The sequence below is a fragment of the Streptomyces sp. JLBJ103 genome (genome assembly GCF_058215575.1).
The window spans coordinates 402,842-458,617 of the sequence record NZ_CM177089.1 but is presented as its reverse complement, the minus strand read 5'-3'; the positions used below and the strand labels follow the sequence as shown (position 1 = coordinate 458,617).

Annotated in this window: 51 protein-coding genes and 1 pseudogene (1 of these 52 running past the window's edge); 29 read left to right on the top strand and 23 right to left on the bottom strand. The window is 71.6% G+C overall.

The genetic code is table 11. The features are described from left to right. Both AC4BEG_RS01870 and AC4BEG_RS01865 read right to left on the bottom strand, forming a co-directional pair. Window positions 1-641, bottom strand: partial view of an acyl-CoA dehydrogenase family protein gene (locus tag AC4BEG_RS01870; RefSeq protein WP_490704147.1) — the 5' portion only. The gene continues 346 nt to the left of window position 1, outside the view; only the first 641 of its 987 coding nucleotides appear in the window; it begins with the start codon at window positions 639-641; its stop codon lies off the left edge, out of view. Window positions 642-1,169: 528 nt separating this feature from the next. Further along, window positions 1,170-2,405, bottom strand: a complete 1,236-nt coding sequence (locus AC4BEG_RS01865; RefSeq protein WP_490707336.1) for an acyl-CoA dehydrogenase family protein — start codon at window positions 2,403-2,405, stop codon at window positions 1,170-1,172. Window positions 2,406-2,477: 72 nt separating this feature from the next. Between AC4BEG_RS01865 and AC4BEG_RS01860 the strand changes: the two genes are divergently transcribed. The 6 genes from AC4BEG_RS01860 (at window position 2,478) to AC4BEG_RS01835 (ending at window position 7,117) form a co-directional block, all read left to right on the top strand. After that, the gene (locus AC4BEG_RS01860) at window positions 2,478-3,266 is read left to right on the top strand and encodes an SDR family oxidoreductase (RefSeq protein ID WP_490704146.1); all 789 of its coding nucleotides are present in this window, start codon (window positions 2,478-2,480) and stop codon (window positions 3,264-3,266) included. A gap of 15 nt (window positions 3,267-3,281) precedes the next feature. Beyond that, a complete protein-coding gene (locus tag AC4BEG_RS01855) occupies window positions 3,282-3,920 on the top strand; it encodes a TetR/AcrR family transcriptional regulator (protein WP_490704145.1) in 639 nt (212 codons plus the stop codon). A gap of 29 nt (window positions 3,921-3,949) precedes the next feature. Next, the gene (locus tag AC4BEG_RS01850) at window positions 3,950-5,107 is read left to right on the top strand and encodes an acetyl-CoA C-acetyltransferase (RefSeq protein ID WP_490704144.1); all 1,158 of its coding nucleotides are present in this window, start codon (window positions 3,950-3,952) and stop codon (window positions 5,105-5,107) included. Between the two features lie 68 nt (window positions 5,108-5,175). After that, window positions 5,176-5,598 carry a septal ring lytic transglycosylase RlpA family protein gene (locus AC4BEG_RS01845; RefSeq protein WP_490704143.1) on the top strand — a complete coding sequence of 141 codons (423 nt, stop codon included), beginning with the start codon at window positions 5,176-5,178 and terminating at the stop codon, window positions 5,596-5,598. Window positions 5,599-5,609: 11 nt separating this feature from the next. Beyond that, window positions 5,610-6,260: a cell wall protein gene (locus AC4BEG_RS01840; protein WP_490704142.1), complete on the top strand. Its 651-nt coding sequence runs from the start codon at window positions 5,610-5,612 to the stop codon at window positions 6,258-6,260. Continuing rightward, complete coding sequence (locus AC4BEG_RS01835; protein ID WP_490704141.1) at window positions 6,257-7,117, top strand: MauE/DoxX family redox-associated membrane protein; 861 nt, start codon at window positions 6,257-6,259, stop codon at window positions 7,115-7,117. The genes AC4BEG_RS01840 and AC4BEG_RS01835 overlap by 4 nt, the downstream gene beginning before the upstream one ends. A 27-nt stretch (window positions 7,118-7,144) precedes the next feature. Here AC4BEG_RS01835 and AC4BEG_RS01830 read toward each other — a convergent pair whose 3' ends face one another. Next, the gene (locus AC4BEG_RS01830; RefSeq protein WP_490704140.1) at window positions 7,145-8,116 is read right to left on the bottom strand and encodes an antibiotic biosynthesis monooxygenase; all 972 of its coding nucleotides are present in this window, start codon (window positions 8,114-8,116) and stop codon (window positions 7,145-7,147) included. Between the two features lie 94 nt (window positions 8,117-8,210). Here AC4BEG_RS01830 and AC4BEG_RS01825 point away from each other — a divergent pair, with 94 nt between their 5' ends. From AC4BEG_RS01825 to AC4BEG_RS01800, 6 genes are all read left to right on the top strand, one after another. Next, window positions 8,211-8,777, top strand: coding sequence for a nucleoside deaminase (locus AC4BEG_RS01825; RefSeq protein WP_201876102.1), 567 nt, complete (start codon window positions 8,211-8,213; stop codon window positions 8,775-8,777). Between the two features lie 83 nt (window positions 8,778-8,860). Continuing rightward, window positions 8,861-9,760, top strand: coding sequence for a YhjD/YihY/BrkB family envelope integrity protein (locus AC4BEG_RS01820; RefSeq protein ID WP_490704139.1), 900 nt, complete (start codon window positions 8,861-8,863; stop codon window positions 9,758-9,760). Window positions 9,761-9,974: 214 nt separating this feature from the next. Next, the gene (locus AC4BEG_RS01815; RefSeq protein WP_490704138.1) at window positions 9,975-11,612 is read left to right on the top strand and encodes an FAD-dependent oxidoreductase; all 1,638 of its coding nucleotides are present in this window, start codon (window positions 9,975-9,977) and stop codon (window positions 11,610-11,612) included. Between the two features lie 50 nt (window positions 11,613-11,662). Then, complete coding sequence (locus tag AC4BEG_RS01810; protein WP_490704137.1) at window positions 11,663-12,712, top strand: amidohydrolase family protein; 1,050 nt, start codon at window positions 11,663-11,665, stop codon at window positions 12,710-12,712. Window positions 12,713-12,977: 265 nt separating this feature from the next. After that, window positions 12,978-13,736 (top strand): Mut7-C RNAse domain-containing protein, encoded by a 759-nt coding sequence (locus AC4BEG_RS01805; RefSeq protein ID WP_490704136.1) that lies wholly within the window; start codon window positions 12,978-12,980, stop codon window positions 13,734-13,736. Window positions 13,737-13,823: 87 nt separating this feature from the next. Then, window positions 13,824-14,612 carry an Fpg/Nei family DNA glycosylase gene (locus AC4BEG_RS01800; protein WP_490704135.1) on the top strand — a complete coding sequence of 263 codons (789 nt, stop codon included), beginning with the start codon at window positions 13,824-13,826 and terminating at the stop codon, window positions 14,610-14,612. 28 nt (window positions 14,613-14,640) lie between these two features. Here AC4BEG_RS01800 and AC4BEG_RS01795 read toward each other — a convergent pair whose 3' ends face one another. Beyond that, on the bottom strand, window positions 14,641-15,627 hold the full coding sequence (locus AC4BEG_RS01795) for a CU044_5270 family protein (protein ID WP_490704134.1): 987 nt from the start codon (window positions 15,625-15,627) through the stop codon (window positions 14,641-14,643). Further along, window positions 15,624-16,199, bottom strand: coding sequence for an RNA polymerase sigma factor (locus AC4BEG_RS01790; protein ID WP_490704133.1), 576 nt, complete (start codon window positions 16,197-16,199; stop codon window positions 15,624-15,626). Before AC4BEG_RS01790 ends, AC4BEG_RS01795 begins: the two co-directional genes overlap by 4 nt. 104 nt (window positions 16,200-16,303) lie before the next feature. Here AC4BEG_RS01790 and ctaD point away from each other — a divergent pair. Next, a pseudogene (gene ctaD / locus AC4BEG_RS01785) lies at window positions 16,304-17,941 on the top strand (aa3-type cytochrome oxidase subunit I); the annotation flags it as partial. 35 nt (window positions 17,942-17,976) lie between these two features. Beyond that, on the top strand, window positions 17,977-18,333 hold the full coding sequence (locus AC4BEG_RS01780) for a hypothetical protein (RefSeq protein ID WP_490704132.1): 357 nt from the start codon (window positions 17,977-17,979) through the stop codon (window positions 18,331-18,333). Here the strand turns inward: AC4BEG_RS01780 and AC4BEG_RS01775 are convergent. From AC4BEG_RS01775 to AC4BEG_RS01750, 6 genes are all read right to left on the bottom strand, one after another. Then, on the bottom strand, window positions 18,274-20,211 hold the full coding sequence (locus tag AC4BEG_RS01775; RefSeq protein ID WP_490704131.1) for a transglycosylase domain-containing protein: 1,938 nt from the start codon (window positions 20,209-20,211) through the stop codon (window positions 18,274-18,276). The two genes, AC4BEG_RS01780 and AC4BEG_RS01775, sit on opposite strands and share 60 nt — an antisense overlap. Before the next feature lie 139 nt (window positions 20,212-20,350). After that, window positions 20,351-21,604: a HAMP domain-containing sensor histidine kinase gene (locus AC4BEG_RS01770; RefSeq protein ID WP_490704130.1), complete on the bottom strand. Its 1,254-nt coding sequence runs from the start codon at window positions 21,602-21,604 to the stop codon at window positions 20,351-20,353. A 2-nt stretch (window positions 21,605-21,606) separates the two neighbouring features. Beyond that, entirely contained in the window at window positions 21,607-22,371 is a 765-nt protein-coding gene (gene cseB / locus AC4BEG_RS01765; protein WP_490704129.1) for a two-component system response regulator CseB, read from the bottom strand. Continuing rightward, window positions 22,368-23,162, bottom strand: a complete 795-nt coding sequence (locus tag AC4BEG_RS01760; RefSeq protein ID WP_490704128.1) for a hypothetical protein — start codon at window positions 23,160-23,162, stop codon at window positions 22,368-22,370. Before AC4BEG_RS01760 ends, cseB begins: the two co-directional genes overlap by 4 nt. A gap of 167 nt (window positions 23,163-23,329) precedes the next feature. Further along, on the bottom strand, window positions 23,330-23,917 hold the full coding sequence (locus AC4BEG_RS01755) for a helix-turn-helix transcriptional regulator (RefSeq protein WP_490704127.1): 588 nt from the start codon (window positions 23,915-23,917) through the stop codon (window positions 23,330-23,332). A gap of 295 nt (window positions 23,918-24,212) precedes the next feature. Beyond that, window positions 24,213-24,821, bottom strand: a complete 609-nt coding sequence (locus tag AC4BEG_RS01750; RefSeq protein WP_490704126.1) for a hypothetical protein — start codon at window positions 24,819-24,821, stop codon at window positions 24,213-24,215. Window positions 24,822-24,937: 116 nt separating this feature from the next. On the opposite strand from AC4BEG_RS01750, the gene AC4BEG_RS01745 reads away from it, so the two are divergent. After that, window positions 24,938-29,470 (top strand): cation-translocating P-type ATPase, encoded by a 4,533-nt coding sequence (locus AC4BEG_RS01745; protein WP_490704125.1) that lies wholly within the window; start codon window positions 24,938-24,940, stop codon window positions 29,468-29,470. Here the strand turns inward: AC4BEG_RS01745 and AC4BEG_RS01740 are convergent. Continuing rightward, a complete protein-coding gene (locus tag AC4BEG_RS01740) occupies window positions 29,428-30,819 on the bottom strand; it encodes an FAD-binding oxidoreductase (protein WP_490704124.1) in 1,392 nt (463 codons plus the stop codon). The genes AC4BEG_RS01745 and AC4BEG_RS01740 overlap by 43 nt on opposite strands. 298 nt (window positions 30,820-31,117) lie before the next feature. Between AC4BEG_RS01740 and AC4BEG_RS01735 the strand changes: the two genes are divergently transcribed. Both AC4BEG_RS01735 and AC4BEG_RS01730 read left to right on the top strand, forming a co-directional pair. Then, window positions 31,118-31,366, top strand: coding sequence for a DUF6296 family protein (locus tag AC4BEG_RS01735; RefSeq protein ID WP_490704123.1), 249 nt, complete (start codon window positions 31,118-31,120; stop codon window positions 31,364-31,366). A gap of 253 nt (window positions 31,367-31,619) precedes the next feature. Next, complete coding sequence (locus tag AC4BEG_RS01730; protein WP_490704122.1) at window positions 31,620-32,606, top strand: sigma-70 family RNA polymerase sigma factor; 987 nt, start codon at window positions 31,620-31,622, stop codon at window positions 32,604-32,606. On the opposite strand, the gene AC4BEG_RS01725 is transcribed toward AC4BEG_RS01730, so the two are convergent. Both AC4BEG_RS01725 and AC4BEG_RS01720 read right to left on the bottom strand, forming a co-directional pair. Then, window positions 32,517-33,023 carry an STAS domain-containing protein gene (locus tag AC4BEG_RS01725; RefSeq protein WP_490704121.1) on the bottom strand — a complete coding sequence of 169 codons (507 nt, stop codon included), beginning with the start codon at window positions 33,021-33,023 and terminating at the stop codon, window positions 32,517-32,519. The genes AC4BEG_RS01730 and AC4BEG_RS01725 overlap by 90 nt on opposite strands. 51 nt (window positions 33,024-33,074) lie before the next feature. Further along, entirely contained in the window at window positions 33,075-34,004 is a 930-nt protein-coding gene (locus AC4BEG_RS01720) for a LysR family transcriptional regulator (protein ID WP_490704120.1), read from the bottom strand. A gap of 140 nt (window positions 34,005-34,144) precedes the next feature. Here AC4BEG_RS01720 and AC4BEG_RS01715 point away from each other — a divergent pair, with 140 nt between their 5' ends. From AC4BEG_RS01715 to AC4BEG_RS01705, 3 genes are all read left to right on the top strand, one after another. Continuing rightward, window positions 34,145-35,635 carry an MFS transporter gene (locus tag AC4BEG_RS01715; RefSeq protein WP_490704119.1) on the top strand — a complete coding sequence of 497 codons (1,491 nt, stop codon included), beginning with the start codon at window positions 34,145-34,147 and terminating at the stop codon, window positions 35,633-35,635. A gap of 97 nt (window positions 35,636-35,732) precedes the next feature. After that, window positions 35,733-36,134, top strand: coding sequence for a siderophore-interacting protein (locus tag AC4BEG_RS01710; protein WP_490704118.1), 402 nt, complete (start codon window positions 35,733-35,735; stop codon window positions 36,132-36,134). After that, on the top strand, window positions 36,044-36,307 hold the full coding sequence (locus AC4BEG_RS01705; RefSeq protein WP_490704117.1) for an SIP domain-containing protein: 264 nt from the start codon (window positions 36,044-36,046) through the stop codon (window positions 36,305-36,307). The genes AC4BEG_RS01710 and AC4BEG_RS01705 overlap by 91 nt, the downstream gene beginning before the upstream one ends. A 46-nt stretch (window positions 36,308-36,353) precedes the next feature. On the opposite strand, the gene AC4BEG_RS01700 is transcribed toward AC4BEG_RS01705, so the two are convergent. Next, the gene (locus tag AC4BEG_RS01700; protein ID WP_490704116.1) at window positions 36,354-37,193 is read right to left on the bottom strand and encodes a class II fructose-bisphosphate aldolase; all 840 of its coding nucleotides are present in this window, start codon (window positions 37,191-37,193) and stop codon (window positions 36,354-36,356) included. Between the two features lie 66 nt (window positions 37,194-37,259). Next, window positions 37,260-38,153, bottom strand: coding sequence for an SIS domain-containing protein (locus AC4BEG_RS01695; RefSeq protein WP_490704115.1), 894 nt, complete (start codon window positions 38,151-38,153; stop codon window positions 37,260-37,262). Window positions 38,154-38,411: 258 nt separating this feature from the next. Between AC4BEG_RS01695 and AC4BEG_RS01690 the strand changes: the two genes are divergently transcribed. Then, on the top strand, window positions 38,412-39,197 hold the full coding sequence (locus tag AC4BEG_RS01690; RefSeq protein ID WP_490704114.1) for a DeoR/GlpR family DNA-binding transcription regulator: 786 nt from the start codon (window positions 38,412-38,414) through the stop codon (window positions 39,195-39,197). Window positions 39,198-39,230: 33 nt separating this feature from the next. Here the strand turns inward: AC4BEG_RS01690 and aroQ are convergent, their stop codons facing one another. Together aroQ and AC4BEG_RS01680 are read right to left on the bottom strand one after the other, a co-directional pair. Further along, a complete protein-coding gene (gene aroQ, locus AC4BEG_RS01685; RefSeq protein ID WP_490704113.1) occupies window positions 39,231-39,710 on the bottom strand; it encodes a type II 3-dehydroquinate dehydratase in 480 nt (159 codons plus the stop codon). Between the two features lie 148 nt (window positions 39,711-39,858). Beyond that, the gene (locus AC4BEG_RS01680; RefSeq protein WP_490704112.1) at window positions 39,859-41,298 is read right to left on the bottom strand and encodes a Gfo/Idh/MocA family protein; all 1,440 of its coding nucleotides are present in this window, start codon (window positions 41,296-41,298) and stop codon (window positions 39,859-39,861) included. A 166-nt stretch (window positions 41,299-41,464) separates the two neighbouring features. Between AC4BEG_RS01680 and AC4BEG_RS01675 the strand changes: the two genes are divergently transcribed. Together AC4BEG_RS01675 and AC4BEG_RS01670 are read left to right on the top strand one after the other, a co-directional pair. Further along, window positions 41,465-41,845 carry an L-rhamnose mutarotase gene (locus AC4BEG_RS01675; protein WP_490704111.1) on the top strand — a complete coding sequence of 127 codons (381 nt, stop codon included), beginning with the start codon at window positions 41,465-41,467 and terminating at the stop codon, window positions 41,843-41,845. Between the two features lie 214 nt (window positions 41,846-42,059). Further along, window positions 42,060-43,640, top strand: coding sequence for a S1 family peptidase (locus tag AC4BEG_RS01670; RefSeq protein WP_490704110.1), 1,581 nt, complete (start codon window positions 42,060-42,062; stop codon window positions 43,638-43,640). A gap of 93 nt (window positions 43,641-43,733) precedes the next feature. Here AC4BEG_RS01670 and AC4BEG_RS01665 read toward each other — a convergent pair whose 3' ends face one another. Beyond that, window positions 43,734-44,537 (bottom strand): uracil-DNA glycosylase, encoded by an 804-nt coding sequence (locus AC4BEG_RS01665; protein ID WP_490704109.1) that lies wholly within the window; start codon window positions 44,535-44,537, stop codon window positions 43,734-43,736. A gap of 129 nt (window positions 44,538-44,666) precedes the next feature. Between AC4BEG_RS01665 and AC4BEG_RS01660 the strand changes: the two genes are divergently transcribed. Continuing rightward, the gene (locus tag AC4BEG_RS01660; protein WP_490704108.1) at window positions 44,667-45,047 is read left to right on the top strand and encodes a hypothetical protein; all 381 of its coding nucleotides are present in this window, start codon (window positions 44,667-44,669) and stop codon (window positions 45,045-45,047) included. A gap of 24 nt (window positions 45,048-45,071) precedes the next feature. Here AC4BEG_RS01660 and polX read toward each other — a convergent pair whose 3' ends face one another. Next, window positions 45,072-46,814 carry a DNA polymerase/3'-5' exonuclease PolX gene (gene polX / locus AC4BEG_RS01655; protein ID WP_490704107.1) on the bottom strand — a complete coding sequence of 581 codons (1,743 nt, stop codon included), beginning with the start codon at window positions 46,812-46,814 and terminating at the stop codon, window positions 45,072-45,074. A 131-nt stretch (window positions 46,815-46,945) separates the two neighbouring features. On the opposite strand from polX, the gene AC4BEG_RS01650 reads away from it, so the two are divergent. Further along, a complete protein-coding gene (locus AC4BEG_RS01650; RefSeq protein WP_490704106.1) occupies window positions 46,946-48,094 on the top strand; it encodes a baeRF2 domain-containing protein in 1,149 nt (382 codons plus the stop codon). A 42-nt stretch (window positions 48,095-48,136) separates the two neighbouring features. Here AC4BEG_RS01650 and AC4BEG_RS01645 read toward each other — a convergent pair whose 3' ends face one another. Both AC4BEG_RS01645 and AC4BEG_RS01640 read right to left on the bottom strand, forming a co-directional pair. Continuing rightward, window positions 48,137-48,430 carry a hypothetical protein gene (locus AC4BEG_RS01645; RefSeq protein ID WP_490704105.1) on the bottom strand — a complete coding sequence of 98 codons (294 nt, stop codon included), beginning with the start codon at window positions 48,428-48,430 and terminating at the stop codon, window positions 48,137-48,139. Between the two features lie 74 nt (window positions 48,431-48,504). Next, window positions 48,505-49,320 (bottom strand): EamA family transporter, encoded by an 816-nt coding sequence (locus AC4BEG_RS01640; protein ID WP_490707335.1) that lies wholly within the window; start codon window positions 49,318-49,320, stop codon window positions 48,505-48,507. Between the two features lie 209 nt (window positions 49,321-49,529). Here AC4BEG_RS01640 and AC4BEG_RS01635 point away from each other — a divergent pair, with 209 nt between their 5' ends. After that, entirely contained in the window at window positions 49,530-50,387 is an 858-nt protein-coding gene (locus AC4BEG_RS01635) for a LysR family transcriptional regulator (RefSeq protein WP_490704104.1), read from the top strand. A gap of 136 nt (window positions 50,388-50,523) precedes the next feature. Beyond that, window positions 50,524-52,302, top strand: coding sequence for a glyoxylate carboligase (gene gcl, locus AC4BEG_RS01630; protein ID WP_490704103.1), 1,779 nt, complete (start codon window positions 50,524-50,526; stop codon window positions 52,300-52,302). A gap of 26 nt (window positions 52,303-52,328) precedes the next feature. Here the strand turns inward: gcl and AC4BEG_RS01625 are convergent, their stop codons facing one another. Further along, window positions 52,329-53,123 (bottom strand): SDR family oxidoreductase, encoded by a 795-nt coding sequence (locus AC4BEG_RS01625; RefSeq protein WP_490707334.1) that lies wholly within the window; start codon window positions 53,121-53,123, stop codon window positions 52,329-52,331. 268 nt (window positions 53,124-53,391) lie between these two features. Here AC4BEG_RS01625 and AC4BEG_RS01620 point away from each other — a divergent pair, with 268 nt between their 5' ends. After that, window positions 53,392-55,263, top strand: coding sequence for a glycoside hydrolase family 15 protein (locus AC4BEG_RS01620; protein WP_490704102.1), 1,872 nt, complete (start codon window positions 53,392-53,394; stop codon window positions 55,261-55,263). Beyond that, window positions 55,260-55,766, top strand: coding sequence for a hypothetical protein (locus AC4BEG_RS01615; RefSeq protein WP_490704101.1), 507 nt, complete (start codon window positions 55,260-55,262; stop codon window positions 55,764-55,766). Before AC4BEG_RS01620 ends, AC4BEG_RS01615 begins: the two co-directional genes overlap by 4 nt. The last annotated feature ends 10 nt before the right edge of the window (window positions 55,767-55,776 follow it).

Genomic DNA, 55,776 nt, shown 5'->3' with positions numbered 1-55,776 from the left:
GCCACCGTCCCCTCCAGGAGCGCCAGTCCGGTGCCCAGGGACTGCGCGGCCGTGGCGAACGCGGCCCAGTCCGCGGCCCGTTCGGCGGCCTCGGCCACCGCCGGGCCCCTGGCCAGCAGCTCACCGCCGGACAGCGGCCGGGCCAGCCGCCGGGCCGGGTCGAACGAGGGCTGTACGGGGCCGTGGCCCGGGGCGAGCCACAACTCCTCGCCCACGACGGTGAACACGGCGTCGGCGGCGTCCGCGTCCAGCGCGTACGGCCCGCCGTCGGCCGCCGCCAGCGTGACCAGGGCCTGCCCGGAGGCGATCCGGGGCAGCCAGCGCCGGGCGGCCGGGTCGGCGGTGGCCGAGAGCAGGACCGCCAACGCGGCGGTCTCGGCCAGCGGTCCCGGTACCGCGTGCCGCCCCGACTCCACGTACGCCACGGCCAGTTCCACCGGCAGCGGTCCGACACCGTCGTAGGTCTCGGGGACGGCCAGCGCGGTCACCCCGACCCCGCCGAGCCGCTCCCACAACGCCCGCCCCGGCTCGTGGTCCCCCCGCGCCCACGCCCGGACCGCCTCCGCCGTACGAGCCCCACCGAGCATCCGGTCCACGCTGCGCCCGAACTCACCCTGCGCCCGGTCCAGCAGGAATTCCATCCACGTACTCCTCTCCGACATGCCGCCCGTTTCTGCCCCAAGCCCCCACAGGCGGCCCACCGTTCCGCACGGCGATCCCGCCCCCGCGAGTCGGCTGTATGCCGCGTCGTGGGATCCGATGTGCGCGGTCGGCGTAGGCGGCAGTCCCGCCGTCGGCCGCCGGCTGCGCGTGGTGTGAACCGACCTGGCCGGAAGCAGTGGTTGCGGCGCCCGCCGGGGCGGCGGGCGCCCGCGCGGGGACCGCGTCGCGTGCGGGCCGCACGAAAGGGGAGCCCCGCGCCCCGCCCCAGCGCCGCGAGTCGGCTGCCGACCGCGCGGGGGGAGCCGATGCGCGCGGTCGGCCCCCGCGCGGCTGCCCCGTCGGGCCGGCGGCCGGTTGCGCGTCGTGCGACCGGTCCGGCCGGAGGCGGCCGTTGCCGCGCCCGGCCGGGGCGGCGGGCGCCCGCGCGGGGACCGCGTCGCGTTCACCCTGGGCCCAGGGACGGATGCCCTGGTTCGGGAAGGGGCGGGATTGGGGAGAGGGCACCCTCAGCGCCGTTCCCTCGGCAGCCCCAGCAGCCGTTCGGCGATCAGATCGCGCTGGATCTCATTGGTGCCCGCGTAGATCGGCCCCGCCAGGGCGAAGGTGTAGCCGTCCGCCCAGCCGCCGCCCCCGGCCGCCTCGGCCGCGCCGTCGGCCAGTTCGCCGACCGGGCCGAGCAGGTCCAGGGCCGTTTCGTGGAGGGCGATGTCCAGCTCGGACCAGAACACCTTGTTGAGGCTCGACTCGGCCCCGGTGGCCGCCCCCGCGCTCCCCGCCTCCGGTTGTGACGCGCTCGCGTACGCGAACAGCTCGTACGCGCGGGCGCCGATCACCGCGTCGGCGACCCGGTCCCGCAGCCCGGCGTCGTCGCGCCCGACTTCATCACGGGCACCATCACGACCAGCGTCATCGCCCGCACCGCCATCCGCCGCCCGCTCGCGCCACAGCGCCACCAGCCGCCGGGACGCCGCCGTGAAGCGGCCCGGGCTGCGCAGGGTCAGTCCGCGCTCGTTGCCCGCCGTGCTCATCGCCACCCGCCAGCCCTGCCCCGGCTCGCCGATGACGTCCTCGTCGGGCACGAACACCTCGTCGAGGAAGAGCTCGGCGAAGGCGGGCTTGCCGTCCAGGCGGCCGATCGGACGGACGGTCACACCCGGTGCGCCGAGCGGGACCATCAGATACGTCAGCCCGCGGTGTGGCGGCGCGCCATCGTCCCGGTGGCTGCGGAAGAGCCCGAAGGCACGGTCGGCGAAGGCCGCCCGGGACGACCAGGTCTTCTGGCCGGTCAGCAGCCAGCCGCCGTCCGTCCGGCGGGCCGTGGAGCGCAGTGAGGCCAGGTCCGAGCCGGACTCCGGCTCGGACCACGCCTGCGCCCAGATCACCTCGCCGCGTGCCATCGGCGGCAGGACCCGGGCGCGCTGCGCCGCGGTGCCGTGTGCGAAGAGGGTGGGGGCCAGCAGGCTGATCCCGTTCTGGCTCACCCGGCCCGGTGCGCCCGCCGCGTAGTACTCCTCCTCGAACAGCAGCCACTCCACCAGCGACGCCCCCCGGCCGCCGTACTCCTCGGGCCAGGTCACCGCCGACCAGCGGCCCTCGGCGAGCGTCCGCTCCCAGGCGCGGTGGGCGGTGAACCCCTCGGCGGTCTCCAGGGACGGCAGCGGGACGGCGGGGACATGCGCCGCGAGCCAGCGGCGGGCCTCGTCCCGGAACGCCCGCTGCCGCTCGGTGAGTTCGAGGTCCACCCGTGCCGCCTCCGTTCGCGTCTCGGTGCGCATGCGTTCCCTAACAAGTGTTTGGTAGGTTACCGTGGCAGGGTGACGGACAACAAGGCGCCGTATGTCTCCGGCCACGGCCTGCTCACCGGCCGCACGGCCGTCATCACCGCCGCCGCGGGCTCCGGTATCGGCGGGGCCACCGCCCGCCGCTTCCTGGAGGAGGGGGCGCGGATCGTGGTCGGCGACGCCCATGAGCGCAGGCTCAAGGAGACGGCCGCCGCTCTCGCCGCCGAGTTCGGTACCGAACGGGTCGCCGGGCACGTCTGCGATGTCACCGACGAGGACCAGGTGGCGGCGCTCTACGACCTCGCCGAGGAGCGCCACGGACGGCTGGACGCGGTGGTCAACAACGCCGGTCTCGGTGGCACCGCCCTGCTGACCGAGATGACCGACGCCCAGTGGGACCGGGTCATCGACGTCACGCTCAACGGCACCTTCCGCTGCACCCGCGCCGCCCTGCGCCGGATGAAGGCGGACGGACACGGCGGAGTCGTCGTCAACAACGCGTCGGTCGTCGGCTGGCGCGCCCAGGCCGGACAGGCCCACTACGCGGCGGCCAAGGCGGGCGTCATGGCGCTCACCCGCTGCGCCGCCGTCGAGGCCGCCGGATACGGGGTGCGGGTGAACGCGGTCTCGCCGAGTCTGGCCATGCATCCGCACCTGGTGAAGGTGACCACCCCCGAGCTGCTGGCCGAGCTGACCGAACGGGAGGCGTTCGGCCGGTACGCCGAGCCCTGGGAGGTGGCCAACGTGATCGTCTTCCTGGCCAGCGGCTACTCCTCGTACATGACCGGGGAGACGGTGTCCGTCAGCAGCCAGCACGCATGAGGCGACAATGACCCCGTGCCGAACTCCAGCCAGAACCGCACCCGGAACAGCGAGAAGAAGACGACCGTGAGCCCGTCCCCCGAAAGACGCCGCGAACTGCTCACCACGGCGGCGGAGGTGTTCGCCGCCCAGGGGTACAACGCGACCACCGTCCGCCGGATCGCGGACGCGGCGGGGATGCTCGCGGGCAGCCTGTACTACCACTTCGACTCCAAGGAGTCGATGATCGACGAGATCCTCGCGACCTTCCTCGACGAGCTGTGGGCCGGGTACGAGGAGGTGCTCGGCGCCGGACTCGGCCCGAGGGAGACCATCGAGGCGCTCGTCACCGAGTCCTTCCGGGAGATCGACCGGCACCACGCCGCCGTGGCGATCTACCAGAAGGAGGCCCGGCAGCTGGCCGCCCAGCCCCGCTTCGGCTATCTCGCCGAGTCACAGCGGAAGTTCGAACGGGCCTGGCTGGGCACCCTGGAGCGGGGGGTGGCCGAGGGGGTCTTCCGCGCCGACGTCGACATCCGGCTGGCGTACCGCTTTCTGCGCGACACCGTGTGGGTGGCCGCGTCGTGGTACCGGCCGGGCGGACACCACAGCCCCGAGGAGATCGCCCGTCAGTATCTGTCGATGGTTCTGGACGGCATCACCCCGCGGGAATGACCACCAGCGAAGAAGGAGCGACAGCGGTCATGGCCGAGGCATACATCGTCGAAGCGGTACGTACCCCCGTCGGCAAGCGGAACGGCGGACTGGCCTCCGTCCACCCGGCCGACCTCGGCGCCCATGTCCTGCGGGCGCTGATGGAGCGCTCGGGCGCCGACCCGGCCGCCGTCGAGGACGTGGTCCTCGGCTGTCTGGACACGGTCGGACCGCAGGCCGGGGACATCGCGCGCACCTGCTGGCTGGCCGCCGGACTGCCGGAGGAGGTGCCGGGAGTGACGGTCGACCGGCAGTGCGGTTCCTCCCAGCAGGCGATCCACTTCGCGGCGCAGGCGGTGCTCTCCGGCACCCAGGACCTGGTGGTCGCGGGCGGGGTGCAGAACATGTCGATGGTGCCGATCGCCTTCGCCAGCCGTCAGGCGGCCGTACCGCTCGGGATGTCCGAGGGCCCCTTCGCGGGCTCCGAGGGCTGGCGGAAGCGGTACGGCGACCGGCCGGTCAACCAGTTCTACGGCGCCGAGCTGATCGCCGAGAAGTGGGGCATCAGCCGCGAGGCGATGGAGGAGTTCGCGCTGCGCTCGCACCAGCGGGCGATACGCGCCATGGACGAGGGCCGCTTCGAGCGCGAGCTCGTGCCGTACGGGGAGGTCACCGCCGACGAGGGGCCGCGCCGGGACACCAGCCTGGTGAAGATGGCCGCCCTCAAGCCGGTCATGGAGGGCGGCCGGATCACCGCCGCGCTGTCCTCCCAGGTCTCCGACGGGGCCGCGGTCATGCTGATCGCCTCTGAACGGGCGGTGCGCGACCACGGGCTGACCCCGCGCGCCCGGATCCATCACCTCTCGGTACGCGGTGAGGACCCGATCCGGATGCTGTCCGCGCCCATCCCCGCGACCGAGCACGCACTGCGGAAGACCGGAATGGCCATCGCCGATATCGACCTGGTGGAGATCAACGAGGCGTTCGCGCCCGTGGTGCTCGCCTGGCTGAAGGAGACCGGCGCCGACCCGGAGCGGGTCAATGTCAACGGCGGGGCCATCGCGCTCGGCCACCCCCTCGGCGCCACCGGCACCAAGCTGATGACCACCCTGCTGCATGAACTCGAGCGCACCGGCGGCCGTTACGGCCTCCAGACCATGTGCGAGGGCGGCGGCCAGGCCAATGTCACCATCCTCGAACGGCTCTGAGCGGGGTTCACCGCCGGATCGGACGTCCCCGCGTGGCGGGCCCTCGCGGCCCCGCGCATGATGACCACATGGCGTGCGGATCGACCAGTCTCTGGAACGGCGAGGCCACCTGGTTCTGCTGTGGCAACGCCTGGGGCCCGTGTGCCACCGCGGGCGGCGGGGCGTGTGACACCTGCAAGTCCAGCAAGTTGCAGGCCGCCTGGCCCAACGCCTCCAAGGCGTGCTGGGACATCACCCGGCCGGATCTGTGCGGGGAGAAGCTGCCACGGCGTGGCTGCGGTTCGGTGATGAAGGTGCGCCACCAGTGCTCCGGCGTCAGTGTGTGCGTCACGGTCAGCGACTGTGGTCCACGTACCCGGAGCTTCTGTTCCGAGTCCAGTTGCTGTGACGGCACCTGCCGCACCAACCGGGTCATCGACCTCACCCCGGCCGCCTTTTCCGCGATCGGCAGTCTGAGCTCCGGCATCCTGCCGGTGGTCATCTTCGAATGAGGCGGGCGGACATGAGCGCGTACCGGACCGGCAGCCCCCTGGACCGTCGGCGCTTTCTGACCGCCGCCGCCCTCCGCGGCGCCACCGTCGTCGGCAGCGGTGTGGTCGGGGCCACCGCCCTGGGCGCCGTGGACGCCGAGGCCGCCTTCGCCGCGCCCTTGCGCTCCCTGGACCCCGCGGCCGCCGACGGCTCGTTCGTGGAGGGGCGGATCACCTGGATCGACGGCGGGCTGCTGGAGGTCGCGGGCTCCTGGGGCGAGTACGCCCGGGTCCAGGTCACCGGCGCCACCAGCGTCTGGAAGGTGCGCGCCACGACCGCCGCCGCCATCGAGACCGGCGACGGCCTCTACGCCCGCGGTGTGCCGATGCCCGACGGGACCCTGGCCGCCGACGCGGTGTGGGTCAACATCGTCAACCTCCACACCACGGTCCGCGGGATCGAGAAGACCCGACTGCATCTCGCCCATGGCTCCCACGAGATCGTCGGCCATGTGCTCGCCGACACCACCAGCGTCTCCTACTCCGGTGCCGCTCCCACCGCCGATCTCTCCCGGCTGCGCATCGGGCAGGACGCCCAGGTGCTCGGCGCCTGGCGGCCGTCCGACAACTCCGTGGAGCTGGTGCGGCTGTCGGTCGGGCCGGGGGCGGGACACCGCCGGTGACCACCGCCGCCACCGTGGCCGTGGACCTGGCCGCACCGCTGCTCGCCGGGGTGCTGGGGACGGCCGGTGCGGGCAAGCTCTTCGGCCGGAGGGCCGGGACGTCGGCGTCCCGTACCGCGCTGGCCCGGCTGGTACGCGGCGGCCACCGGGCGGCCCGCGTCCTGCGCGGTCTCGGCGCGCTCGAACTGCTGCTGTGCGCGGCGCTGCTGGCGCTGCCGCCGTCGGCGGCCACGGGCGGGGCGGCCATCGCCCTCGGCGCGGGTTTCCTCGGCTATCTCGGCTACGCCCGGTACGCCGCGCCCGGGTCCTCCTGCGGCTGTACGGCCGGGGACGACGGACCGGTCGGGGTCCGCGCGTTCGCCCGCGCCGCCGTGGTCCTGGTGGGCGGGGTGGCCGTCACTATGGCCGGGCACCCCTGGTGGGCCACGGCCCCGCGCCAGCCGGCCGCCGCCGCGGGCGCCGTCCTCACGGCGGTGGCCGTGGCGCTGGTCCTCGCGCCCGACCACCGGCGGCAGCCGTGGCGCGTACTGCGGCTGCGGTTGACCGGGCATCCGCTCGACGGGACGCGTGCGGTCACCCGGGTGCCGGTGGCCGCCACGGTCGAACTGCTGGAACGCTCACTGGCCTGGCAACGCGCCGCGCCCCTGGTGCGCTCCGCGCTGCTGGACCACTGGGACGACGGCGGCTGGCGCATCCTCCAGTACGCCGGGGTGCACGCGGGAGACGGAGCCGTACGGCCGGTGGTGGTGCTCTTCGCCCTCGACGCGGCGGCCGGCCGCGACCCGGTGCGTGAGCCCGCGGTACGGGTGAGTGTCCTGGACGCGGACACGGGTGAGGCCGTGGCGGTGACCGCGTAGCCGACGGGCAGGGCCGCGCGGCGGACCCTAGGCGGTGAGCCCGAAGAGGACGACGAGCAGCCCGTAGCACAGGGCGACCAGTACGGCACCCGCCACATGGACCCGCAGGGTGCGTGCCCGGCCGGGCAGCAGCCAGAAGGCGAGTGCCCGGTTCACCAGGGGCATCGCCAGCCAGGTCAGGATGGAGACGCTCAGGACGTTGCCGATGAACAGGGCGGCGTAGCCCGGCACACCCGCCTCGTCGAGGCCGTAGCCCGCCGTCAGGTTGAGGATCATCACCGTCGGATAGAGGGCCAGTACCACGGACATGGCCTGTTTCCAGTTCGGCGGGATGCCCTGGTCCGCCCCCTCCCCGAAGCGGAACCAGCCGCTGAACGGTGAGCCGATCTTCCGCACGTCGTAGTGCGTGAAGTACTTCTCGCCCTCCTTCAGCAGCTTCTTCCGGGTGTCGGACTCCAGCCATGCGTCGAGGTGTTCACGGGAGTCGAAGCGGAAGGCCACCACCCAGTGGTCCTGGATCCCCGGTACCGGGCGGAACAGCTCCGACCCCATGAAGCCGGGGAACTTCTCCTGGGCCTTGAGCGCCTTGTCCTGCCAGTGCAGGAAGGGCTGTTCGCTTCCGGGGCGGATCTCATGGGAGATGACCGCCGTGACGACCTCCGGCTCCTCCGCGGGCGTTCCGCCGCTGAGCACCTCCTGGGTGGGCGGTGCCTCGAACAGCGGGCGTGCCTCGTCCAGGAGCTCCTGACGGGCCGTGGACCGCAGCCAGCTGGTGAGCTGATCGATCCGGGAGAACCGGAAGACCACCACCCACTCGTTCTCCTGGCCGGGGCCCGGCGGATACAGCTCGGTGCCCTCGAAGCCGTCGAATCCGCGCGCTGTCCGGTTGGTCTTCTCCTGCCAGCGCTTGTAGTCCTCGTCGCGTCCTGGGCGGACCTTCTGCGAGGTCACCACCGTTGCCCCGGCTCCGGTGGAGCCGTGGGTTGCACGGGCATCCATGCCGAGTAGTCTAGATCAAACGGAATTTATGGGACAAACCGAGCGTTCCGCAGGGGTGCCGACACCGGCGCGCAGAGCCGAGCGGAGGTTTGACATGGCGAAGCAGGAGTTCCTGGCCGAAGCGGTGCGGCTGGCCACCGAATCCGTGGAAAACGGCTGGGGCGGTCCGTTCGGCGCCGTGATCAGCCGCAATGGCGAGATCATCGCCCGTGGACAGAACCGTGTGCTCCTGACCGGCGATCCCACCGCCCACGCCGAGATCGAGACCATCCACAAGGCGATCCAGGTGCTCAACCCCGAAGCGCCCAGCATCGACGGGGAGCATGTCAACGAGAGCACACTCGAACTCGTGCCACGGCCCGAGGGATCGCCCGACCCGGTGCCGGAGCGCGCCCGGATGCTCCAGGGCTGCGCGATATACATCAGCGGCGCACCGTGCCCGATGTGCATGAGCGCCATCTACTGGTCGCGTATCGACGCCGTCTACTTCAGCTGTGACCTGGCCGCCACCGCGAAGATCGGCTTCGATGACGCCTTCCAGTACGAGGACTTCCAGAAACCGCTGGACCAGCGCAGGATCCTGATCGAGCAGATCCACCCCGAGCTCGGCGCCGAGGCGTACAAGGCATGGATGGAAAAGGCCGACCGACACCCGTACTGAGGGGGACTCGTGGTGCGCGCGCCATCCGGCGCGCGTTTCCGCGTGCCCGGGTCCGAGCCTTCGGTGCGGACAGGGAAGTGGCGATGTCCGAGAATTCTTCCGGATCCCCGGGGCGTGGACACGAGCACGAGCATGAGCACAAGCCCGGCCAGGAGCACCGGCATCGGCACGGCTCACCGTTCGAGCGGCTGCACCACCTGTTCCACCGCTCCCCGGCGGGCCGCGGCTGGCGGCGGGGCAGTGAGTTCGAGCTGCTGCACCGGGCGTTGGGCTTCGCCGCGCTCGGCTTTCTCACCCTGGTGCCGCTGCTCATCGTGGTCGCCGCCGCCGACCCGGTGAACCGCCATGGCTTCGCCCAGTGGCTGGCCGAGGGGCTGGGAGTGTCCGGCTCCTCGCAGGACGAGGTGAAGCAGCTGTTCGCCCCGCCGAAACGGGCACTGGAGACCACCACGGCGTTCGGTCTGGCGACCCTGGCCATCTTCGGACTGAGCTTCGGCGCGGCGGTGCAGACCGGCTACGAGAAGGTGTGGGAACTGCCCCCCGGGCGCTGGCACAACGTCTGGCGCCATCTGGTGTGGCTCGTGGTGCTCATCGCCTATCTGCTGCTGTCCTCGCATCTGGGCCCCGGTGTCAGCCGGGTGCTCATCGCCGTGGTGAGCACCGTGCTGTTCTTCTGGTGGTCGCAGCGGCTGCTGCTGGGCGGGCGGATCAGCTGGGGCGCCCTGCTGCCCGGCGCGCTGGCGACGGGCGTCGGGCTGTTCGGGCTGCGGGTCTTCTCCCAGCTGGTGTTCTCCCCGCTGATCGCCTCCAGCGCGGTCTCCTACGGCCCGGTCGGCACCGTGCTGGTCGTCCAGTCCTGGCTGGTGGGCGTCGGATACGTGGTCTTCGGCGGGGCGCTGCTGGGCCGGGTGCTGCACGAGGAGTATCTGCGGCTGGTCGCCTGGCGCCGTCAGCGGCGCAAGAGCGCACGAGCCCGGCCCTGACCTGCCCACGGCCGACAGCGCTCCGCCATGAGCGCGGTGTGCTCCCCGGCCGGAGCCGGAACGAAACCGCATTCACTCATTCGCCCCCGTCAAGCACCGAAACGACGCGCCGGTGATGCGCCCGTGCGGGCCGTGGTCAGCATGGTGCACAGGGAGACCGCGGACAACAAGTCCGCGGCACCATGCCGTCGATGCAGATGGAGGACGCCGGGAGATGAAAGCCCAAGACAACGACCATGTGCCCGTGCTGATCGTGGGGGGATCGCTCGTCGGCCTGTCTGCATCCGTGTTTCTCGGACGCCTCGGCGTCGAACACACTCTGATCGAGCGCCACTCGGCCACCTCGGCCCATCCGCGTGGCCGCGGCAACAACATGCGGACGATGGAGTTGTACCGCACCGCGGGCCTGGAGCCGGACATCAGGAAAGCGGCGGCGATCCTGTCCAAGAACGACGGGATCCTCCAGGTGGACATCCTGTCCGGGGGCAAGCGGCGATGGATCTACCCGCGGATCACCGGCAAGCCGCCGGAGGCCGAGAAGAGCTCGACCTTCCGGTGCGCATGCAGCCAGAACGACCTGGAGCCGGTCCTTCTGGACCACGCCCGCCAACTGGGCGGCGATGTGCGTTTCAGTACGGAGCTGGTGTCCTTCACGCAGGACGAGCGCGCGGTGCAGGCCGTGTTGCGCTCCCGGGACTCCGGTGAGACGTACACGGTCCGCACCGACTACCTGCTGGCCGCCGACGGACCGCGCAGCCCCGCACGCGAACGCCTCGGGATCGGGCACACCGGACGCGGGGACCTCTTCCACAACATCAGCGTCACCTTCCGCAGCAAGGCGCTCCGCGATGTGGCGGGTGACCAGCCCTTCGTGGTGTGTTACATCACCGATCCGGCCGGGGAGGGTGTGCTGCTGCCCGTCGACAACAAGGAGCAGTGGGTCTTCCATATGCCCTGGAAGCCCGAAAGCGGGGAAACCATCGAGGACTTCACGGAAGACCGGTGCGTCGAGCACATCCGGGCCGGTGCGGGCGTCCCCGACCTGGATGTGGAGGTCACCGGGAAGGCGCCCTGGCACGCGGCGGACCGGGTGGCCGACAGCTACCGCACCGGGCGGGTGTTCCTCATGGGCGACTCGGTGCACGAGATGCCGCCCACCGGCGCGTTCGGCTCCAACACCGGTATCCAGGACGCCCACAACCTGGCCTGGAAGGTGGCCGCGGTGCTCCGCGGCTGGGCGGCCCCCGAACTGCTGGACACCTACGAGGTGGAACGCCGACCGGTGGCGGAGGCCACCAGCGCGCGGGCCACGCTCCAGGCCTCCCTGGAACAACACCCGGGGTACTCCGCCTCCCAGTCGGCGAAGACCGGTACCGACCTGGTGACCACGGCCCTGTGCTACCGCTACCAGTCCAGCGCGGTCGTCGGCGGGGACCCGGAGGCCCCCATCGTGCCGGACACCTTCGAGTTGCGCGGTGACCCCGGCACCCGCGCACCCCATATGTGGCTCACCCGCGATGGCGCGGAGGTCTCCACCATCGATCTGTACGAACGCTCCTTCGTCCTGCTCTGCGGAGAGGCCGGGGCGGACTGGCGGGCCGTCGCCCGTACGGTGGCGGAGAAGCTCGACGTCCCGATGGACGCCTACCTCGTCGGCTCCTCCGCCGACGCCGACCTCACGGTCCGGGGCGGTGCGGACTGGGCGGAGATCCATGGCACCACACGGGAGGGGGCGGTGCTGGTGCGGCCGGACGGGTTTGTGGCCTGGCGGGCCCAGAGCATGCCGGTCAACGCGGAACAGGAGCTGGCGGATGCGCTCCTGGAGGTCCTCGGGCGTGGCTCGGGCCGCTGAACACCCGCCCGGCACCGTTCCGTTCACCCCTGACGTTCCCGAGGAGTCCGATGTCACCGCTCAACACCTCAGACACAGCACTCACCGATGACTCCGTCCCGGCGGATCGCTCCAGCACACCGCCGGGGGATGACGCACGGCGGTCACGGGTGGACGTCCACCACCACTACACCGCGCCGGAATGGCTCACCTGGGCCGAGAGCAAGGGAGTCGTCCAGCGCGGCAGGCTTCCGTGGTGGACACAGTGGGACCTGGACAGCGCGCTCACCCTGATGGACGGGGCGGGCATCCGCACCAGTGTGCTCACCGTCGCGATGCTGGGGCGTCTGCGGGAGCCCCGGCTGCGCAAGGAGAGCGCCCGTGTCGCACTGCGCTCCGCGGGCGATCTCGTCAGTGCCCATCCCGAGCGCTTCGCCTTCTTCGCTCCGATCTTCCTGGACAGTATGGAGCTGTCGCGCTGGTCCGTGGCCTACGGCATGGACGAGCTCGGCGCGGTCGGGGTGAGCACGCGCACCAGTGTCCGCGGGACCTTCCTCGGCGATCCGTCCCATGACGCGCTGCTGGCGGAGCTCGATGAACGCTCCGCCGTCATCAGCACCCACCCCATGGAACTGCCCGGCGACGAGGCCGGGTTGCCGGGAGTGCCGCCGTTCCTGTGCGACTTCCTGATGGACACCACCCGTGCCGCCATCAGCCTCATCGTCAACGGAACACTGGACCGCTACCCGAACCTCACCTTCATCCTGCCGCACGGCGGTGGCTTCCTGCCGTATCTCGCAAGCCGCCTGGAGACCTTCAGCGATCAGCTCACCCCGAAGGTGGAGGGCTCCCGGGTCCGCGACTATCTGCATCGCTTCTACTACGACACCGCGGGCCCCATGTCCCCCTACGCCACCCCCAGTCTGCTGTCAGCCGTGGACGCTTCCCGGATCCTCTACGGGAGCGACTGGCCGCCGACCCCGACCCGCGTCGTCACGGATGTCACGGCGCCCGCTCTCGACAACGACCCGGCGCTCAACGGGATCCAGCGGCGCGGTATCAACAGGGACAACGCCTACCGTCTGCTGCCCGCGCTGTCGCCGGCCACGGTGCGCGACTGACGGCTAACCGCGCGCCGGAGCGCTGAGCAGGCGCAGCACGAGCAGCCCGCCGATGCCCGGATCAGGGTAGAGCAGCTTCGCCTGCCCGCCCGCTCCCGGGCGTCGGACGGCCGCCGACGTCAGCCCTGGTACGCGATCATGAGCAGTGGCGTGATTGCCATGCTTCAACGGATTCTCGCCAGCTGCGGATCCTGCTCCGCCGCGGGCCCGTACCGGGCGGCATAAGTGATCGCGTCCGCGCCCGTGCGCCTGGCATGCTGGCGGTGTGAACGGACCGGAGATCCACCTCAGCCTCGCCCCCGAACTGCGGTTTTTCGCCGTCCCCGAGCGGCGCCGCGCACGGACGGCCCTCGTCACCGACGGAGCCTCCACCCTCGGGCATGTGATCGAGTCGGTCGGGGTCCCGCTCACCGAGGTCGGCACCCTGCTCGTGGACGGCCGGGAGACCCCGGTGTCGCATGTGCCGCGCGCGGGGGAGACCGTCGAGGTGCGCCCGGTGGTCCGGCCGCAGCGGGTGCCGGGCGCCCCGCTGCGCTTTCTGCTCGATGTGCACCTGGGCACGCTCGCACGGCGGCTGCGGCTGCTGGGCGTGGACGCCGCGTACGAGAGCGAGGACATCGGCGACCCGGCGCTCGCCGCGCTCTCCGCCTCCCAGCGCCGGGTGATGCTCTCCCGCGACCGGGGGCTGCTGCGGAGGCGCGAGCTGTGGGCGGGGGCGTACGTCTACAGCGACCGCCCCCATGAGCAACTGCGCGATGTGCTCGGCCGGTTCACTCCGCCCCTGGCGCCGTGGACCCGCTGCACCGCCTGCAACGGACCGCTGGAGGACGCCGACAAGGAGGCGGTCCGGGAACAGCTGGAGCACGGCACCCGGCGCACCTACGACGTCTTCGCCCGCTGCACCGCCTGTGAGCGCGTCTACTGGCGCGGCGCCCACCACGCCCGGCTGGAGGCCATCGTCGCGGGCGCGGTCGAGGAGTTCGGCGGCGCGGCACCCGCGCTGTCCGAGGCCCCGGCCCCTTGAGAGTCACGGCGTCCGCTGTCCCCGGTCGCTGACCGGGGACAGGGGCGCGCACATGCGCGCCCCGCGGCCCGAACGTAGTCTGGCGCTATGCCCGAGCTGCCTGATGTCGAGGGGTTCCGGCGCACGCTGGCCTCCTGCACACAGGGCCGCCGCGTCGAGCGGGTCGACGTGGCCGACCCGGGCGTGCTGCACGGCGTGACACCGGGGCGGCTGCGGCGCGAACTGGAAGGCCGCCGCTTCGCCGCGCCCCGGCGGCACGGCAAGTGGCTGATCGCCCCCACCGACGGACCCTCGCTGCTGCTGCACTTCGGGATGACCGGACGGCTGGTCTGCGCCGAGGAGGGGGCGGAGCCCGGCCGGTTCGAGCGGGTGGCCCTCACCCTCGACGACGGCCACCGCCTCGGCTACGAGGACCAGCGCAAGCTGCGCGGCATCTGGCTCGCCGCCACCGACACCGACATCGACCGCATCCTCGGCCCCCAGGGACCCGACGCGCTCACCCTGGACCGGGCCGGACTCGACGAACGGCTGGCGGACCGGCGCGGGGGTGTCAAGGCCACCCTGATCGACCAGTCCGTCGTCGCCGGACTCGGCAATCTGCTCGGCGACGAGATCCTGTGGCGGGCCCGGATCCATCCCCAACACCGCGCGGACACACTGGAACCGGACGAGCGCCGACGGCTGCACACCGCGATGCGCCAGGTGCTGCGCACCTCCGTACGGGCGGGACAGGTGCCCGCCCGGTCCGGCTGGCTCACCGGCCACCGCGACGACCCCGATCCGCACTGTCCCCGCTGTGGCCGCCCGCTGCGCCGCGGCCGGATCGCGGGGCGTACCAGCACCTGGTGCCCACACTGCCAGCCGGACGGCTCCTGATCCCCGCCCGCGCCGGGACGGGCTCCGGTCACCCCCGCCAGGCGGTGTAGAAGAGCACATCGCCCGCCTTGAGCCGGTATTCGGGTTCGGCCCGGGTGGCCGTCAGCTCGAGGTCCAGCAGCCGTCCGTCGTCCGGGTCGAGGATGACCAGATACCGGCCCCCGCTCTCGGTGGACAACCGGAACCCCTGCCCCTCCCGCCCCAGCCGGTCGGTGACCCGGCCCGCCGGGCGCATCCCCTCGACCTGGGACAGCAGGGTGGCGACGTCCGCGATCTGGCGCGGGCCCAATGTCCACACCGACTGGAACGACTGGACGGCCGAGAGCAGCGACGCCGGGTCCTTGTCCGCGCCGGGCAGCCACGCCGCGAGATAGGAGCGCAACTCGGCGACACCGGCCGGAGGGGCCTCGAAGTAGTCCTGGTTGGCTCCGTAGGTGCCCTTCGGGTATTTCTCCCGGCGCAGCACCTTGCCGTCGTGGACGGTACGGGGCGGCGTACTGTCGTCGATGACCGGACGGCCCGGATAGCGCGGATCGGTGGCCACTTCGAGCACGGAGCCGCTCCCGTCCTCGTTCCAGCGGGTCAGCGACTCCACGGGTGTCGTCACCGTGTCCTTCCCCTCCTCCATCCCCATCGACCAGCTCTGCACATGGCTGCCCATCACACTCTTGCCCGGGGTCGCCTTTGCCGCCGCACGCGCCCGCCGGGCGATCTCCGCCAGCGGTACATCGGCGCGGGAGGCATGTGCCACCAGCGGTCGGGGCGCGGCCACCAGGTCGGCGGCGGTGGCCGCCGGGGCGCTGCCGCCCGGGACGGTCAGCGCGAGGGCGAGGACGGCGGCCGCCGCCACGCCCTCGACGGCGAGCAGCCTGAGCCGGACAGTACGGCGCCGCCGCTGGAGGCCCAGCCTCCGCAGCAGGAGTTCGGCGCGTGCGTCCAGCGGGCGGTCCCGCCAGGGCCCGGTCTCGGCGGACACGGGATCGGCGTCGCGCAGGAGTTCCAGTTCATCGGTCATGGTCGCCCGTCCTTGTCGCTCGCCGTGTTGCCTGTCGTCCCGCTCGCGCACCCCAGCGCGACCGGATCCGTACGCCGCAGCCGATCGATCTCCGTCCGCAGCCGCCGCCGTGCCCGGTGCAGCCGCATGGCCGCCGCCGACCGGCCGCATCCCAGCACCGTGCTCACCTCGTCGACGGACAGCTCCTCCCAGGCCGTCAGCCGCAGCACCTCCTGGTCGGCTTCGCCGAGCCGGGCCAGCGCCTCCAGCACCCAGGAGCCCGGCCGCTCCGCGTCGGGGGCCGGCACCGTGCGCGGGCCGCGGGTCATCTCGTGATGCCCCAGTCTGGCCAGCAGTCTGCGATAGCGGCCCCGGCCGCGCACGGTGTTGGCCAGACAGTGCCGGGCCACGCCGTACAGCCACGGCAGCGGTGGCTCGGGCAGTTCGGCACGGCGCCGCCAGGCCACCGCGAAGACCTCGGCGACCACCTCCTCGACATCCGCCGTCTGATCGCCGAGGCGTCGTGCCACGAAGCGGCTGACCGCCCAGTAATGCTCGCGATAGGCGGCATCGAAGGCTTCGTCGGTGCTCATGATCCGTAGGTGTCCGGCACAGCGCCGATCATCACACCTGTCGAGAAGAAAGATTTCAGCGGCCTGCCTGTGGCGATCCGCGGGGTGCCGGACACCTACCGGACATGAGTCACAACAGTGTTGTCGCGGCACCGCCGGAGGCCCTTCCGGCCCGCCGCACCCGACCCGGGTCCACGGTCGTCCGGTGGCTGACCACCACCGACCACAAGACGATCGGCACCCTCTACCTCGTCACATCGTTCGCGTTCTTCTGCATCGGCGGGGTCATGGCGCTGCTGATGCGCGCCGAGTTGGCCCGCCCCGGTCTGCAACTGATGTCGAACGAGCAGTTCAACCAGGCGTTCACCATGCATGGCACGATCATGCTGCTGATGTTCGCCACCCCGCTGTTCGCGGGCTTCGCCAACTGGATCATGCCGTTGCAGATCGGTGCGCCCGATGTGGCGTTCCCGCGGCTGAACATGTTCGCGTACTGGCTGTACCTCTTCGGCTCGCTGATCGCGGTGGGTGGTTTCCTCACTCCGCAGGGCGCGGCCGACTTCGGCTGGTTCGCCTACTCCCCGCTGTCGGACGCGGTCCGTTCACCGGGTGTGGGCGCGGACATGTGGATCATGGGTCTGGCCTTCTCCGGCTTCGGCACGATCCTCGGTGCGGTCAACTTCATCACCACCATCATCTGCATGCGCGCTCCGGGCATGACGATGTTCCGGATGCCGATCTTCGTCTGGAACGTCCTGCTCACCGGCGTGCTGGTGCTGCTGGCCTTCCCGGTGCTGGCCGCCGCACTGTTCGCCCTGGAGGCGGACCGCAAATTCGGGGCGCACATCTTCGACGCGGCCAACGGCGGGGCGCTGCTCTGGCAACACCTCTTCTGGTTCTTCGGCCATCCAGAGGTGTACATCATCGCGCTGCCGTTCTTCGGGATCATTTCCGAGGTCATCCCGGTCTTCTCCCGCAAGCCGATGTTCGGTTACATCTCGCTGATCGCCGCGACGATATCCATCGCCGGTCTGTCGGTCACGGTCTGGGCACACCACATGTATGTGACGGGCGGCGTACTGTTGCCCTTCTTCTCCTTCATGACACTGCTGATCGCGGTTCCGACCGGTATCAAGTTCTTCAACTGGATCGGCACCATGTGGAAGGGGTCGCTGAGCTTCGAGACACCCATGCTGTGGGCCATGGGCTTCCTCATCACCTTTGTCTTCGGCGGACTCACTGGTGTCATCCTGGCCTCGGCACCCCTGGACTTCCACGTCTCCGACACCTACTTCGTGGTCGCCCACTTCCACTACGTCATCTTCGGCACCGTGGTGTTCGCGATGTTCGCCGGCTTCCACTTCTGGTGGCCGAAGTTCACCGGCAAGATGCTGGACGAGCGGCTCGGGAAAATCACCTTCTGGACGCTCTTCCTCGGCTTCCACGGCACCTTCCTGGTCCAGCACTGGCTGGGCGCGGAAGGCATGCTCCGCAGGATCCCCGACTACCTGGCCGCCGACGGCTTCACGACCCTCAACACCCTCTCCACCGTCAGCTCCTTCGTGCTGGGCCTGTCGATCCTGCCGTTCTTCTACAACGTCTGGAAGACGGCCAAGTACGGCGAGAAGGTCGACACCGACGATCCGTGGGGCTACGGCCGTTCGCTGGAGTGGGCGACCTCCTGCCCGCCGCCGCGCCACAACTTCACCGTGCTGCCGAAGATCCGCTCCGAATCCCCCGCCTTCGACCTCCACCACCCCGATCCCGTGCCCGACGCCGAGCGGAAGGAGACCGTGGCGTGAGCGCCGCCGGAGCCACCGGGTCCGGGGGCGTCGCCGCCGGAATCAACCGCATCGAGGGCTATCTGCTGCTCCACCGGGAACGCGACACCGCCCGGGAGCGGGCACGCCGCTTCACCGGGCGGATGGAATGGCTGACCTCCGCCCAGCGGGCGGAGATCGAACGCCTCTACGTCCAGGACCAGTTGACCGTCACCGAGCAGAACCTGCGGCAGGTGGCGCGGCGCTGCGAAGACCTCCGGGCCGAGTACCAGGAGATCTATCGCGCGCTGCGCCGCCGTCTGCTGGTGGGCTCACTACTGGGCGGGCTTGTCCTTCTTCTCGCGGTCATCGCTCCCGGGCTGGCCGGGCGGTAGTCCGGTGTTCCTCGGCCCCGGGGACAGCAGCTCCCCCTTCCCCGTCCCGGGTTCGATGTCGAATCCGGACGGGGGAGTGTCGCGCAGCGCCTGGTTGGTGTAGGCGTTCCACAGCGAGGCCAGCCGGCGGTTACCGGCCTGCGGCAGCCTGATCGGCTTCTTGGTCTTGGCGTTCTCGCCGAACAGGGCCATGGAGGTGACCAGTTCGGGGGTGTAGCCGATGTACCAGGACGCCTTCTTGTCGTCGGAGACCCCGCCCTTGCTCGCGACGGGTCGCTGGACGGACCCTGCCGCGGGCGGGCGGTCGGGGAGCATCGTGCGGGTGACCATGTCGGCCGTGCTCCGCCCGATCGCCTGGTCGCCCACCGCCTGCGGCAGCCGCGCCGTCTCGTCGCCGCGTTCGGCCGACTTCACCAGGGACGGGGTGACCTTCTTGCCGTGCTGGGCGAACGAGGCGTAGACCCCGGCCATCCGCAGCGGACTGGACCCCATCAGCCCCAGCCGCACCGACTCCCAGGACCGGAAGCCGTCTCCCTCGGTGTCCATGCCGAGCTTGCCAGCAGTGCGGCGCGCCGAGGCCGGCACTTCGGCCTTGCCGCTGTGCTCCAGTTTGCTGTCCATCGCCGAGGCGAAGGAGACCGGTTCGAAGACCGGACCCACCTGGTAGTCGCCGCGGGTGGCGTTGTTGAGGTAGTGCTTGGTGTAGTCCCGGCCGCCGTAGAGCGCGAGGACCCGGCCGCTTCTCGGGTCCACCGAGACCGCGCCGCCCTGGATGTTCTTCGTGTCCCCGCCCGACTTACTCTCGGCGCCGGGCTTCCCGAGCGCCAGCGCCATGGAGTCCTCCAGAGCCCGCTGCTTGGCGGGATCGACATGGAGCGTGATCGTCCAGCCTCCGGCGGCGAGTTCCTGCTCGCTGACGCCCGAGGCGATCAGCTCATTGCGGGCCGCGTCGACCAGATATCCGGCCCGGCCGCCGAGGCCGGGGGCGGGCTTGGGCGCTACGGGCGCGGGGAAGCGCATCTTCTGCCGTTCCGCCCGGTCCAGCCAGCCCATTTCGACCATGTTGTTCAGCACATAGTTCCAGCGCTGCATGACCATCCGTTTGCCCGTCGGACTCGCCACCGCCAAGTCGTACTGGCTGGGGGCCTGCACCAGCGCCGCCAGATAGGCGCCTTCCTCGACCGTGAGGTCACCGACCTCCTTGTCGTAGTAGGCGCGGGCCGCGGCCTGGATACCGTAGGCCACCCGCCCGAAGTAACTGGTGTTCAGATATCCGGCGAGGATGTCGTCCTTGGAGTTGCGCTGGTCGACCTTGAGCGAGATCACCAGCTCCTTGATCTTGCGGGTGACCGTCTGTTCCTGGCTCAGGTAGTAGTTCTTGACGTACTGCTGGGTGATGGTCGAACCGCCCTGTGCGCCCTTCCCGGACGCGGTGTTGACCAAGCCGCGCAGCACACCCATCGGATCGACGCCCGAGTCCTGGTAGAAGGACTTGTTCTCGGCGGCGACGAAGGCGCGCTGCACCGGCTTGGGCACCTTGCTGATGGGCACCGACTCACGGTTGATATCGCCCGTGCGGGCCAGGATCGTACCGTCGCTGAACTTGTACACATTGCTCTCAGCCTTCGCCTGGGCATTGGCCTTGGGGATGTCGATGGCGTAGTAGAGCACCATGAACGCCCCGATGAGCAGGGTGAACAGGGAGAGGACGTAGATCAGCAACTTCCGCCAGGTGAAGAAGCGGCGTATCCCGGTCCGCTGGGCCGGCCGCTTCCGCCGCCGTCTGGAGCGCCCGGCATCTTCCGCCCGCTTCTCCTCGCGCGCCTCCGCCTGATCCGGCGAGCGCCGTGCGCGTAGAGCCGTGAGCGGACCTGTCATACCGGGAGCACCTCCGTCGACCCCGCCGTGCGGGGTGCGCGGCGGGCCGCGGCCATCCTCCGGAAGGCAGATCTTCGGATCCACACCACGAGGTCTCGGCTCGGAAACGGTAAACGCTCAGCTTCCGCTCGATTGTGTATCAGTCGTGTATCGGTCCGCGGACCGGGCCCTTGGGAAGCCGGAGCGTGGCCACCGCGCCGCCGTCCGGCGCGTTGCCGAACTCCAGCGCCGCGCCGATCACCCGCGCCTGACCGACCGCGATGGTCAGCCCCAGGCCATGGCCGCGACCGCGCTCACGGACGCCGGTACGGAACCGCTGGGGACCCTCCTCCAGCAGATCGTCCGGGTAGCCGGAGCCGTGATCCCGTACGGTCACCGTCCTGCCGTCCTCGGCCACCGTCACCTCGACCGGCTCCTGGCCGTGCCGATGGGCGTTGACCACCAGATTGGCCACGATGCGCTCCAGACGGCGGGGATCGGTGCACACCGTCGCGTGGTGCTCCGGGGCGCTCGCCGGGGTGCGCAACCGGACGGAGAGCCCCGTACGGGCGATCGCCTCCTCCAGTACGGGCCCGAGGGGGCAGGGCGACAGATCGGCCTCCTCCGCCCCCGCGTCCAGCCGGGATATCTCGAGCAGATCCTCGACCAGGGTGTTCAGCACCCGCACCCGGTCCCGTACATAACCGGCTGCCTCACCGGACGGCAGCAGTTCGGCCGAGGTGACCAGGCCCATCAGCGGGGTACGCAGCTCATGCGCCACATCGGCGGTGAACCGCTGCTCGCCGCGCAGCCGTTCCTGGAGCGCCGCCGCCATCGAGTCCACGGCCCCGGAGATCTCGGCGATCTCGTCGTGGGGACGCCGGTCGGCCGAGATCCGGGCGTCCAGATCACCGGCGGCGATCCGGCGCGCGGTGGCCGCCGCGGTCCGCAATCTGCGGCTCATCCGCCCGGCGGTCACCACCCCCAGCGGCAGCACCACGGCGGTGGTCACCAGACCGGCCAGGATGATGTTGCCGTCCAGCGCGCCGATGTCCCGCATAGGGATGGTCATATCGATGTGCACGGAGAGCACATGGCCGTCCGGGGCGGGCCGGGCCGCCCACATCGCGGGCCCCTCGGGGCCGTTGGTGAACTGGGTGCCCTGATGGCGCCGTTCGACCAGCCGCCGCAGACCGTCGGGTATCCCCGGCGCGTCCATGGTGGCGCCGGAGCCCTGGACACCGCCGGTGCGGGCGTAGACGAGCGCGGCCCGGTCGAGGGTGGTCCGGGCGGTGTCGCGCGCCTGGGACAGCTCGCGGTCCCGTGAGGCCTGGTGCACCAGTACCCCGACCGCCGCCGCCACGGCGCAGGTGGCCGCCGCCACCAGTGCGGCGATACGCCAACGCAGAGCCATGGTCAGCGCCGCAGCTTGTAGCCGAAGCCACGGACGGTTTCGATCCGTTCGGCGCCGATCTTCGCCCGCAGCCGCTGCACATGGAGGTCCACCACCCGGGTGTCGCCCTGCCACGCGTGGTCCCAGACCCGGTTGAGCAGCGTCCGGCGCTCCAGCACAACACCCGGTGAACCCGCGAACTCCAGCAGCATCCGCAGCTCGGTGGGGGTCAGCGCGAGCGGCTGTCCTGCGCGCCGCACCTCCATGCCCCGGGTGTCGATGGTCAGATCGCCGAAGACCAGGGTGTCCGGCTCCGCCACCGGGTCGGCATCGTCCGCCCGGACCGGCGGGCCGGCGCGGGTGACCGGGGTGAACGAGGCGCGGCGCAGCAGTGAACGGATCCGGGCCACCAGGACGGCGCTCTCGCACGGCTTGACCACATAGTCGTCGGCGCCCGCCTCCAGGCCGGAGACGACGTCCAGGGAGTCGCCCCGGGCGGACATGATCAGGATCGGGGCGAGGCTGAACTCCCGGACCCTGCGGCACAGTCCGATGCCGTCCAGCTCGGGCAGCATGATGTCCAGCAGCAGCAGATCGGGCCGCGCCTCGCGGAACACCTCAAGACCGGTGAGGCCGTCACCCGCGGTGTGCACGGTGAAGCCGTACCGCTCCAGGGACATCCGCACCGTGTTGCGGATGACCTCGTCGTCCTCGACGAGCAGGAGGCGTGCCTCCGTCGCGGACCCGGGTACGGCGGCGGAGCCGGGCGGGGGGAAGGCGGGGGTCATGACGTCGTCCTCGTATCCGTGCTCGTGCCGGTGGGGGTGCTGGTGTCCGGGGTCAGTTCGGGGTCAGGGACCAGCTCCGCGTCGGGTCCCAGGCCGTCAGGGACCAGTCCTTCCGGCGGGCCGGTGGCGCCGTCGGGTGTGACGGCCGCCATCACCTTGCCGTTCCAGCGGAAGCGGGTGGTGTAGCGGCCCGCGTCGCCGGTCGCGGTGACGAGCAGATCGCGACCGTAGGTGTCACCGTTCAGCCCCAACGGGCCCCAGAAGACCAGGATCGGCCGGACCGTCCGCCCCGATGTCCAGTAGACCTGCAACAACGTCCGGTCGAACTTGGGCAGATCGACCGCCACCACCTTCTCGTCCCGCCCGTCCCCGGTGAGATCGCGGTGCACGGCTTTGCGCATCGGGCAGTTGGCCCCCGGACACGGCCTGAGCGAGTACTGCACGAGGGCGGGCACGTTGGGGTCGCGCTCCAGCAGCGTCTGCGCCGACAGTGCGGTCACCCCGGCCTTGGGCACCCGGATCTTCTCGATGGGCAGATAGCGGACATAGGTGCGGGTGGGTCTGCCGGACTCGGGTCCGGGCGAGGGGTTGAAGCCGGGCCACAGCGGGGAGGCACTGATGGGTGCGGACAGCGTGGGGGCCGCACCGTCGTCATGCGGCCCGGCCTGGGGCGCGCAGCCGGCCACGCCCAGGGCCACGCCGACCGCCACCAGAGCGGAGAGGACACCATGCGCGAACCGGGGCCGGGGGTGTCGCCGGGCCGCGGGCCGCTCGGAGGGGGAGAAGTGCATCGCCGGGTCAGCCTACTGAGCGCCCGTCGGCAACCGGGACGTCGGGGGGAACGGCGGATGGCCGACGGGCAGCATGCCCGCCGGCCACCGGAACCTTGCCCGGATCGTGCCCGAATCATCCCTCGGACCGTGCCCGAATCGCGCCCGTAACGCCATGCGTGGAGGCCCTACTTGACGAAATCCGGCAACACCTTGGCGGGCCACGTGCCCACCGACAGCATCCCCGCCGCATACGCGCGTGAGACCAGGGCGGCGCGGTTGGGCGCCTTCAGCTTCCGCAGCATCGACCCCACGTGGTACTCCACGCCCTGTCGGCTCAGATAGAGCTTCCCGGCCATCTCCTGCGTCGACGCGCCGGTGGCCACGCCCTCGAGTATCCGGGCCTCCAGGGGCGACAGCAGGGTGCGCTTGACGGGCTGTCCGTCCTCGCTCCGGGCTTCCTCGCTCCGGGCGTCATCCGGTTTGATCAGCACGACGATGGCCGACAGCCGGTGGGAACGGCCCTGGATCGCGGTGCCCGTCAGCCGGCCCGAGAACACCCGGTCCCGCGCGCGGTATCCCATGACGCGCTCGGTGAAGCGGGTGCGCCGCCCGTCGTGCAGCCGTGAGAAGTGCTCCCGCAGCACGGCCGGTGCGCTGGGGTGCAGCAACTCGAAGAGATGGCGGCCGCACAGCTCGGCCGAGGAGCCCCCGAAGTGGTGGAAGAAGTCATGGTCTCCGGCCAGCACTTGGAGGCCGGGAGCGAGGGTGGCCATTCCAGTCGCATGCCGTCGGGCGACGGAGCCCGCTGCTGATCCGGATGACCGGGAGACGACCCGGGGGCTGTGGGGGAGAGCCAACGGATTCACCACTTCCTGGGGAGTTGGCGTGACGGGTGTTAGTTGAGCTTCTCGGTGTATACCAGTGATCTGGGGTCTTTCTGTTGACCGCTTGCCCGGGAACGGTGACCGTTTCTGCCCGAACGTTCTGTGCCGGGCGGTGCGCAGATGCACCGCCCGGCACGGAAGTTGGGACAGACCGGCGTGCGCCGGTGTACGGAAGGGGCTGTTGTCAGGCCGCGGCCTTGCGGGTCTCGGCGGGCGAGGCCATCGCGCCACCGCGGCGCAGTACGGCGTAGCCGACGCCGATACCGACGGCCACCGGCCACTCGAGCACCTCCGTGGCGCCGAGTACTCCGAGCCCCGCGTACAGGGGCAGTCCGCCCTTGGCGGGCAGCACTCGGCGGGCGACCGTGAAGGGCATCATGGCCGCGTGCGCCGCGCCGCTGGCCGCGTGGGTGGTGGCGTGGCCCATGGTCTTGAGTGTCGGCACGGTGACGGTGACGCTGCGCTGGCCGTTGCTGCGCTCGGTCGTCATCCCCTTGGCCGCCTTGGCCGTCTGCGAGCGTTTCGCGGTCTTCTCGGCCTTGCCCTTGGCTGCCTTGGCTGCCTTGGCTGCCTTGGCCGGCTGGGCGCTCTTCTTGCCTGCCGCGGCCGTTGTGGTCCTGGCCCGGCCGCCGCCGGTGGCGGACTTCGCCGTGGTGCCGGTCCTGGTGGCGGTACTGGCGGACCTGGTCTGCGTCGACTGGGGTGCGGCCCGGGCCTTCGTCGGTGTACCGCCGGTGCCCGCCGCCGCCTTCGCCGGGGAACCGCCCCGGCGGGAACTGGTGGGAGTAGTCACTGATCTCACGTCCACACGTGATGAGTGTCGGAATCTTCTTCCCTTTTCAGGGGTTTCCCTTTTCAGGGTAATAGGGATGAACCGGGCATGTTGCCCGGAGAGCGGAGGTCTCGCCGATGTCACCGCTGTCTGGGCTGCATCTGCCCGTGTCCTCGCTGCTGTCACCCATCACGGAGAGCATGTCCGCCGGGGCGCGGGCCGCCTCGGCCGTCGGACGTCTGGTCCGGTCCACGGACCGCGGCGTCTGGTCCTACCCGGGGCGCTACTACATCGAGGTGCACGGAGTGCACGGCATCGGCGGCGAGCAGGTGGCACGCCAGGTGGAGCGGGCCCTGGAAGAGCATCCGCGGGTGCAGTGGGCGCGGGTGAACGCGCCCTCCGAGCGGGTCGTCGTGGCCGTGGCCTCCCCGCCCCCGTCCGAGCTGGAGCTGATGGCCCTGGTCCAGCGGGCGGAATCGCAGGAGCCCGCGGCCCCCAGCGAGGAATTCGACGAATGGGCGCCGGAGCCCCGCCACCCCTCGGGAGGGCCGCGGGAGGCCCAGTCCCTGCCCGTCCTGGCCGCGGATGTGGTGGGTCTGAGCGTGGCCACCGCACTGCGTCTGGTGCCCTGGCTGAAGCTGCCCACCGAGGTGGGCGCGACCATGTCCGCGATCCAGAACCATCCGCGGCTGCGGCGGCTGGCCCTCGCCCTCACCCGCAGGGAGCCCACCAAGGCCACCCTGCCCGTGCTCAGCGCGCTGACCCAGGGCGTCGCCACCCGGGGCGGAGGGCTCGCCCTCGACCTCATGGAGCGCATGGCGCTGTGGCGGGAGGCGAGCGCGGAGGGCGAGGCATGGGCGGCGATGGAGCCGCAGCTGGTGCACGGGCCGCAGGACGTGGTGGCCGAACCGATCGTGGTCGAACGGCCGGGGGACACTCCGCGGGACCGGATGGAGGTCTTCGCGGAGCGCTCCATGGCCGCCGGAGCGCTGGCCGGGGCCGCCAGTGTGCCCTTCGCCGGACCCCGCCGCGGGCTGGCCGTCGGGTTCTCGTCCATCCCCAAGGCTCCCGGGGCCGGACGGGAGGGGTTCGCGACCAGCCTCGGCCGGTTCCTGGCACTGCGCGGTGTGCTGGCCATGGACCGCAGCTCCCTGCGGCGGCTGGGACAGGTCGACACCGTCGTCCTGGACGAAGCCGCGCTGCGCGGTGACCGCTACGAACCCATCGACCTGGAACTCCTCGGCGGCGCGGACCCGGAACGCACCACCGAGCGGCTCTTCGACCTCTTCGATCCCGACGGGCCCCTGGAGGTCCGCCGGGACCACAGCTGGGTGCTCGGCCCGCTGGACCGGCTCGAGCTGACCGGACGCAGCGGCCAAAGGGCCGCGGGAAAGCTGCGCCGCAAGGGCAGCGAGCGCGTGCTCGGGCTGGCCAGGGGGCGCAGCCTCCAGGCGGTCGCGGGGCTGGCCGCCCAGACGGTCCCGGGCGCCGAGGCGGTGGCCGCCGCCGCCCGCCGGGCGGGTGCCCGGATCGTACTGGCCACCGACCGTCCGCATTCGACGGCCTTCGCCTTCGCCGACGCGGTGACCCCGGCCGGCCGCCGCCTCGTGGCCTCCGTACGCGCCCTCCAGGCCGACGGCGCGATCGTCCTGCTGCTCTCGGGCAACCGCCGGGCCCTGGGGGCCGCCGACTGCGGGGTCGGGGTGCACCGCGAGGGCGAGCCCCCGGCCTGGGGCGCCCATCTGCTGGTCGGCGCGGACCTGGAGTCGGCCGGGCTCATCGTGGACGCCGTGGGGGTGGCCGCACGGGTCGACCGGGAGAGCGCCCTGCTCTCCGGGGGCGGCAGCGGCATCGGAGCCGTGGCCGCCCTCAAGGCCCCGCCGAGCCAGGCGGCGGCCCGCGGCGCGAGCGCGGGCACCGCCGCCGGAACCATGGCCTTCTGTCTGGCCACCTGGCGCGCCCGGCAGCTGCTCGCCCGCCCCATGGTGCCGCCGGTGACCACCACCCCCTGGCATCTGATGCCCGTACCCCGGGTACTGGAGCGTCTGCGCACCGGTACCGACGGGCTGACCACGGAGGAGGCCGCCGTCCGCGCGGGGGTCAGCCCGCGCACCGGTGAGCCGACCGGCACCAGCCTGCCGTCCGCGTTCATCGAGGAGCTGTCCAACCCGCTGACCCCCGTCCTCGCCGCCGGGGCCGCGCTCGCGGCCGCCGTGGGATCGCGCACCGACGCCGCGCTGGTGGCCGCCATCACCGGCACCTCCGCCCTCGTCGGCGGCTTCCAGCGGGTCAGGACCGAAAAGGCGCTGGCGGAGCTGTTCGCCCGCTCCGCGGTCGGCGCGCGGGTACGCCGCGGTGGTACCGAACGCCTGGTCACGGCCGGGGCCCTGGTCCCCGGGGACATCATCCTGCTGGGCCCGGAGGACGTGGTGCCCGCCGACTGCCGGCTGCTGGAGAGCGACGGTCTGGAGGTCGACGAATCGTCGCTCACCGGGGAGTCCCTGCCGGTGGCCAAGGATCCGGCGCCAGTGGTCGCGGCGCATCTCACCGAGCGTGCCTCGATGGTCTACGAGGGCACCACCGTCTCGGCCGGGCGGGCGCAGGCGGTCGTGGTGGCCACCGGACCCTCCACCGAGGTGGGCCGGAGCCTCGCCACCGCCCGCCAGGCCGCCCCCGTGACCGGCGTTGAGGCCCGGCTGAGCGCGTTCACCCGGGCCAGCCTGCCCATCGCCCTCGGATCCGCCGCCGCCGTCTCCGGCGCCGGGCTGCTGCACGGGCACCCGCTCACCGAGAACCTCGCCTCGGCGGTCAACCTCGCCGTCGCCTCCGTCCCGGAAGGGCTTCCGTTCCTGGTCAACGCCGCCCAGCTGGCCGCCGCCCGCCGACTGGCCGACCTCGGCGCGCTGGTCCGCAACCCCCGCACCATCGAGGCGCTGGGCCGGGCCGAGGTCCTGTGCTTCGACAAGACCGGCACCCTGACCGAAGGCACCCTCCAGCTCGCCGCCGTCAGCGACGGCGACGGCCCGCTCCCCGCCGACCGGCTCGACTCCCCCCGCAAGGCCGTACTCGCCGCCGCCCTGCGCGCCACCCCGCCCGCCCGGCAGTCGGAGCCGATGGCGCACCAGACCGACCGCGCGGTCATCGCCGGGGCCCGCCGGAGTGGGGTCGCGGTACGCCGGGGAGCGCCCCGCTGGCGGCGCACCGACTCCCTGCCCTTCGAGCCCTCCCGCGCGTACCACGCCACCGCCGGAAACACCTCCCGCGGCGCCCTGCTCAGCGTGAAGGGGGCGCCGGAAGGGGTCCTCGACCGCTGTGTCCGCCGGCAGACCCCGGGCGCGCCCGCCACCACCGCACTGGACGACGCCGCCGTAGGCGAGCTGACCGCGGCCGCCGAAGAGCTGGCCGGTGCCGGCCGCCGGGTGCTGGCGGTGGCCGAACGCCCCATGCGCGCGGGCGAGGAGCTGACCGACGCATCCGTGGGCGACCTGGTCTTCCTCGGGTTCATCGCGCTCGCCGACCCGGTCCGCACCAGCGCCGCCCCGGCCACCGCGCGGCTGCGCGAGGCCGGTGTGCAGACCGTGATGCTCACCGGGGACCACCCGGCCACCGCGGACGCCATCGCCGCCACCGTTATCGACACCCCCGAGCCGAAGGTGTGCACCGGGCCCGAGTTGGACGAGATGGACGACACCGCGCTCGACGCGCTGCTGCCCACCGTGGATGTCATCGCCCGGTGCAGCCCGCACCACAAGGTCCGGATCGTCCAGGCGTACCAGCGGCTGGGCCGGGTCGTGGCGATGACCGGCGACGGCGCCAACGACGCCCCCGCCATCCGGCTCGCGGACGTCGGCATCGCCCTGGGGCGGCGCGGCACCCCCGCCGCGACCGCCGCCGCGGACCTGGTTGTCACCGACGACCGGCTGGAGACGATCGTGTCCGCCCTGATGGAGGGGCGGGCCATGTGGGCGTCGGTGCGGGCCGCGCTCGCCATCCTCATCGGCGGCAACTTCGGCGAAGTCACCTTCAGCGTGCTCGCCTCCGCGCTCACCGGCACCACCCCCTTGAGCGCCCGGCAGATCATGCTGGTCAACCTGCTGACGGATCTCGCCCCGGCACTGGCCATCGCGGTCCGCGAACCCACCGGCCACACCGGCGAACGGCTGCTCAAGGAGGGGCCGAGCCGCTCCCTGGGCACGGCGCTGACCAAGGAGATGCTGCTGCGCGGTCTCATCACCGCCGCCGGTGCCGGGGTGGCGTGGACCGGTGCCCGGCTCACCGGACGCAGCCGCCGTGCTCGTACGGTGGCGCTGGCCGCGCTGGTCGGCACCCAGCTGGCGCAGACCCTGGCCACCGGCGGGCTGGACCGGCACGTCCTGATCGCGGGCCTGGGCTCCGCCGCGGTCCTCGCCGCCATCGTCCAGACACCGGGCGTCAGCCACTTCTTCGGCTGCACCCCGCTCGGCCCGCTGGCCTGGGGCATCACCCTCGGTTCGATCGCGACCGCCACCATCTTCGGGTCGGCGCTGACGCCGTTCGTCCGTGAACTGGCCGTCCCGCAGCTCGGGGCCGGGGGTGACAAGGAGGAGCAAACTGTCGACGACGAGCAACTCGGCGACGAGCGACACCCTCAGCGGGGCAGATACGAGGGGAACACCCCGTCGGGGTCGTAGCGTGCCCGCAGCTCCGCCAGCCGCCGCCAGCCGTCCGGGGTGAACGACCGCTCCGCGCGCGAGAGCCCGGCCGGGAGATCGGCCTCGGCGATGTAGTGGCCGGTGCCCAGCGGTTCCAGCATGTCCATCGTCCGCCGCAGCCAGCGCAGTTGGGCGCCGTCCTCGGCGGGGTCGTCCCAGACGGCGTACGGCACCAGGTAGTTGCTGCCCAGCACGGAGAACGCCATGTCGCGCAAGTGCTCCGGATTCCGGGAGGCGGGCGCCAGCGGCACCAGGAACAGGGACTTCTCGGACGGGCACATCGCCATCGACTCGGCGCACAGCGCCATCAGGGTGCCCAGGTCCTCGTCCGACCACAGGGTGTCCACCGCATAGCGGTGCTCCCGGGGCCATACCGCGCCGCAGCCCTCGTACAGCGCCTCCAGGGACGTCGGTTCGTCCTCCCGCCGGACCAGGGCGCGTGCGGCGAACGGGCAGTCCCGGAGCGGGGCGAGCGACCGTACGGCCTCCTGCCGTGAGTCCGCGAACGCGGTGGCCGTCACCGACACCACCTTGGGCCGCGGCGAGGCGGTGGAGACCTCCGGTCCCAGGGTGCCCAGCGTCAGTCCCGTCTCCACGCTCGGGGCCAGCCCCTCGGCCACCCCCTCGGCCACCCCGGAGATCCAGCGCGCCACGGGTTCGGCGTCCGTCAGCGGAAAGGAGTACGTGGTGGCCGTGATCGCCGACGGCAGCGGGTACAGCCGCAGCCGGAACCGGGTCACCACGGCGAAGAAGCCGGGCCCGGCGCCACGTGCCGCCCAGAACAGCCCGGGATGCTCTCCGGTGTCACAGTGGACCACCTCACCGTCCGCCGTGACCGCCTCCATCCCCACCACGCTGGCGCACGCGGGGCCGAACACCCCCGGGTTCCAGCCGAGTCCACCGCTGAGCAGATAGCCGCCGACGGCCACCGACGGGCAGTGTCCGGAGGGGAAGACCAGTCCGTACCGGCCCAGCTCCGCGGCGAGTTCACCTCCGGTGACCCCGGGCTGCACCTCCGCGGTGCGGCTGTCCGGATCGATGGCGAGACCGCGCAGCTGTGACAGATCGAGCAGCAGAGTGCCCTCGCGCAGGGGTGAGGCACACCAACTGTGGCCGCCCGACCGCACACTGACCCGCAGCGAACGGGAGCGGGCGAGCCGGATCGCCCGGGGGACGTCCCGTTCCGAGGCGGCCGAGACGATCACTTCGGGGAACCGCGCGGGTTTCAGCCCGTTCCACACCATGCGCGCCCACAGGCGCGCGTACTCCGGGTCGCCACGCTCGACGAGCGTGCCCTCCAGCCGCGCGGCGTGCGCGTCCGTGCCCATGGCCACACCACCTCCCTGCCGGTGCCCGGGAGGGCGGGAGTTGTTCCTCCTCACCGTAAGGGGCGGGGGACACGCGGCGCGCGTCAGCGCTCGGAGGGGCGCCGGAGCGGATACGCGATGGGTCCGGCCGGGTGCGGGGCGTGGTGCCCGCACAGCGGCACGGACGTCTTCCGCCGTGGCATATCCGGGCAAAAGCCATGATCAGGGCCGTGTGGTCTTGCGGGGCCGGAGGCGTTCGATAGTGTTGAATGTCCCGGTTTGTAAGCCAGGGGGCACCTTGGCGCGGGAGGAGGGCGTCATGGGGCGTCAGGAGAGATATGAACTGGTCTTCGTCGACCTCGGCGATCTGACCTCGCAGGACACCGCGGGCGAGGACGTCGTCGTGGTGCACCGCACGGACAGCAGCGGACCCGGTGGACACCCTGTGTACGCGGATGACACCGGGATCGTACGGGCGGAGATCAGCGACCGTGCCGAGGTGCGGATGATCGCCAGCGGCGGGCACCAGGTGCACTCCTCCGCCGTGACCGCCCGTCCGGTGGCCTGACGAGCCCGGCGGCGAGGGCCCGGCGGCGAGGGCCTGGCGGCGAGGGCCTGGCGGCGAGGGCCTGGCGGCGAGGAGTCCGGCGGCGGGGTGGGGACAGCGTGCCGCCACCACGGCGTGACTCGCCCGTCATGTCCTGTGTTTCCGCAGGTCGGGTGGGATTGTCAGACCCGCCCTATACGGTGCACTCACCGAAACCGGAGAACGATCGGCGGTGCGGTGGTCAGGTGTGGCGCCGCGCGGCAGGGAGCCTTCCATGAGTGATGTCGCCGCGGTGGACAGCACGGCCGGTGCCGAGCTCCAGCTGGAGCCGTTCCGAGTGCAGCTCACCGGATACTGCTACCGGATGCTGGGGTCGGCGTTCGAGGCCGAGGACGCCGTCCAGGAGACGATGGTGCGCGCCTGGCGGGGCCTGGACCGCTTCGAGGGCCGTTCGGCCCTGCGCTCCTGGCTGTACCGCATCGCCACCAACGTCTGTCTGGACATGCTGAACGGGAGCAAGCGCCGCGCCCGCCCCATGGATCTGACCTCCGCGGCCACCCCGTACCCGACCACCCTCACCGAGCAGCCGGAGGCCACCTGGATCGGCCCCGTCCCGGACGGCCAGGTGCTGGCCGACGGGGGAGACCCCGCCGAGGTGGCGGCCCAGCGGGATGCGGTGCGGCTGGCGTTCATCGCCGCCCTACAGCACCTGGCGCCCCGGCAGCGCGCGGTGCTGATCCTGCGCGAGGTGCTGGCCTGGAAGGCCGCGGAGGTCGCCGAGCTGCTGGGCACCACCGTCGCCTCGGTCAACAGCGCGTTGCAGCGGGCCCGTGCCACCCTCGCCGCGAGCGAGATCAGCGCCGGCGACCCGGTCAAGCCGCTGGACGAGGAGCAGCGCGCGCTGCTCGCCCGCTATGTGGACGCGTTCGAGCGCTACGACCTGGACTCCCTCACCGTGCTGCTGCACGAGGACGCCACCCTGTCCATGCCGCCGTACGAGCTGTGGCTGCGTGGCCATGAGCACATCCGCCAGTGGCTGGTGGGTCATGGCGCCGGATGCCGGGGCTCCCGGCTGGTCCCCACGGTGGCGAACGGTATGCCCGCGTTCGGCCAGTACCGCCCGGCTGCCGACGGCGGTCATGAGCCCTGGGCGCTTCAGGTGCTGGAGATATCAGACGGGCGGATCATCGGGCTCAACTCCTTCCTGGACACCCAGAGCCTGTTCCCCCTCTTCGGACTCCCCGAGCGGCTCGACCCGTAGCGCTCCGCGGCAGGATCCGGGCCGGGCGGCACCGCCCGCTCCGGACCCGGGGTCGCGCCCACCCGTCAGAGCGTCCTCGAGACCGGCCCAGGCCAGCAGCTTCCGCAGCTCGCCACCGGCGTTCCGCAGCCGCATCCCGCGTCCCAGCCGCCGGGCGGTGAGCCGCAGCCGGGCCAGGGCCTCGACCACGGCCAGGTCCGGCCGGCCCACCGCGCCCACGTCCACGGTCACCGGTCCCGGCGCGCTGCCGTGCGCCAGCTCCCCGAGGCGCTCGCACAGCAGCGGCACCTCCGCGCGCCCGACCGGACCGTCCAGCACCAGGAGGGCCGGGGGCCGGGGCGGCGGGACCGGCGGCCCGCCGGGCGGTTCGCAGGCGTCCGCGCGGCGCGTCGGCGTGTTCTCGGGACCGGCCAACATCCACCTCCTGTTGTGGTGTTCATCAGCAAGGACCCGTGGCGCGGGAGAAAGTCATCGGTCCACGGTCCCCGGCCCGATCGTCCCCGCGATCTCCCGGACACAGTCGCGCAGCCAGGTATGGGCGGGGTCCGCGTCGTACCGGGGATGCCACATCTGACCCATCGGCAGCCTCGGCAGCTCCAGCGGAATCTCGAACGTGGCCAGGCCCAGCCGCTCGATATGCGACCGGGCCAGCGACCTCCCGACCCGCGTGACCAGATCGCTGTCCGCCGTCACCAGCAGGGCCGAGGCGAAGGTCGGCACCGAGGCCACCACCCGCCGCCGCAGCCCCAGTTCGCCCAGTGCTTCGTCGATCGGGCCGTACAACAGCCCCCGGCGGGAGGCCGACAGATGGTCGGCCGCGGCATAGCGCTCGGGGGTGACGGGCCCGGAGAGCAGCGGATGGCCGCTCCGCACCACCCCGATGTTGTCATCGGTGATCAGATGCTCCACGCGGGTCCCGGGTGACGGCTCGTGGAACACCCCCAGTTCCAGATCGGCGCGGCGCTCCCGCAGTACGGACGAGTCCCCGGGCCCCTCCGGGATCAGCCGCAGACTGACACCCGGCGCCTCCCGCCGGACCCGCTCCAGCAGCCCGGTCCCGATGAGGGTGAGCAGCCCGTCGTCGGCCAGCAGGGTGAAGGTGCGCTCCAGCGTGGCCAGTTGCAGTTCACCGGCCGGTGTGAACACGGCCTGCGCCCGCTCCACGATCTGCCGCACCTCCTCGCGGAGCGCGAGCGCCCGCGGCGTCGGCACCATCCGCCGTCCCGAGCGCACCAGCACCGGATCGCCGAGCGCCGTGCGAATCCGGGCGAGGGTGCGGCTCATGGCCGGGCTCGACAGATGGAGCCGCTGGGCCGCGCCGCTCACACTCTCCTCCGCCAGCAGGGCGTCGAGCGCGATCACCAGATTGAGATCCAACTTTGATTGCGTCACGTGCACTTATTCCTTGCATACGTTGCATTTGAAGTTATGTCTCGGGGGCGCCTACGTTACAAGCGACGGTCGGCCGCCCGTATCACCCGCATCGGTTCCTCTCACTCGCCTTTCGTTTCCTTCCTCTTCGCTTTACGAGGTTCCCCATGACCGTCACCACCGCACGCCCCGCGCCGCCGAGGCGGACCGCGCCACGCTCCGGCGGCCTCCTGGCCCTGATGTCGGCCTGCGTGATCCTGACCGTCGCGCTCGTCGCCGCCATCAACCTGGCCATCCCCAAGCTGAACGACGGCTCCCTGCACCCCAGCTCCCCCCAACTGCTGTGGATCGTCGACGCGTACGTCATCGTCTTCGCCTGTCTGCTGATACCGGCCGGAGCGCTGGGCGACCGGTACGGACGCAAGGGCGCGCTGCTGAGCGGGCTCGCGCTGTTCACCGTGGGATGTCTGGGCTCCGCGCTCGCTCCCGACGCCACGTTCCTCATCGCCGCCCGCGCGGTCACCGGCGCCGGAGCCGCGCTGATCATGCCCGCAACCCTTTCCCTGGCCCTCCAGGCCGCCCCGCCCGAGCGGCGGCCGCACACCATCGCCGTCTGGACCGCGGCCACCGGCGCCGCCGGAATGGTCGGCAACCTCGGCGGCGGCCTGGCCCTCCAATACCTGCCCTGGCAGGGGCTGTTCTGGTGCGTGGCCCCGATCGCGCTGGTGCTGCTCGCCCTCACCGCCCGCTACGCACCGCGCGGTGCACGCCACTCGGCCGACTCGGACGCCGTGGGCACCGTCCTGCTGGTCCTCGGCTTCGTGGCCCTGCTCTACGGTGTCATCGAAGGCCCCGAACGCGGCTGGACCTCCACCACCGTCCTCGGCGCCTTCGCCGCCGCCGCTGTCGTCCTCACCGGCTTTGTGCTGTACGCGCTGCGCGCCGCGCACCCGCTGATCGATCCGAGGGTGTTCGCCGTACCCCGGCTGCGGGCGGGTGTGCTCGGGGTGGCCCTCACCTTCTTCGGGCTCTTCGCGCTGTTCTTCGTCAACGCCCAGTACCTCCAGTACGCCAAGGGCTACTCTCCCGCCCTCACCGGACTGGCGATCGGGCCCCTGGCGATCGGCATGCTGGTGGTCTCCCGGCGCAGCATCCCGCTCGGCCAACGGGTCGGCGCACGCCGCCTCATCACGGTGGGCCTGGTGATCCTGGCCGCCGGCCTGGTCCTGCTGTCCTTCGCGGCCGCCGACACCCCGTATCCGCTGTTGGCCGTGGTGTTCCTGGTCACGGCGACCGGGATGGGGCTGTCCATGCCGATGCTGTCCGCCTCGATCCTCGGTGCCCTGCCGCACAGCCGGGCCGGGCTCGGCTCGGGGCTGGGCAGCGCTGCCCGTGAGGTCGGCAGCGCGCTCGGAGTGGCCGTCATGGGCACCGTGCTGACCGGCCGTTTCACCCACCGGCTGCCGGACTCCCTTCGCGGGCACGGTGATTCGACGGGTGAGGCGATGGCGGCCGCGCGGGCCCTGGGCCCGGAGGAGCACGCCCGCGTCGTCACCGCCTTCACCGACGCCATGGCGGTCGGCTTCCGGGTGGTCGCCGCGGTCGTGGCCGTCCTGGCCGTCGTGGTCGTCGTCTGGTTCCGCGAGGAGGAGCGTTGAACCTGCTCGAACGTTTTCTGGTCCGTGGCACGGCCGAGTACGCGGGTGTGGCCGCCGGGCGTCTACGACGGGTCAGGATCGCCTGCCGCGCACCGTCATGGACCCCGGCCGGCAGGTACGTCTCCATCTGAGCGGACTGCGCGGCCCGCGCCGTACCTACTCGGTGTGGGATCTCGACGGCCGGGCCATGGAGTTGCGGATGCTCGACCACGGTGGCGACGGTCCCGGTGCCCGGTGGGCGCGCACCGTACGCCCCGGCGAGCAGGTGCTGTTCGGCCGCCCCGAGGGCGGATTCATCACCCGGCCCGCGCCGTACCACCTGTTCGTCGGGGAGGAGACCGTGACGGCCGCCTTCGGGCCCATGATGGCCGCGCTGCCCCGTCCGCGACGGTGTACGGCCTGGTCGAGGTGGACACCGAGAACGACCGGCTCCCGCTGCCCAGGGAGGTGTGCTGGCGGTTCAGACACGGCGCGCCGGCCGCGTCCTCACCCGTCCTGACGGCCGCCCTGCGGGACCTCGACATCCCCGGGCGGCCGGGCGTCGCCTATGTCGCGGGCGAGGCGCGCACCGTCCAGGCGGTCCGGAAGCATCTGGTGAACGACCGTGGCTGGCCCCGCCGTTCAGTGATCACCAAGCCGTTCTGCACCCCGGGGAGGACGGGCATGGAGTGATGGCTGATGCGCGGCCGGGGCCCGGATCCCGGCCACGCATCCGCCGTCAGGCAGCGGCGCGCACCAGCTTCAGCAGCCGCGCCACCTCGCGGGCCACCGCGTCGCGCGCCGCGGCGACATAGCGGCGCGGATCCACCACCTCGGGGTGTTCATCGAGATGGTCACGGATCGCCCGGGTGTAGGCCACATTGAGATGGGTGGCGATGTTGACCTTTGTCAGCCCCGCCTCCACCACCCGGGTCAGATCCGCCTCGGGCACTCCGGAGGAGCCGTGCAGCACCAGCGGAACGGGCACCGCCGCGCGCAACGCCGCCACCAGGTCCAGATCGACCACCGCCTCCTTGACCACCATGGCGTGCGAGGTGCCGACCGCGACCGCGAGCGCGTCCACACCCGTGGCCGCCACATAGGCGGCGGCCTCGGCCGGATCGGTTCTGGCGCCGGGTGCGTGCACCCCGTCCTTGCCGCCCACCTCGCCCAACTCCGCCTCGACCCACACCCCCTGGGCGTGGCAGTCGGCCACCACCGCGGCGGTGGCCGCCACATTGGCGCCGTAATCGAGGCTCGACGCGTCGAACATGACCGAGCCGAAGCCGAGACCGATCGCCTCCCGCACCAACGCGGGCCCGGTGGCATGGTCCAGATGGACCGCGACCGGCACCCGCGCCGCACGGGCGACCTCCACCGTCGCCCGGCCGATGGCGGCCAGGGCGCCGTGGTAGCGCACCGCGTTCTCGCTGATCTGAAGGATCACCGGGGTGCCGGCCGCCTCCGCTCCGGCCACGATCGCCTGGGCGTGCTCGATCTGGATCACATTGAACGCGCCCGCGCCGAGCCCGGCCCGGACGGCCGACCCGACGATGTCACCCGTGGCGGCCAGCGGCATGGCCCCGCTCCCTTCGTCCGCTCCTCCGGGGACCCCCGCCTGTCCGTACCCCGTCCGGTCGCCCGCTCACGGGAGGATCACCGACCGGGTGAGATTGCGGGGGCGGTCCGGGTCGAGCCCGCGCGCCGTCGCGATCGCCACCGCGAGCCGCTGCACCACGACCAGTTCGGCCAGCGGATCACGGCCGTAACCGGCGAGCCGGCCACCGGGCCCGGTGACCTCCGCGTCCGCAAGGCCCGAGGGCCCCTCGCCGAGCCACCACACCACGCTTCCCGGCCCGGTGACACTGATCGGCCCATGGCGGTACTCCATCACCGGGTACGCCTCGCTCCACGCTCCCGCGGCCTCCCGCATCTTCAGCGCGGCCTCCAGCGCGACCCCGTACGACCAGCCCCGCCCCAGGAAGGTGAACTGCCCGCCCGCCACCAGGGCCTCGGGCAGCGGTTCGGCCAGCGCCGCCTTGCCCTCCGCCTCCAGCCCGTCCAGTGGCTCGCCCAGATGGGCGCGGAGCAGGGCGAGTTCGCTGGTCGCCCAGCGCGTCTGCACCACCGACTCCTCGTCCGCGAAGTCCAGGACGACCGCGGCGTCGGCCGCGGCGACCGCGGGGGAGCCGGGTACCGCGGTGATCACGGTGGTGGGCACGGTACCGCGCAGATCGCCCAGCAGCTCCAGCACCTCGGTCGTGGTGCCGGACCGGGACAGGGCGACCACCCGGTCGTAGGAGCGGCCCACCGGCATCTCCGACGCCGCGAACGCGTCCGTCTCACCCCGACCGGCACGCTCGCGCAGCGCCGCGTACGACTGGGCGATGAACCACGAGGTGCCGCATCCGACGACGGCGACCCGCTCACCCGCCCGGGGCAGCGCCTCCCGTACCGGACCCTCCGGATCCCGGGCCAGGGCGATCGCGCGCCGCCAGCAGTCGGGCTGGCTGGCTATCTCGGCCTCGGTGTAGCTCATGGGGCTCCTCTGCGTGCTCAGAGATGCAACTTCTGAGCCGATAATGCGCAGGATCTTGCAGAGAAGTCCAGTGCGGAGGATGGAGGGGTAGGGTGAGCTGCGACGATCGCGGGATGTTCGCGCAGACGGCATGAAACGCACCGCATGAACACACCGCAGGAAACGCACCGCACGAAACACACCCCATGGAGCATCCGCTTGGACATTCCGTGCAGGATGTCCGTGCGGATGGACACGAGACAGGGCTGAGGAGACGGCGTGAAGCGGCCCGAGCGCTGGAACGCCCTGCTGGAACTGCTGGCCAGGGACGGCAGGATCGAGGTCGACGAGGCGGCCGCCGAGCTGACGGTCTCCGCCGCCACGATCCGGCGGGACCTGGACGAGCTGGCGCAGCAGCAGATGCTCACCCGCACCCGTGGCGGCGCGGTCGCGCACAACCTCTCGTACGACCTTCCGCTGCGCTACAAGACCGCCCGGCGCGCCTCGGAGAAGCTGCGGATCGGGGCGGCCGCCGCCCGTCTGGTCGAACCCGGCTCGATCGTCGGCCTCAACGGGGGGACCACCACCACCGAGGCCGCCCGTGCCATCGCCACCCGCGGTGAGCTGACCGCCTCCGGCGGCGGTCCGGGCGTCACGATCGTGACAAACGCACTGAACATCGCCAGTGAGCTGGCGGTGCGCCCTCAGGTCAAGATCGTGCTCACCGGCGGGGTCGCCCGCCCCCAGTCGTTCGAGCTCATGGGGCCGCTGGCCAACGGGGTGCTCACCGAGGTCTCGCTCGATCTGGCCATCCTCGGGGTGGATGCCCTGGATGCCGCCCAGGGGGCCACCGCCCACCACGAGGGGGAGGCCAGCATCAACCATCTGATGGCCGCCCGCGCCGCGCGGGTGGCGGTCGTGGCGGACAGCTCCAAGCTGGGCCGACGGGCGTTCGCCCGGATCTGCGCGCTCGACGCGATCGATGTGCTGGTCACGGACACCGGCGCCGACGACGAACGGATCGCGCCCTACGCCGAGGCCGGAGTCCGCGTCATCAGAGCCTGATGTGTCATCAGGACCTGGTGCGTCGTCGGGGCTTTACGACGACGCCTTGGCGGCGGCGAGCAGCACGGCCGCCCGCTCCACCGCGAAGGCGTAGCCCTGGATGCCGCAACCGGCGATCACACCGTCGGCGAGCTCGGAGACATAGGAGTGGTGCCGGAACGCCTCACGCCGGTGGATGTTGGAGATATGCACCTCGAGGATCGGCATCCCGTCGCAGGTCGCCAGGGCGTCCCGCAGGGCGACGGAGGTGTGGGAGTATCCGGCGGGGTTGATGATGACGGCCGCGTGCCGCTCCCGCGCCTCATGCACCCAGTCGATCAGCTGCCCCTCGTGGTTGCTCTGGCGGCAGTCGGTGGTCAGACCGTGCGGCGCGGCGGTCTCCGCGACCAGCTTCTCGACATCGGCCAGGCTGTCCGTGCCGTAGATCTCGGGCTGACGGCGCCCCAGGAGATTCAGGTTCGGCCCGTTGAGGACCATGATCGTGGAGCGTTCGCGCACGGGGGTGATGGCCATGGCGGAGGTCCTTCCTTGGGCGTTCCGGTCTTGCATCGTAGAGCGCCGCACAGGAGTTCCGGCCATGGGACCCGTCCCGGCGGTGCGCCCGGCGCGAGAAGCCGGGACGCCACCGCCGTCGGGTTCCTCCGGGGGGCCGGGGGACGTGTCAGCCGACCGGTGGCATCTCCGTGGCGCGCGAGTCAAGACCCGCGCGGTGGTTGACCCACAGACCACGGGTGAAGTCCGGCATCGCCACCGGGCGCCCGCCCGCCGCCAGGGAGGTGACGCTCAGCGGCACGGGTGAGCACCAGGCCGCCGAGTCGTACACATCGATGTCCGGCACCAGTCCGGCGCGCATCTGCTGGACGGTGCGCCACTGAAGGATGTAGTCCATGCCGTCGTGGCCGCCGTTGGCGGCGTCGTCGGCGAGCTTCTTCCACAGCCAGTGGTCGAATTCCTTGCGGTAGGACTCGAAGTCGTGCCAGGTGTGACCGCTGTGGTCCGGCTCCAGGTATACCCGCCCGCCGGTCTTCGAGGTGCCCGTGTAGTCCTCGAAGATGCCCCGGCTGCCCGCGAGGCTGTTGATCCGGCTGTACGGGCGCGGCGAGCTGACATCGTGCTCGGCCCGTATGACACGGCCGTGTGCCGTGTCGATCAGGCAGGTGACCAGGTCACCGTTGACGTAGGTCTCCTTCCACGACGGATGCGACCGCGGGACGAACCGCTTGCGGTAGTCCGCGAGACCCCTGGGCTCGGTGGAGGTGGCCCGCAGTACGGTCATCCGGTCCCCGCGGTTGATGTCCATGGCCGCGGCGATGGGGGCCAGACCGTGCATCGCGTAGAAGGACGCGGTGCTGCGCGTATGCCACAGCCGCCGCCAGGCGTCGGTGTAGTACGTGTCCGAGAACAGCAGCTCGCGCAGATCGTGCAGATAGCCGCCGTGGCCGTTGGTGACCTCCCCGAACACACCCTCGTGCGCCATTCTGAGCATGGCGAGCTCGTTCCGTCCGTAGCAGCAGTTCTCGGACAGCATCAGATGCCGGCGGGTGCGCTCGGAGGTGTCGACGAGGTCCCACAGCTCGTCCAGTCCGGTGGCGATGGGCAGTTCGACGATGACGTGCTTGCCGGCCAGCAGGGCGGCTCTGCCGTGCTCGTAGTGGAACTCCCACGGAGTGGCGATGAAGACGAGGTCGATGGTGTCGCGCTTCAGCATCTCGGCGTACGACTGATCGGAGCCGCCGAACTCGGCGGGGCGCGGTTTGCCGAGTTCGACCAGCCGGTCGGCGGTGCGCTTGGCGCGATCGGCGCGGATGTCGCAGACGGCGGTGACCGTACAGCCGGGGATGGCGGACCAGCCCGCGGACATCTCGTGGCCGCGGTTGCCGAGCCCGATCACCGCGGTTCGGACCGTCCGGTGCGGGTCATAGGGCACGCCGATCATGGACTTCTGGCCGGGCTTCCGCTTTGGAGCGGCGGACACCATCGCCGGGGAGGCGGGTTGGGCGGACGCGGCCGTCGCCTGTGCGGTGCCCGCCGCCAGCGCACCCCCCGTGGCCAGTGCGCCACCTAAGACCAATCGACGTGAGACTGCGGGGATGTCGGGCATCAGGCATCACTCCTGGCTCTCCGTATCCGGTTGGCAGCGGGGATGACTCTGATGGTGGCGACAACGGTCTGTCAAGAGTTGCTAATTACGCGGCTCTTCCAAACAGAAACAATCATCAGGATGATCGGAACCATCATGGGTCGATCGTCGAGAGGGAGGAAGCTCGATGCGCGTGGCGTTGCACTCGGTGCTCAAAGAAGGTCGGGAAGCGGGCTACGAGGAGGTGCACGCCACGGTTCCCGCGGATCTGCTGGAGGCGCTGCGCCGGGCCGGGATCGACAACTGGCGGATCTGGCGCAGCGGACGCCATCTGTTCCACCTCGTGGACTGCGAGGACTTCGCCGCCGCGATGACGGCCCTGGACCGCGACCCGGTCAACCACCGCTGGCAGGAGTTCATCGGTCGGTACGTCGACCACTTCGAGACCACCGACGGCTCCCCGGCCGCGGCGTCGGACCGGATGGCGCTCGGCGAGGTGTGGGAGCTGCGGGCCCAGGCGGCGGCCGACGAGGCAGCCGGGGACGAGCGCGCCGGGGGAGCGGACTAGAGCGACCGGCGCGGGGAAGCGGCGGAGCTTACTCATATCGATCGCCCCCGCGCAGCGTTTCATCACAGTGTGAGTGGTGGTGAGAACGGAGTAAACGCGTCCGCGTACGACGTGGTGGCCCCGCGCGGGGGCGTGGAGGAACGCGGTCAAGCGCCTTCCTCACACGCTCGCCGCGCTCCCCCTACCGGAGGTCACTGAGTTGAGCCACCGACGTGTGAACAAGCGCAACGTTGTCGTCGCCGGAGCTGCCATCGCCGCGCTCGGGGCGGCGGTCGTCCTGCTGCCCAACGCCAATGCGAGCCCGGACAAGTCGTCGGAGGCCAAGACCTTCTCCTCCACCGCGGCGGTGAAACTCGCCCGGTCCCTCGCCACGGACCTCGGCGACAACGGCGCGGGCTGGTACTACGACAACGGCAGCCGCAAGCTCGTCATGAATGTGATGGACGAGGACTCGGCCCAGGATGTCCGCGCCAAGGGTGCCGTAGCCAAGATCGTCAAGAACAGCATGGCGGAACTGAAGGGTGCCACCAAGACACTGAGCAGTGACGCCTCCGTGGCGGGCACGGCATGGTCGATCGACCCGGTGACCAACCAGGTCAGGGTGACCGCGGACCGCACGGTGACCGGCACCAAATGGGCCACTCTGACCAAGGCCACCGACAGCATGGACGGCCTGGTCAGCGTGAAGCGGACCAAGGGTGAGTTCAAGCGCTTCGACGGCGAGGAACCGACCCAGCCGGGTGCCAACGGCGGTGCGGCCGGTGACGCCGGTGCCGGGGACGCCGGAGCGGGTGACGCGGGCGCGGGTGGCGCCGGAGGCGCTGGTGGTGCAGGTGACGCGGGCGCCGGTGGCGCGGGTGGTGCGGGTGACGCGGGCGCTGGTGGCGCGGGTGGTGCGGGTGGCGACGACGGTGCGGGTGGTGCAGGTGGCGGTGGTGACGCCGCGGGTGGTCTCGACGGCGGTGACGCCATCTTCGGTGGTGGCGCGCGGTGTTCACTCGGTTTCAACGTCACCGTGGACGGCGCCCCGGGCTTCCTGACCGCGGGCCACTGCGGCAACGCCTCGCAGACCTGGGCCTCGGACGAGGCGGGCGCCAAGCAGGTGGGCACCGTGAAGGACTCCAAGTTCCCCGAGAACGACTTCGCGCTCGTCATGTACGACGACGCCAAGACCCAGGCGTCCAGCACGGTCGACCTCCAGAACGGCAGCACCCAGAAGATCGGGCGTGCGGTCGAGGCGAGCGTCGGCCTGAAGGTGCAGCGCTCCGGCAGCACCACCGGCCTCTCCGACGGCACGGTCACCGGTCTCAACGCCACGGTGAACTACGGCAACGGCGACATCGTCAACGGCCTCATCCAGACCGATGTGTGCGCCGAGCCCGGTGACAGCGGCGGCGCCATGTTCGCCGAGGACGCGGCGGTCGGTCTGACCTCCGGCGGCAGCGGCGACTGCACCCAGGGCGGCGAGACCTTCTTCCAGCCGGTGACCGGTGCGCTCGAGGCCACCGGTGCCGTCATCGGCGACGACGCCGGTGGTGGCGGTGACGCGGGCGGCGCCGGTGGCGCCGGTGGCGCGGGTGACGACGGCGGTGCCGCGGGCGGTGCCGGTGACGCGGGCGGCCAGGGTGGCGCCGGCGGTGCGGGCGGTGCTGGTGGCGCCGGTGCCGAGGCCAACGGCGGCGCCGGTGGCGACGCGGGCGCGGGTGCCGACGGCGGAGCCGCCAACGCGGGTGCTGGTGGCGACGCGGGTGCCGGTGACGCCGGTGCCGGTGACACGGGCGCCGGACTCAACTGAGCGCGGGCGTCCCCCTGAACGAGGCCCCGGGCGCCCTCCTGCCCCAGTGCCCGGGGCCTCCCCACCGCACGTCCATCGGAACCGCCCGTAGCCTCAGTCCGCACCGGACACCGGCAGCCCGGCCGCCTCCGCGGCCGCGCGGAGCACCTCGGCCAGCATGTCCGGGGTGAGCCGTCCGGTGAAGGTGTTCTGCTGGCTCACGTGATAGCAGCCGAACAACCCCAGGGACGGGCCCCCGTCGGCCGCTCGCAGTGTTGTCCGCGCCCCGTGTACGAACACGGGGCGCGGCCGTGGCACCCGCCACCCGGCGGCGGCCAGCGCGGGCAGTACGGCCTGCCAGCCGAACGCGCCGAGCACCACAACCGAGCGCAATGTCGGCCGAAGCAGGGTGAGTTCGCGAGCCAGCCACGGGCGGCAGGTGTCCCGCTCCCCGGGGGTCGGCCGGTTGGCGGGCGGCGCGCAGTGCACCGGCGCCGTGATCCGTACGCCGCGCAGCTCGAGACCGTCCCCGCGATGGGTGGCGGTGGGCTGGCTGGCCAGACCGACGGCGTACAGCGCCGCGTACAGAAAGTCCCCGGAGCGGTCGCCGGTGAACATCCGGCCCGTGCGGTTGGCACCGTGTGCGGCCGGAGCGAGACCGACGATGGCCATCGCGGCGTCCGGCGGTCCGAATCCCGGCACCGGCCGGGCCCAGTAGTCCCAGTCGGTGAAGGCCCGGCGCTTGGTGCGGGCGGCCTCCTCCCGCCACTCCACCAGCCGTGGACAGGCCCGGCAGCGGCAGATCCGCGCGTCCAGTCCGGCGAGGTCACGGGCGCCGGGTGCCTGCCGGGCGGGCCAGGTGCCCGGATCGCCGCCGCTGCCGGCAGCGGAGTCGGTGTCACGTTCGGGATGAGCCATACGGTTTCCTGGCTGACGGTGGTGACGGACGGTCCCCGTCCGATGATGACCCCTCGCAACGCGCGGAGCACAGCGGGGAGGAAGAATGAGCCACGGCGACCATGACGACGGAAGAGGGTGACACGGGCGATGCGAGTGGGCCTGTTGCGGACGGTCGGTGCGGCCACGGCGCTCTACGGAGTGGCGGTGACGGCCTGGCCCGCGCTGCTCGCCAGACCGTCCGGGCTGGTGGACGAGCAGGGCCGTACGGAGCCCGCCACGCGTGTCTCGCTGCGCCCGCTCGGCCTGCGGGACGCGGCCAGTGGTCTCGCCATGGCCGTGGCGCCGCGCGGCCCCGCGCTGACCGCGGCCACGGTGCTGCGGATCGCCGCGGACCTCGGTGACGCCGGGCTGCTGGGCCGGACGCTGCCCGGACGTGAGCGGCGCGCGGCGGCCGTCGTCGTCTCGGTGGGCTGGGCCGCGCTGTCCGTGGCCGGTCTGCTGGCACCCGACCGCGACACCCGCCCCTGACCCGGAACCGCACCTCGGCCCGGGTCAACGGCCCGCATCGGCACGTTTCTTGCGCAGAAAGCGCCGCAGCCGGGTGAGCGACCAGGTGTTGATGACATCGTCCGTGGTGAGCCAGCCGCGCTGGGCCATGCCCACCCCGTAGCGCATATGGTCCAGATCGCGGGTGGAGTGCGCATCGCTGTCCAGCGCGAACACCACACCGTGCGACTTCGCCCGCAGGATGTTCTCGTCCGACAGATCCAGCCGGTCCGGATGGGCGTTGATCTCCAGCGCGGTGCCGGTACGGGCACAGGCGGCGAACACCTCGTCCAAGTCGGCGTCCACGCCCGGCCGTTTGCCGATCAGCCGGGTGGTGGGATGGCCGATGATGTTCACATGGGGGTTCTCACAGGCCCGTACCAGCCGCCGGGTCATGGTGTCCCGGTCCTGGCCGAACTGCGAGTGCACCGAGGCCACGCACATGTCGAAGCCCTCGAGGAAGTCGCCCGGCCAGTCCACCTCGCCGTCGGCGTCGATGTTCAGCTCCACGCCGTGCAGCAGCCGGGTGTCCCGGTGACCGCGACCCCGGTCGAGCGCGCGCAGCCGCTCCCGCTGGGCCAGCATCTTCTCCTCGGTCATCTGCTGCATGTACAGCTTCGGGGCGTGATCGGTGACGGCGTAGTAGGCGTAGCCGCGCCGCTCCGCCTTGGCGATCATGTTCTCCAGCGGTTCCAGGCCGTCGGTCAGATCGGTGTGGGTGTGCAGATCGCCGCGCAGGTCGGACTCATGGAGCAGTGCGGGCAGACTGCCCTCGAGCGCCGCCTTCACCTCGCCGCGGTCCTCGCGCAGCGTCGGCGGGATCCAGTCCATGCCCAGCCGCGCGTAGACGTCCTCCTCGCTGCGTGAGGCGATCTTCTTTCCGCTCTTGGCGTCGAAGAGGCCGTATTCGGAGAGCTTGAGACCGTGGCGGACGGCGATGGCGCGAACCCGGATGTTGTGGGCCTTGGAGCCGGTGAAGTACAGCATCCCCGCGCCCCAGGAATCCAGCGGCAGCACTCGCAGATCCACCTGGAGCCCCTTGGTGGTGCGGATCGAGGTCTTCTTCAGCCCGTGGGCGATGACCTCGGCGGTGTACGGCAGCCCGGTGAACGCGTCCATGAACGGGGCCGAATCCTCCGCCGCCACCAGGATGTCGACATCGCCGACGGTCTCCTTCATCCGCCGCAGCGACCCCGCGTACGCACACCTCTGGCAGCCGGGCACCTCCGACAGGGCGGCCACGATGTCATCGGCGACATCCATGGCATCGTGCAGCGGAATCCGGTTTCCGACGGCCCGCAGCAGCCCGATGCCATGCAGGATGTTCTCCTCGGACTTCGGCCCGAACCCCTTCAGATCGCGCAGCCTGTGCTCCTCGATCGCCTGCGCCAGCTGGTCGACCGAGGAGATCCGCAGCTCCTCGTACAGCAACATGGCCTTCTTGGGGCCGAGGGCGGGGATGGCGGTCAGCTCCCGGACCCCCGCCGGGATCGCGGCCCGTGCCTCCTCGACGGCGGGCATGGTGCCGGTCCGCAGGAATTCCACGACCTTGTCGGCGATGGACTTGCCGACATTGGGGATCTCCCGCAATCCCTTCGCGTCGAGCCGCGCCACATCGACGGGATGGCCGCCGATGGCCCGCGCGGCCTTCTCGTAGGCGCGCGCCCGGAACGCGTCCCCGCCCGTGATCAGCAGGAGATCCGCGTACTCGCGCAGGAGGGCTTCGACCTCCTCGTTGGAGCGAGCCATGAGGCGATTCTAGTCGGGTCTGGCGATCCCGGTGCGGTGGAGGGATCCTGGTGTGCAGGAATGGGACCGCGATCCGGAGGGCTTACGGGTTGGAGGTTCCGGCCGTGTGTTTCCCCGGGTTGGGGGAGGTCATGGATGTTGGTTTCCTGAAGCCGTTGTTCGATCGTCCCGGTCCGTGGGCCTGTGTCTACATGGACACCTCGCGGACGACGGAGGACGCGCTCCGGCGGCGCAAGCTGCGGGAGCGGTATGTGGCCGATCAGCTGACCGGCCAGGGCGCCGACGCCGCCACCTGCGAGGCGCTGATCGGCAGACTCGCCGGAGAGCGGGTGGGCAGGCGGTCCGCGGGCCGGGCGCTGTTCGCCGCGGACGGTGAGGTGGTGCTCGATATGCCGCTGGCCGTGTCGCCGGGCGATGTGGCCACCTCGTGGACCGCGCTGCCGAGGGTGGCGCCGCTGGCCGCCCTGCGCGGCGAGTGGCCGTCCTGCCTGCTGGCCCACGTCGACCGGGCGGGCGCCGATCTGGAGTTGCGGGACGCCGGTGGCACCCATCCGGTGTGCCACACCGCGGGCGGGGCCCCGCAGGGCCGGGGACACCGGTCCGTACCCGCCGACCGCTACGAGTGGCACTATCGCAACCGGATGGAGAACACCTGGGACCATGCCGCGGACCAGGTCGCCGAAGAGCTGATCCACCGCTGGTCGGACAGTCCCGCGCAGCTGCTGATCCTCACCGGCGACCCCCGCGAGCGCCGGGCGGTGCGCGACCGGCTGCCCGAACCGTTGCGGGAGCGGGCGGTGGAGGTGCAGCGCGGCAGCCGTGCCGCCGGAAGCTCGCGTGAGCTCCTGGAGGCGGAGATCGACCACGCCCGCGCCGAGCACGCCCGCGCCCACCTGGAGTCCGTCCTCGACGCCTTCCGCGCCGGACGCGGCCGCCCCGGCGGGCCGAGCGGCCACGACGGCAGCGCTCCCAGCGGAGCGGCGGAGGGCGTGCCCGCGGTGGTGGAGGCGATGCGCAGCCACCAGGCGGCCACGTTGCTGCTGGGGCAAGCGGGCGGCGATATGCGCCACGAGGTGTGGGTCGGCCCCGCGGCCGATCAGGTGGCGGTGCAGCGCGCCCAGGCGCGGGCGCTCGGGGTGCGCACCCCTGAGCCCGCGCGCGCGGACGACGCGCTGATGCGTTCGGCCGCGGTGGCCGACACCGAGGTGCTGCTGGTGCCCGAGGGGGTGCCCGGCCCGGCCGGTGGCCTGGGCGCGGTACTGCGCTGGCACGGCGCCTGAGCACACGAAGCCCCCCGCCGCGAAGCGATCGCGGCGGGGGGCTCAGCGACGTTCCGGCGGCATGTCATCGGCGGCCAATTCCCGCTGGCCGCCCTGTTCTGACATTCGGTCGGAATTCTCTTTTCCCGGCGAGTCCGTTACCTGAGGGAAGTTCACACTTTTGTATGCTTTCTTCAGCGCGTCGTTCCCCCGTTCACGAAAGGGGCTCCACATGCACACGATGGAGGTTCGCCCACCCGTACCCAGTCGTTCCAGCAGCAGATGGCGTCGATACGGCAGGCTCGCCGCGGCGCATTTCGTCCGCGGCGCGTCGTACGCATGCGGCACCGCGGCCATTGGCCTGATGGCGTGGTGGGTGCAGACCCACTAGCTTCCCCGCCGACGCGTCACCCGACGCGTCACCCGACGCGTCACCCGGCGCGGCGCCCCGACGCCAGGACGCTGACCGCGTTGCTCACCACGACGGCGGCGATGGCCGCCCAGGAGCTCCACGTCAGTGACTCGCCCAGCACGACCAGCCCCACCACGGCGGCCAGCACCGGGTTGACGCTCATGAAGATCCCGAAGAACCGCGCGGGCACCCGCCGCAGAGCCTGCACATCGCTGAGGAACGGCACGGCGGAGGACAGCACCCCCGCGACGGCCGCGCAGGCCAGCGCCGGTCCGGTCGGCGGATGGCGGAGCAGGACCACGATGCCGACGGGCAGGAACAGCAGCCCCGAAAGACCGGCCGCGGCCGCCGAGCCCTCGGCTCCCGGCAGTCTGCGCCCGATCGTCCCGTTCAGCAGGATGTAGGACGCCCAGCACACGGCGGCCAGCAGTCCGAGGCCGATACCCAGGTAGTCCGTGGACGGCTGCGGCCGGGTCAGGGTCACCACTCCGGCCGCGGCGATCAGCGCACACCCCAGGTCCACCGCCTGGCGGGAACCGGCCAGCGCCACCGCCAGCGGGCCGAGGAACTCCAGCGTCACCGCGAGTCCCAGGCCCACCCGGTCGATCGCGCTGTACAGCGACAGATTCATCGTGGCGAACACCGCCGCCAGCAGCAGCACCGGCCGCCACTGCCGGGCGGTGAACGACCGGAGGCGCGGCCGTCCGACGGCCAGCAGCACCACCGCCGCCACCCACTGCCGTACCGCCACCACACCGGCCGGGCCGATCACCGGGAAGGCCAGCGCGCCGATGGCGGCACCGGTCTGGTTGGACAGCCCGCTGCCGCACATCATCGCGATCCCCGCGAGGCGGCGGCCCCCCTCGCCCCCGTCGCCCCCGGTGGAATCCGTCGTCCCGGCTCCCTCGAGCCCGTTCCCGACCCCGGCCCGGGGGTCGGCCTGAACCGTTCGTCGCCCGCGCGTCATCGTCCGCATGTGCCGAGCGTGGGACCGCACCGTCCTTTCGCATAATGCATGAGACGCGCTGTTCATACGCTTGGGTTATGCATCTCGAACTACGCCAGCTCCGCTGCCTCGTCGCGATCGTGGACGCGGGCAGCTTCACTGACGCCGCCATCGACCTGGGCGTCTCCCAGGCCGCCGTCTCCCGTACCCTCGCCTCGCTCGAGGCCGTGCTCGGCGTACGGCTGCTGCGCCGCACCAGCCGGGAGGTGGTGCCCACCGCGGCCGGTACCCAGGTGCTCTCCCGGGCCCGTCGGCTGCTGGCCGAGGCCGACGACCTGGTGCGGGAGGCCGCCACCGGGCACAGACGACTGCGGATCGGCCACGCCTGGTCGGCCATGGGCCGCCACACCCTGGAGTTCCAGCGCCGCTGGCCCACCGCGCGCCCCGACGTCGAACTGCACCTGGTGCGCACCAACTCCGCGACGGGCGGGCTGGCCGAGGGCGCCTGCGACATCGCCGTGGTGCGCACCGAGCCCGAGGACCGGCGGATCGAGAGTGTGGTGGTCGGGCTCGAACGGCGCTACTGCACGATGGCGGCGGACGACCCGTGGGCGCGCCGCCGTTCCATCCGGCTCGCCGAGACCGGTGAACGCACCCTGGTCGTCGACCGGCGCACCGGCACCACCACCGCCGATCTGTGGCCGCCGGACCGCCGTCCGGCCATGGAGTACACCCAGGACGTCGACGACTGGCTCTCCGTCATCGGGACCGGCCGCTGCATCGGGATCACGGCCGAGTCCACCGTCACCCAGTACCCGCGGGCCGGGATCGTGTTCCGGCCGCTGCGGGACGCCGCGCCCATCCCGGTGCGGCTCATCTGGTGGCGGGACGACCCCCATCCGGCCGCCCCCGCCGCCGTGGCGCTGCTGACCGACCTCTACCGCCGGGAGGGCTGAGCCGCCCGGTACGCGCCTCTTGACGGGCTGCCTTCGCCCATGGACCATCTTTCCGTCAAGCAAAATTGAGATTCCGCGATACGGAATTCGATGCGGAATATGTGCGAAGAACCGGTCCGACCCCAGGAGCAACCTCATGGCGCGCATGACCGCGGCTCGGGCAGCGGTGGAGATCCTGAAGCGTGAAGGCATCACCCACGTCTTCGGCCTCCCCGGTGCGGCGATCAACCCCTTCTACGCCGCGATGCGCGGCGACGGCGGCCTGACCCACATCCTCGCCCGGCATGTCGAGGGCGCCTCGCACATGGCCGAGGGCTACACCCGTGCCAGGGCCGGGAACATCGGGGTGTGCGTGGGCACCAGCGGACCGGCCGGGACCGACATGATCACCGGGCTGTACTCGGCGGGCGCCGACTCGATCCCGATCCTGTGCATCACCGGCCAGGCACCGGTGGCCGCCCTGCACAAAGAGGACTTCCAGGCGGTCGACATCGCCTCGGTCGCCGGGCCGCTGACCAAGATGGCGATGACCGTCCTCGAACCCGCCCAGGTGCCGGGCGCGTTCCAGCAGGCGTTCCACCTCATGCGTTCCGGACGGCCCGGTCCGGTGCTCATCGATCTGCCCATCGACGTCCAGATGGCCGAGATCGAGTTCGACCCGGACACCTACGCGCCGCTGCCCGTCTACCGGCCATCGGCGACCCGGGCCCAGATCGACAAGGCCCTGCGGATGCTCCAGTCCGCCGAGCGGCCGCTGATCGTCGCGGGCGGCGGGGTGGTGGGCGCCGACGCGTCCGCACACCTGGTCGAGTTCGCGGAGCTGACCGGGGTCCCGGTGGTGCCCACCCTGATGGGCTGGGGATCCATCCCCGACGACCATCCGCTGATGGCCGGCATGGTCGGCCTCCAGACCTCCCAGCGGTACGGCAACGCCACCCTGCTGGAGTCCGACTTCGTGCTGGGCATCGGCAACCGCTGGGCCAACCGCCACACCGGTGGCATCGACACCTACACCCGGGGCCGGACCTTCGTCCATGTGGACATCGAACCCACCCAGATCGGCCGGGTGTTCGCGCCCGACCTCGGGATCGTCTCCGACGCCGGGGCCGCCCTGGAGCTGTTCGTCACCGCCGCCCGTGAGCTCCGGCGCACCGGCGCGCTCAAGGACCGTTCCGCCTGGGCCGGTAGCTGTTTGCGGCGCAAGGGCTCCCTGCTGCGCAGAACCCACTTCGACGATGTGCCGGTCAAACCGCAGCGTGTCTACGAGGAGATGAACCGGGCCTTCGGCCGCGAGACCCGCTATGTCAGCACCATCGGCCTCTCCCAGATCCAGGCCGCCCAACTGCTGCATGTCTACCGCCCGCGGCACTGGATCAACGCCGGTCAGGCCGGTCCGCTGGGCTGGACCGCCCCGGCCGCGCTCGGGGTGGCGACGGCCGATCCGGACGCCACCGTGGTGGCGCTCTCCGGCGACTACGACTTCCAGTTCATGATCGAGGAACTGGCCGTGGGGGCGCAGTTCCGCATCCCGTACATCCATGTGGTCGTCAACAACGCCTATCTGGGCCTGATCCGCCAGGCCCAGCGCGGCTTCGACATGGACTTCTGCGTCCAGCTCTCCTTCGACAACGTCAACGCCCCCGAGCTGGGCGGCTATGGCGTCGACCATGTGAAGGTCGTCGAGGGGCTTGGCTGCAAGGCCATCAGGGTCCATGAGCCGCAGGACATCCTCCCCGCGCTGGAGGAGGCCGAGAAGCTGATGGCCGAGTACCGGGTGCCGGTGATGGTGGAGATCATCCTCGAACGTGTCACCAACGTGGCCATGGGCACCGAACTGGACAACGTCATCGAGTTCGAGGAACCGGCCACCACCCCCGGCCACGCTCCGACCGCCGTGCACACCGCCCTCGGCTGAACCGGGCGCGGCGCGGTGGTGTTCCGTCAGCCGCCCGTCGCGAAACCCGGGAAAAGGGTCATCCCGCCGTCCACGTAGAGGGTGGTGCCCACGACGTAGTCGCACAGGTCCGAGGCGAGCAACACCACCGCGTTGGCGATGTCGTCCGGGACGCCGACCCGTCCGTAGGGGATGAGGGCCAGCAGATCGGTCAGCGCCTCCGGGGTCTCCCACGCGTCGCGGTTGATGGGGGTCTTGATGGCACCGGGCGCCACCGCGTTCACCCGGATCCGCTGTGGGGCGAGCTCCTGGGCCAGGGTCTGCATCATCATCGACACACCCCCCTTCGACGCCGTGTAGTTCACATGTCCGGCCCACGGGATGATCTGGTGGACCGAGCTCATACAGACGATCTTCCCGGCCGCGCGTGACACCTCCGGCACCACCCCGCGCCGCAGAAACTCCTTGATCGCCTCCCGGGCGCAGAGGAACTGGCCGGTGAGATTGACCTCCAGGACCTGTCGCCACTCCGCCAGCGTCATCTCCACCGTCGCGGCGTCCCGCTGGAGCCCGGCGTTCGGCACCAGGATGTCGATGGTGCCGAACCGGTCGACCATGGTTTTGACCATGTCGACCACCTGGTCCTCCTGGGACACATCCGCCTGGTGGGCGTAGCCCCGCACGCCCTGGCCCTCGATCTCCTTGACCACCGCCTCGGCCGAGGGGCGGTCGGTGACGTAGTTGACGACCACATCGGCGCCCGCGCGGCCCAGGGCGAGCGCCGTGGCCTTGCCGATACCCGAGTTGGCCCCGGTCACCAGGGCCTTCTGGCCGGTGAGCAGCGGTGGCAGCGGGAGCGGACGGAGCTGGTCGGCACTGGCGTTCACTGGCTCTCCTTCGCGGTGACGTCCCGGTAGGCGCAATGACCCTCGCAGTCCCGGAAGGCGTCGTCACTCCCGACGGAGCCACGGTCACCCACTGGGCCGATGCACATCGTTCCAGCGGCGCAACGCGGGGTGAGCGCCGGTCGGCGCGCGGGACCGGGCACGCGGTGCGACGATAGTGCGTGAGCTGAGCTCAGGAGGGCGCATCCGGTGGGAGGACCCCACGATGGACACCTATCCGAACATCAGTGACCACGGCCTCATCGGAGATCTCCAGACCGCGGCGCTGGTGGCCACCGACGGCACGATCGACTGGTTCTGCGGTCCACGGTTCGACTCCCCGAGCATCTTCGCCGCCCTGCTCGACCAGCGGCGCGGTGGACACTTCCGGGTCACCCCCGGACGTCCGGACTACATCACCAAACAGCTCTATCTCCCGGACACCGCCATTCTCATCACCCGGTTCATGACCCCGGACGGGGTCGGCGAGGTGTACGACTTCATGCCGGTGGCCCCGGGCCCCGCCACCGACCGCCACCGGCTGGTCCGGCTGATCCGTGTGGTGCGCGGCCGGATGCGGTTCGACCTGGACTGCCGCCCCCGGCCGGGCTACGGACGCGAACGCCACAGCCTGGAGATCCACGACGAGGGAGCCGTCTTCCACGGCGACACGGTCGACATCACCCTGCACCCCGCCGGTGAACGGTTCGGAGAGCACGCCGAGATCCACGCCACTGAGGGGGACGTCCGAGCCACCCTCGACCTGGCCGCGGGCCAGACCGCGGGCGTCGTCCTGGACACCGCGGAGGCGGGCCACGCGGTCGCCCCCCGGCGGGTGCCCGAGGAGGAGGCGGTGCGGATGCTGGACACCACCACCCGCTTCTGGCGCCGCTGGACCCGCGGCTCGCGCTACACCGGACGCTGGCGGGAGACGGTGGCCCGGTCCGCCATCACCCTCAAGCTGATGACCTACGCCCCCACCGGCGCCCTGGTGGCCGCCCCGACCGCGGCGCTCCCCGAACAGATCGGCGGGGAGCGCAACTGGGACTACCGCTACACCTGGATCAGGGACGCCTCGTTCTCCGTCTACGCCCTGCTCGGGCTGGGCCTCACCGCCGAGGCCGAGGCGTTCGTCACCTGGCTGCGCGACCGCGTGGTGGAGCAGGCGGGCGACGGTTCGGGACCGTTGAAGATCATGTACCGGGTGGACGGCAGCTCCGACCTCGTGGAGGAGACCCTCGACCACTTCGAGGGCTACCGCGGCTCCGCCCCGGTCCGGATCGGCAACGGCGCCGCCGACCAGCTCCAACTGGACATCTACGGCGAGATGATGGACTCGCTCTTCCACGCCGACACCCACGGGATCACCATCGGCCACCGCGGCTGGGCCGAGATGTCCCGGGTTGTCGACTGGCTCTGCGACCACTGGGACCGCGCCGAGGAAGGCATCTGGGAGACCCGCGGCGGCCGCCAGGACTTCACCTACGGCCGCATGATGTCCTGGGTCGCCCTGGACCGCGCCGTGCGGCTCGCCGAGAGCCGTGGCCGCCCCAGCCACCAGAGCATGTGGCGGATCACCCGGGACTCCGTCTACCAGCAGGTCATGGACCGCGGCTGGAACCGGGATCGCAAGGCGTTCATCCAGCACTACGGCTCGCCCGTGCTCGATGCCTCACTGCTGCTGATGCCGCTCATCGGCTTTGTCGAACCCCGCGATCCCATGTGGCTGTCCACCCTCGACGCGATGGACCAGGAACTGGTGTCCGACAGCCTCGTCTACCGGTACGACCCCGCCGCCTCACCCGACGGGCTGAAGGGCTCGGAGGGCACCTTCTCCATGTGCACCTTCTGGTACGTGGACGCGCTCGCCCGCTCCGGACGGCTGGAGTACGCCCGGCTGACGTTCGAGAAGATGCTCACCTACACCAACCACCTGGGCCTGTTCTCCGAGGAGATCGGGCTCACCGGTGAGCAACTGGGCAACTTCCCTCAGGCGTTCAGCCATCTCGCCCTGGTCAACGCCGCCGTCAACCTCGACTACCAGCTCGACCACGGCTCCGGATGGGTGGGACCCGTCCTGGGCCTGAGCACCGCATGAACACCGCCGCCCAGCACGTCCGCACCGCGCCCGCGCACTCCCGCGACTACTCCGGCGCGGTCTACGGTGCGCTGCTCGCCGCCTCCGTGGTGGCCGGGACCGGAACCCCCGGTCCCTATCCCCGGGTCCAGCTGGTCGCGCTGCTGCTCATCACCGGGCTGGTGTTCTGGGCGGCGCATGTCTACGCCCGGCTCGCGGGTCAGCGGCTGGGCCAACGGCCGCTGAACGGACGGGAGGTGCGCCGGGTCGCCCTCCATGAGTGGCCCATCGTGCAGGCCGCCGTACCACCCGCCGTCGCCGTGGCCATCAGCCCGCTGCTGGGGCTGGGCCTGGAGGGGGCGTCCTGGCTGGCGCTCGGTGTCGCGGTGGCCGAACAGGTCGGCTGGGCGAGCGTGGCCGTACGGCGCGCCGGGGCCTCCCTGCGGCTGACGCTGGTGGCCGGGGCGGGCAATCTGCTGCTCGGCCTGGTCATCGTGACCGCCAAGGCGACGCTGACCCACTAGGACTTGTCCT

What these genes read in the sequence shown, in the direction of transcription:
- AC4BEG_RS01735 (WP_490704123.1), top strand. Translation starts at nt 31,118, where the DNA reads ATGGGGCGTCAGGAGAGATATGAACTGGTCTTCGTCGACCTCGGCGAT.
- AC4BEG_RS01760 (WP_490704128.1), bottom strand. Translation starts at nt 23,162, where the DNA reads ATGCACTTCTCCCCCTCCGAGCGGCCCGCGGCCCGGCGACACCCCCGG.
- AC4BEG_RS01820 (WP_490704139.1), top strand. Translation starts at nt 8,861, where the DNA reads ATGTCCGAGAATTCTTCCGGATCCCCGGGGCGTGGACACGAGCACGAG.
- AC4BEG_RS01840 (WP_490704142.1), top strand. Translation starts at nt 5,610, where the DNA reads ATGAGCGCGTACCGGACCGGCAGCCCCCTGGACCGTCGGCGCTTTCTG.
- AC4BEG_RS01795 (WP_490704134.1), bottom strand. Translation starts at nt 15,627, where the DNA reads ATGACCGATGAACTGGAACTCCTGCGCGACGCCGATCCCGTGTCCGCC.
- AC4BEG_RS01615 (WP_490704101.1), top strand. Translation starts at nt 55,260, where the DNA reads ATGAACACCGCCGCCCAGCACGTCCGCACCGCGCCCGCGCACTCCCGC.
- AC4BEG_RS01775 (WP_490704131.1), bottom strand. Translation starts at nt 20,211, where the DNA reads ATGACAGGTCCGCTCACGGCTCTACGCGCACGGCGCTCGCCGGATCAG.
- AC4BEG_RS01660 (WP_490704108.1), top strand. Translation starts at nt 44,667, where the DNA reads ATGCGAGTGGGCCTGTTGCGGACGGTCGGTGCGGCCACGGCGCTCTAC.
- AC4BEG_RS01710 (WP_490704118.1), top strand. Translation starts at nt 35,733, where the DNA reads ATGGACCCCGGCCGGCAGGTACGTCTCCATCTGAGCGGACTGCGCGGC.
- AC4BEG_RS01665 (WP_490704109.1), bottom strand. Translation starts at nt 44,537, where the DNA reads ATGGCTCATCCCGAACGTGACACCGACTCCGCTGCCGGCAGCGGCGGC.
- AC4BEG_RS01745 (WP_490704125.1), top strand. Translation starts at nt 24,938, where the DNA reads ATGTCACCGCTGTCTGGGCTGCATCTGCCCGTGTCCTCGCTGCTGTCA.
- aroQ (WP_490704113.1), bottom strand. Translation starts at nt 39,710, where the DNA reads ATGGCCATCACCCCCGTGCGCGAACGCTCCACGATCATGGTCCTCAAC.
- AC4BEG_RS01830 (WP_490704140.1), bottom strand. Translation starts at nt 8,116, where the DNA reads ATGGATGCCCGTGCAACCCACGGCTCCACCGGAGCCGGGGCAACGGTG.
- AC4BEG_RS01715 (WP_490704119.1), top strand. Translation starts at nt 34,145, where the DNA reads ATGACCGTCACCACCGCACGCCCCGCGCCGCCGAGGCGGACCGCGCCA.
- cseB (WP_490704129.1), bottom strand. Translation starts at nt 22,371, where the DNA reads ATGACCCCCGCCTTCCCCCCGCCCGGCTCCGCCGCCGTACCCGGGTCC.
- AC4BEG_RS01695 (WP_490704115.1), bottom strand. Translation starts at nt 38,153, where the DNA reads ATGAGCTACACCGAGGCCGAGATAGCCAGCCAGCCCGACTGCTGGCGG.
- AC4BEG_RS01730 (WP_490704122.1), top strand. Translation starts at nt 31,620, where the DNA reads ATGAGTGATGTCGCCGCGGTGGACAGCACGGCCGGTGCCGAGCTCCAG.
- AC4BEG_RS01845 (WP_490704143.1), top strand. Translation starts at nt 5,176, where the DNA reads ATGGCGTGCGGATCGACCAGTCTCTGGAACGGCGAGGCCACCTGGTTC.
- AC4BEG_RS01700 (WP_490704116.1), bottom strand. Translation starts at nt 37,193, where the DNA reads ATGCCGCTGGCCGCCACGGGTGACATCGTCGGGTCGGCCGTCCGGGCC.
- AC4BEG_RS01635 (WP_490704104.1), top strand. Translation starts at nt 49,530, where the DNA reads ATGCATCTCGAACTACGCCAGCTCCGCTGCCTCGTCGCGATCGTGGAC.
- AC4BEG_RS01810 (WP_490704137.1), top strand. Translation starts at nt 11,663, where the DNA reads ATGTCACCGCTCAACACCTCAGACACAGCACTCACCGATGACTCCGTC.
- AC4BEG_RS01815 (WP_490704138.1), top strand. Translation starts at nt 9,975, where the DNA reads ATGAAAGCCCAAGACAACGACCATGTGCCCGTGCTGATCGTGGGGGGA.
- AC4BEG_RS01825 (WP_201876102.1), top strand. Translation starts at nt 8,211, where the DNA reads ATGGCGAAGCAGGAGTTCCTGGCCGAAGCGGTGCGGCTGGCCACCGAA.
- AC4BEG_RS01680 (WP_490704112.1), bottom strand. Translation starts at nt 41,298, where the DNA reads ATGCCCGACATCCCCGCAGTCTCACGTCGATTGGTCTTAGGTGGCGCA.
- AC4BEG_RS01645 (WP_490704105.1), bottom strand. Translation starts at nt 48,430, where the DNA reads ATGGCCGCGGTGCCGCATGCGTACGACGCGCCGCGGACGAAATGCGCC.
- AC4BEG_RS01725 (WP_490704121.1), bottom strand. Translation starts at nt 33,023, where the DNA reads ATGTTGGCCGGTCCCGAGAACACGCCGACGCGCCGCGCGGACGCCTGC.
- AC4BEG_RS01740 (WP_490704124.1), bottom strand. Translation starts at nt 30,819, where the DNA reads ATGGGCACGGACGCGCACGCCGCGCGGCTGGAGGGCACGCTCGTCGAG.
- AC4BEG_RS01755 (WP_490704127.1), bottom strand. Translation starts at nt 23,917, where the DNA reads ATGGCCACCCTCGCTCCCGGCCTCCAAGTGCTGGCCGGAGACCATGAC.
- gcl (WP_490704103.1), top strand. Translation starts at nt 50,524, where the DNA reads ATGGCGCGCATGACCGCGGCTCGGGCAGCGGTGGAGATCCTGAAGCGT.
- AC4BEG_RS01675 (WP_490704111.1), top strand. Translation starts at nt 41,465, where the DNA reads ATGCGCGTGGCGTTGCACTCGGTGCTCAAAGAAGGTCGGGAAGCGGGC.
- AC4BEG_RS01640 (WP_490707335.1), bottom strand. Translation starts at nt 49,320, where the DNA reads ATGATGTGCGGCAGCGGGCTGTCCAACCAGACCGGTGCCGCCATCGGC.
- AC4BEG_RS01800 (WP_490704135.1), top strand. Translation starts at nt 13,824, where the DNA reads ATGCCCGAGCTGCCTGATGTCGAGGGGTTCCGGCGCACGCTGGCCTCC.
- AC4BEG_RS01770 (WP_490704130.1), bottom strand. Translation starts at nt 21,604, where the DNA reads ATGGCTCTGCGTTGGCGTATCGCCGCACTGGTGGCGGCGGCCACCTGC.
- polX (WP_490704107.1), bottom strand. Translation starts at nt 46,814, where the DNA reads ATGGCTCGCTCCAACGAGGAGGTCGAAGCCCTCCTGCGCGAGTACGCG.
- AC4BEG_RS01850 (WP_490704144.1), top strand. Translation starts at nt 3,950, where the DNA reads ATGGCCGAGGCATACATCGTCGAAGCGGTACGTACCCCCGTCGGCAAG.
- AC4BEG_RS01620 (WP_490704102.1), top strand. Translation starts at nt 53,392, where the DNA reads ATGGACACCTATCCGAACATCAGTGACCACGGCCTCATCGGAGATCTC.
- AC4BEG_RS01790 (WP_490704133.1), bottom strand. Translation starts at nt 16,199, where the DNA reads ATGAGCACCGACGAAGCCTTCGATGCCGCCTATCGCGAGCATTACTGG.
- AC4BEG_RS01650 (WP_490704106.1), top strand. Translation starts at nt 46,946, where the DNA reads ATGGATGTTGGTTTCCTGAAGCCGTTGTTCGATCGTCCCGGTCCGTGG.